Here is a 56,121-nt window from a genome sequence, read left to right on the forward strand (position 1 = left end):
CGAAGAACACGCCGATGTTCACCGGCGAGGTGTGGCTCATCATCTTCAGGTAGGTGGTGGCGCTGATGCCTTCGGTGGTGTGCTCGTGGAGCATGCGGCCGAATTCGGCGGTGGCCTCGTGGCTGCCCGACGACGAGCCGTAGGCCACGCCGGCCAGGCCGCTGCGCAGCACCGGGTGGCCGAGCAGGCCGGCCGCTTCCAGCGCCAGTTCGGTGGCGCGCACCGACATCACCGCCACCTTGCCCATGCTGCGGGTGGTCTTGCGGTTGTAGTTGGACGGCAGCTCGTAGTCTTCGGCCGGTGCGGCCAGGCGCGTGTTGAGGCCGTCGAAGACCTCCCAGCCGGGGATGTAGCGCACCGCGTTTTCCTGCGCATGCAGGCGCGCGCGGATGCTCGGCCAGTCATGCCCCAGCGGGCTGATGGCGGCAGCACCGGTCACCACCACGCGACGATCGGGTCGGCTCATCAGACCATGCCTCCGTTGACCGAGATCACCTGGCGGGTGATGTAGCCGGCCGATTCGGACAGCAGGAACGAGACCGCGTGCGCGACTTCGTCCGGCTGGCCCATGCGCCCGGCGGGAATGAGTTTCAGGGCGTGCTCGAGCACTTCTTCGTTGACCATCTCGGTCTCGATCAGGCCCGGAGCCACGCAGTTGACGGTGATCGCACGGCTGGCCAGTTCCAGCGCCAGCGCCTTGGTGGCGCCGATGATGCCGGCCTTGGCCGCGCTGTAGTTGGTCTGCCCGCGGTTGCCGACCAGCCCCGATACCGACGACAGGGTGACGATGCGGCCCGGCTTGCGCCGCCGCACCATCGGCATCACCAGCGGGTGCAGCACGTTGTAGAAGCTGTCCAGGTTGGTGTGTACCACCGCGTCCCAATCCTCGGCCGGCATGGCCGGGAAGGCGCCATCACGGGCGATGCCGGCGTTGCAGACCACGCCGTAATAGGCGCCATGCGCCTCGACATCCGCCTCCAGCGCGGTGCGCGCGGCCTCGCGGTCGGACACGTCGAACATCAGCACCCGGGCCTGGCGGCCCAGTGCCTGGATGTCGGCGACCACCGCCTGCGCTTCCTCGATCCGGCTGCGGCAATGCACCACCACGTCGAAGCCATCGCGCGCGATCCGCAGCGCCACGGCGCGGCCGATGCCCCGGCTGGCGCCGGTCACCAGCACGGTCAGATTCCCTGTCATGCTTCTCCACTCTCCAGATAAGCCATCGCATCGCGTGGTTCGAACACCGATACGTTGGCGACCGCCAATTCAACATCGCCTGCCAGGATCCGGCAGGCAAACATGCCCAGCCCATTTTCGCCCATCAGCTCGCAGTGTGCCTCCACCCGCAGGCAGCTGCCCGGCGTGAAGGCCGGCTGGTGGGCGGTATAGCGGCGGGTGCCGAGCAGGAACCCGATCGACGGCTCGCGTCCCTCGGCGCGTGCGCGGCAGCCGGCCCAGGCCGCAATCGCCTGTGCCATGTACTCCACGCCGACCCAGGCGGGCACGCCGTCGGGGCCGGTGAACAGGCCGTGGCCGGGGACATCCACTTCGACCACGATGGACTCGGGCTGCCAGTCGACCACCCGGTCGATCAGCCGCAGGCTGTCGCGATGCGGCAGCACGCTTTCAATATCGGTCGGCAGCTGCATGCTCATCCCCGCGCCAGCGCCAGCACAGCATTGCTGCCGCCGAAGGCGAACGAATGGCTGAGCACGTGCTGCAGCGGCTGCGCCGCGTGCGCACCGGGCGCCACCAGCGCCAGCGCCGGCAGCGCGTCGTCGGCCTGCCCGTCCCACCAGTGGGTGGGCAGGCGCTGGTCCGGGTTGTCGGCCAGGGTCATCCAGCACAGCGCCGCTTCGATCGCGCCCGAGGCGCCCAGGGTGTGGCCGGTGAGCGGCTTGGTCGAACTGGCCGGCACCTGCGTGCCCAGCACGCTGGCCACGGCCAGGCTTTCCATGGCGTCGTTATGGCCGGTGGCGGTGCCGTGCAGGTTCACGTAATCAATCTGGTCGGGGGCCAGGCCGGCGCGGTCCAGCGCCTGCTGCATGGCATCGATGGCGCCACGCGCCTGCGGGTCCGGCGCGGACATGTGGTGCGCGTCGGAGGATTCACCCCAGCCGGACAGGCGCACCGGGCCCGGCTCGCGGGTCATCAGGAACAGCGCGGCGCCCTCGCCGATGTTGATGCCGTTGCGGTAGCGCGAGAACGGGTTGCAGCGCGCGGACGACACCGATTCGAGCGCGCAGAACCCGGCCACGGTGAAGCGGCACAGCGAATCGGCGCCACCGGCCACCACTGCGTCGACCACGCCCGAACGCAGCAGGCGCGCGGCGGACATCAGCGCCTTGGCGCTGGACGAGCAGGCGGTGGAAATGGTCCAGGCGGGGCCTTCGCTGCCGATCCGCTCGCGCACGAAGCGCGCCGAGGTGCCCATTTCCTGCTGTGCATAGTGGAAGTCTTCCGGCCAGTGGCCTTCGTCGGCCTGCAGGCGCAGCGCGCCTTCGGATTCGCCGATGCCGGAGGTGCTGGTGCCGATGATCACCGCGACGCGCTCCGCGCCGAAACGCGCGATCGCCGCCTCCACCGCCGGGCGGATCTGCAGCAGTGCCGATTCCAGCAGCGCGTTGTTGCGTCCGCGCAGCGCCACCGGCAACGCCGAGAGGTCCGGCAGCGGCCCGCTCACTTCGCCCAGCGCCAGGGTACGCCCGGCGACCAGGGTGTCGTTGTCGCACAGGCCGCCGGGCTGGTCGGCAAACAGCCCCTCGCGCACCTGCGCGCGCCCGCTGCCCAGTGCGCAGGTCACGCCCAGCTCATTCAGATATACCGCGGTACTGCTCACTGTCGTGCCTGTCCCATGTCCAACGATTCAATCACCAGTTCATAGCCTTCGGCCAGGTTGCGCAGGCGCAGGCGGCCGCCGTCGAGCGGTTCCAGTACCAGCCACGCCTTCCCACCCTGCTCCAGGCGGCGGCCACCGTCGGCCTCGACCAGGGTCCAGCCCGCCGGCAGCTTCGCCCGGATGGCATCGGCCGGCCACAGCGCGAACTGAAGGTCATCCAGCACGCGTTCGCCACGTACCTGCGGCGGCAGCCACGGGGCGCGGGTCTGTTCCAGGGTGTGCCCGTCCCATAGCATGCGCACGCCGGTCTGGCCCATGGCCTGCACCGCCAGCCGCACCTGCTCGCCATCGGCCTCGAGCAGCGCATCCAGCTCGCGCTCGTGGCTGCCGAAGCGGAACTGCAGGCGCTGCTGCAGCTGCAGCGGTTCTGCCAGCGCCGACGGCGCCAGCTGCAGGGTCGGCAGCTGCACCAGGGGAGCGGGCATGCGGGTGCTGGCGCAGGCGGCCAGCAGCACGCTCAACAGCAACGTCAGGATCAGCCGGTGCACAGTTCCTCCAGCACCCGCAGGCGGCGGCCGCTGTCATCGGCCACGTACGGGTTGTTGGTGTCCCACGCATACCCGGCCAGGATCGAGGAGATCATGCGGCGCACGTCCGGCTGCGGGTCGGGGTGGTAGATGATCTTCTGGAAGCCACCGGCGTACCAGGCTTCGACGAAGCGGCGGAAGGTCTTCACCCCGGCGCGCAGCGGAATGGCGAACTCGCGCTCCCAGTCCACCTGCTCACCGGCATGCCGGCGCGCCAGGCAGTCGCTGGCCAGCTGCGCGGACTTGAAGGCGATGGTCACGCCGGAGGAGAACACCGGGTCCAGGAACTCGCCGGCATTGCCCAGCAGCGCGTAGCCTTCGCCCCACAGCGAGCTGACGTTGGCCGAGTAGCCGGTGATGGTGCGCACCGGCAGCACCGCCCATTCGGCGTTCTTCAGCAGGCGGGTCAGGTTCGGGTCTTCGCCGACGATGGCCTGCAGCTTCTCCAGGTCGGTGCCTTCGTATTTCTCGAAGAAACTCGGCTCGGCCACCACGCCGAGCGAACAGCAGCCGTTGGAGAACGGGATGGTCCAGTACCACACGTCCACGTGTTCGGGATGGGTGGTGATCAGGATCTTGTTGCGGTCGAAGCCGGCGTCGGCCGGAATGTGGTCGCGCACGTGGCAGAAGATCGCGCCACGCACCGGGAAGTTCGACGGCGATTCCAGGTTGAGCAGGCGCGGCAGCAGGCGTGCGAAACCGCTGGCATCGAGGATGAAACCGGCTTCGATGGTGTACTCGCTGCCATCCGGGCGGCGCACCTGCACGCGGGCCGGGCTGCCCGGCTCCACCGACAGCACTTCATCGCCGAAACGCAGGGTGGTGCCCATGCGCTCGGCACCGCGCGCCAGCACGTCGTCGAAGTTGGCGCGCTGCACCTGGTAGGTGGTGCCCCAGCCCGGCGAGAACTTGTCGCGGAAGTCGAACTCGGTGGTGCGCTCGCCGCGCACGAAGGCCGCGCCGTTCTTGTACTGGAAACCGGCTTCCACCACGTCCTGCAGCAGGCCAGCCGCTTCGATGTATTCCATGCTCTGCGGCAGCAGGCTCTCACCGATGGAGAAGCGCGGGAACTGCTGGCGCTCCAACATCAGCACCTGGCGGCCCTGCTGGCGCAGCATGGCGGCGGCCACGGAACCGGCGGGGCCTGCGCCGATCACCAGGATTTCGGTTGTTTCCAGTGCTGCGGTCATCGATGCATCCTTGATCAAGAAGTGTGAGGGAATCCGGCGCGGTCGCTCAGTGCGGTGCGTCGTGCGGTGGCGGGCGGAACAGCGGCGAGATCAACCACACCAGGCCGATGCCGAACAGCAGGGTGAGGCCGAACGCGCGCAGCGCCGGCGTGGCCGACAGGCCCAGCAGGCCGAACGACAGCCAGGTACTGGCCGCGCCCACGCACACCGCCAGCCAGGCGCTGGCATCGCCCCGGTGTTCGATCAGGAAGATGCCGTAATCGATGCCCATGCCGAGCAGCAGCATCAGCGCCAATACATTGAACAGCTGCAGCGGCTGCCCGAACAGGCCGAGCAGGCCCAGGGTGAGCGCACCGGCGGCCAACGTGGGAGCGAACACGCGCCACGCCTGCGCGCGGTAGCGCCAGTACAGCACCGCGAACACCAGCACGATGCCCACCAGCAACAGCGCGCTCATGAGCTTGCGGTAGTGCTTGAGCAGCGCGGAGAAATCGGCGGTGCGGTCGACCCAGCGCACGCCGTCGATGCCCTTGGCCTGCGCTTCGAGCAGGGCCAGCGCATCGGCGCGGGAGAGGTCATCGACCATCACCACCGAGGCCATGCCCTTGCCCACTTCGCCCAGCCACAGGTGGCGGAATGGCATGGCGGCGGGCGACGCCAGGAACGCCTCGGCCTGCAGGTCCTGCGCTGCGTAGTCCGGGCGCTGCAGGGTTTCGCCAACCGTTTCGCCGACGGCGGCCAGCACTTGCGGCTCGACCCGCGCGGTCAGCGCGGCATCGGCGTGCTGGCGCTGTACCGACGGCAGCCACTCGCTGATCGCACGATAGCCGCCGATCTGCTTGTTGGCCGACAGCACGCGCAGGCGCTCGATCAGCGCCTCCTCGCGTTCCAGCACCTGTTCGGCGTTGTCGCCCTGCACCAGGTAGAACTGCGCCGGGCTGGGCATGCCCAGCATCTGGCTGATGCGGATCTGCTGGTTGATCAGCGACATCGGCGAGGACTGCAGGCTGCGCAGGTTGTCGTCGGCGGTCAGGCGCAGCATGCCCAGGCCCGACAGCAGCACCACCGCGCCCAGGAACAGGCCGACCGGGCGGCGCCCGTGCAGGCGCGGCCAGCGCTCCAGCGTGGCACCCAGCCAGCGCGCGAAGCGGGTGCTACGGATTTCGCCGCCATCCAGCCACGGGAACCAGAAGATCACGGTCAGGAACGCACCGGCCAGGCCCACCACGGAGAACAGCGCCATCTGGCGCAGGCCGGGAAACGGGGCCAGGCCCAGCGCGAGGTAGGCCAGCGCGCTGGTCACTAAGGCCAGCCAGAGGCCGGGCAGCAGGTGCCGCAGCAGTTTCCAGCGGCGGTCGGCCGGCTCGGCCTGGCGCGAGGCGAACCAGTGGATGCCGTAATCCTCGGCCACGCCGACCAGCGAGGCGCCGAACACCAAGGTCAGCACGTGCACCTTGCCGAACACCAGCACGGTCACCGCCAGCGCCACGCCGCAGCCGATCAGCAGCGAGGCGGCCACCAGCAGGATCGGCCGCAGCGAACGGAACGCCAGCCACACCAGCAGCAGCACCGCTGCGAGCGAGCCCCAGCCGATGGTGTTGATTTCCCAGTTGGCCTGCACCGCAGCGGCTTCGGCGTGCAACGGCACGCCGGCGCGCAGTACTTCCAGGCCGGGCGCGTGCTTGGCGGCGGCCGCAGTGGCAGCGTCGAGCAGCAGGTCGATATGGCGTTCGCCATCAAGCTGGAACGCCGAACCCAGCGTTTCATACTGGATCACCGACCAGTGCTTGCCGTCGGCTTCCAGCAGGCCGTCGTCGCCCATGCGCAGGCCGGAAGCGGCTGCCCGCTCCTGCCACCACTGCGGCCACAGCGACAGCGGGTCCTGCCGCCATTCGGTCAGGCGCGGTGCGCCCATCGGGCCGTACAACGCGGCCAACGCAGATTCGGACAGGCTTTCAGCGGACTCGTCCTGCAGGCGCTGGCGCTGCGGGTCGGTCAGCAGGCGGTCGCGGTACGGCGCGTAGAACGCGCGTGCCTGGTCGAACCAGCCTTCGATGGAGCCGCTTTCCTGCAACAGCGCCTTGCCCTGCGCATCGTCACGCAGGCTCTGGCGGAAGGCCTGTTCGGCCGACTTGGTGGCCGCGCCGTCAGCGCTGCCGAGCAGCACTACGATCTGCCGGGAGTTAGCATCGGCGATGCGCCGGGTCACATCGGACAGCAGCCGGTCGTGCGCATCCTGCGGCAGCAGCGCCAGGATGTCGGTGTCGATCCGCGATTCCTTCGACCACAGCTGCCACTGCTGCACGCCCAGCCCGACCAGCACCAGCAGCCAGGCCACCGCCAGCCAGCGCCATGCGCGCTGCAGCCGGCCGTTCTCGCGCCAGGCCGAATTCAACGACTCATTCAAACCGGCGGCCCTCGTCGGCGCTCAGCTGCGCCGGGGTTTCGCTCAGGGCGGCGAAGTGGATGCGGGTGACATCCTGGTTCGCCTCGGTGATCTGCACCTCGCGCACGTAACGGTCGCCGCTCAGTTCAAGCGCGCTGAACACCTTGGCCAGCATCGGCGAGCGCGGGGTGAGGTGCATGCGCCAGCCGTTGTCGGGCAGCGCATCGACCTTCACCGTGAACTGCGCCGACAGCGCCTGCGCATCGCCGCTCATCAGCGCGAACATGATCGCGTTGACCGAGCGCATCGCCGGCTGCTGGCGTCCATCCAGTTCGACCCGGCTGCTGCCGTCGCGCTGGCGGCTGAGGATGCGGTCGCGGGTGACCACCACTTCGGAGGGGAACGGCTTGAGCGTGGTCCAGATCACGCCCCGGTCCTGGGCCAGCACGAAGCGGCCCTGCGAGCGCAGCGGGTTCTTGAAACCGGCCACCTGCTTGTCCTGGCTGAACTCGCCACGCAGCACGTTGACCTTGGCCACGCGCTGCTTGACCAGGTCCACGTCGGCAGCGGGCGCAGCGAGCACGGGGCTGGCCACGGCCAGCAGCACCAGCACGCCCAGCGTGCGCAGGAAACGGGTCATGGTGCCTGTACTCCCAGCCGTTCCCAGAGCACCGACGGGCACAGGTACAGCATTTCGTTGGTGGCCGCGTCGACCGCGACCTGGATGGTGTGGGCGCGGGTGAGCACCTGGCCGCTGTCGGCGTCGAGGATCTCGTAGGCGATCTTCAGGCGGTTCTCCCACTCGGTGATGCTGGCGCGCACGCGCAGCGCCTGGCCGTACAGCAGCGGGCGGATGTACTTCACCCGCGCGTCGACCACCGGCCAGATATAGCCGGAATCGCGCATCTGCGGGTAGTCGTAGTCGTAGCGCTGCAGCAGCGCGCAGCGGGCGACTTCGAAGTACTTGAAGTAGTTGCCGTGCCACACCACGTGCATGGGGTCGCATTCGTGGAAGGTCGGCGACAGCGCGACTTCGAAGCTCAGGTCAGGGGCGGTCATACAGGCTCCAGCGCTGGCCACGGATATCGTCGAGCAGGCTGCGCAGCTCGCCGTCCAGGGCGCGGTCTTCTTCCACCAGCGCGATGCGGTCGCACAGGTCCTGGTACATCGCGGCCAGGTCGCCGTGCAGGGTGGCGTTCATGCCGACCCGCTCGCGCAGGGCCACGCCCTGGCGCGCGGCGATCAGCATGCCGGCCACCACCTGTTCGGTCAGCTCGATCACGCGCAGGCAGTCGCGCGCGGCGATGGTGCCCATGCTGACCTTGTCCTGGTTGTGGCATTCGGTGGAACGCGAGAACACCGAGGCCGGCATGGTCTGCTTGAGCGCTTCGGCGGTCCACGCCGACACGCTGATCTGCAGCGCCTTCAGGCCGTGGTTGATCGCCGCACGCTCACCGGTGGAGGCCGACAGGTTGGCCGGCAGGCCGTGGTTGAAGCGCGCATCCACCACCAGCGCCAGCTGGCGGTCGAGCAGGTCGGCCAGGTTTGCGATGGTGTTCTTCAGCGCATCCATGGCGAACGCGATGTGGCCGCCATAGAAATGGCCGCCGTGCAGGATGCGCTCGCCATCGGCGTCGATCAGCGGGTTGTCGTTGGCGCTGTTGAGTTCGGTTTCGATGAACTGGCGCAGGAACGGCAGCGCGTCCTGGACCACGCCGATCACGTGCGGGGCGCAGCGCAGCGAGTAGCGGTCCTGCAGGCGCTGTTCATTGCGCGGCGGGCGGTCGCTGTGCAGGTCGTCGCGCAGGCGCGCGGCGATCTGCATCTGGCCCGGGTGCGGCTTGGCAGCGAACAGCATTTCATCGAAGTGGTGCGCGTTGCCGTCGCTGGCCAGCACGTTGAAGGCGGTCAGGCGGGTGGCCAGCTTGGTCAGGTAATCCGCGCGGTCGTAGGCCAGGCAGGCCAGTGCGGTCATCACCGCGGTGCCGTTCATGATCGCCAGGCCTTCCTTGGGCCGCAGCCGCAGCGGCGCCATGCCGATCTCGGCCAGCACGTCGGCGGCCGGGCGGCGTGCGCCCTGGTACATCACTTCGCGTTCGCCACACAGCACGGCGGCCACGTAGGACAGCGGAGTGAGGTCGCCACTGGCGCCGACCGAACCTTCGGCTGGAATCAACGGCAGCACGTCGTGGCGCAGCAGCGTGGCCAGGCCCTGCAGCAGCGGATGGCTCACGCCGGACATGCCACGCACCAGCGAGGCCAGGCGCGCGGCGATCACCGCGCGGGTCTCCTGCGCGTCCAGGAAGCGGCCCAGGCCACAGCCGTGGTAGGTGAACAGGTGGTGCGGCAGTTCGGCCACCAGCGCCGGCGGAATGTTGACCGTGCACGAATCGCCGTAGCCGGTGGTCACGCCGTAGATCACCCCGTCTTCGCGCAGCAGGCGGTCGAGGAAATCGGCGCCGCGCTGGATGCGCGCGGTGAACGCCGGGTCGTCACTGACCATGGCGTCGGCCTGGCGCTGCGACAGCGCGACCACGTCTTCGATGGTCAGCGGCGCATCGCCGAAGCGGAGGGTCCGGGCCGGGGTGGAGCCTGCATTACGTGCCATGAGATGCCTGATCCCAGAAGGGGAAGAAGTTGAACCAGTCCAAGGGGGCTTCGGTGACCTGGAGTTCCAGCCACCGGGCGAAATGTTCGGCCTGCGCGGTCAGCGCGGCGTCGCGCGAGCCGCGCGGCAGGATGATGCGGTCGCTGAAGTGCTCGAAGCGCACGCGGTAGCCGTTGCCTTCGTGCAGGCAGGCCATGGTGTACACCGGGCAGGCCAGCGCCGACGCGAGGACATAGGCACCGATCGGGAACTGCGCGGTGTGGCCCAGGAACGGGGCCGGCACGGTGCGCCCGCCGCGCAGCGGCACGCGGTCGCCGACGATGGCCACGAAACCGCCGGCCTGCACGCGGCGCTGCAGTTCCACGGCGGTGGCCGGGCCCATGTCGGTGACCTGCATCAGTTCCACCGAGGCCAGCGGATCCAGCCGCTGCATCAGCCGGTTGAAGCGCTGCGCGTGCGCGGTGTGCACCAGCACGGTGATGTGGAAGCCGGGCACCTGCTCGGCCAGCACCTGGCACAGTTCCAGGCAGCCGATGTGCGCGGTGAGGATCAGCCCGCCTTCGCGGCGCGCGATCTTTTCCAGCATCAGGTCGCGCTGCAGGTGGATGCGCTCGGGCGGGTAACGCCCGCCCAGGCCGAGCAGCTTGTCCAGCAGCGTGTCGGCGAACAGCGCGAAGTGTTTCAGGCTGGTCCAGCGCCCCGGCGTGCCGCCGAGCACCCCGGTGTGCGCCTGCAGGCGCTGCAGGTACTGCAGCGAGGCACGGCGCGCCACGCCGTTGCCCAGCCAATGGCACAGCACCACCGGGTACACGCACAGGCGGAACGGCCAGCGCCCGAACCAGCGGTGCACCCAGCACAGGAACAGCACCCCGGCGGCCGAGGTGCTTTCGCCCAGGTCGGCCCAGTGCGGGGTGTTGGCTGGTGCCGGTGCGTTCATGCCGCCGCGGTTCCTGCGACGCGGCGCCACAGCAGGCGCGGTGCGCGCCGCAGCATGCCGAAGAACAGGCGGGTATGCATGCGGCTGATGCGCACGTTGTCGCGCCACACATCGAAGTGCGACACGCCATCGCTGGGATAGGTGACCCGGGTGGAAATGCTGATCACCCGCACGCCACGCCAGAACAGCCGCACCAGGATCTCGCTGTCGAAATCCATGCGCCGGCCGATGGTTTCCTCTCCGACCAGGCGGGTGACCGGGGCGAGCGGATACAGCCGGAAGCCGCACATCGAATCGCGGATCTGCAGCGACAGTGTGTTGATCCAAACCCAGATATGAGTCGCATAGCGACCGTACAGGCGTGCCTTGGGCACGCTGTCGTCGTAGGCCGGAATGCCGCAGATCACGGCCTGCGGGTGCTGCGTGGCCAGGGCCACGAAGCGCGGAATGTCGGCCGGGTCGTGCTGGCCGTCGGCATCGATCTGCAGCACGTGGGTATGCCCACGCCGCGCCGCTTCGGCGAAGCCGGCCAGCATCGCGCCGCCCTTGCCCTGGTTCAACTCAAGGCGCAGCAGCGTGACCTGGTCAGGGTGGGCCTGCGCCAACGCCTGCAGCACCTGCGCGCAGGCCGGGTGCGAGCCGTCGTCCACCAGCAGGCACGGCAGCCCACTGGCGCGCACGCCCTGCACCACCGCGCCGATGGCGTGTTCGTGGTCGTAGACCGGAATCACCACCAGCGGCTCACGCATCGCCGAACACCACCCGGCCGCTGGCATGCACGCCGTGGTCGGAGACGTAACGGAAGCTCAGCACCGATTTGAGCGCATCCCAGCCCAGCGTCAGCTGCAGCCGGTCGCCCGGCCGCGCCACGTGCTGGAACTTCAGCGCGTCCATCCGCTCGAAGCGCGGCGGCATGGTGAAGGCTTCGCGCGCGTAATGGATCGCCCAGTCCAGCTGCACCACGCCGGGCAGGATCTTCGCCTGCGGGAAGTGGCCGTCGAAGGCCACCAGGTCCGGCTCCAACGGCAGCACCAGCACGGCGGCATCCGCGTCGCGCTGCTGCCACTGGGCCGCCGGCAGCAGCGGCCGGAACAGCGCTTCCAGCGCGGCAGCGGTGATCTTGCCCTGCGCGTTGTACGGCAGCTCATCGATGAAGCGCCAGCGCCGCGGGCGGGTCACCGCATCATGGCTGTGGGCCAGGTGTGCGCCCAGCACCTGCGACAGCTGGCGCCGCTGCGCATCGGTCCACTGCGCCACGCCGCCACTGTGCGGAACCACCACGGCGGCGAGCTGTTCGCGCGCACCCGGCAGCACCAGCACGCGCACGTCCTGCACCTGCGGGTGGGCGCGCAGCTGCTGTTCCAGCGCGTCGAGCGAGACCCGGCGTTCTTCGATCTTGACGATGCGGTCGGCGCGCCCGAGCAGGCGGAAGCTGCGCCCCGCATCGGCTTCCACGCGGTCCTGGGTCTGCCACCAGGCGTCGTCGGCCAGGTGCGGCGAGGACACCGCCAGGCAGCCGTCCTCGATCCGCCAGGACACGCCCGGCAGCGGGTGCCACTGCGGTTGTTCCGCGCTCCAGCGGCGCCAGGCGATACCGCCGGTTTCGCTGCTGCCGAACACTTCGGTGGGCGCCACGCCCAGCAGCGTGCGCGCCTGCAGCGCAGCCTCGCTGGGCAGCGGGCCACCGGAGGAAAACACCGCGCGCAGCCGGCCGTTCAACGACGACCAGTCCAGCTGTTCGGGCAGGCGCTTGAGGTGGGCCGGAGTGGCCACCAGCACCGACGGCTGCCGTGCCAGCGCGCTGACCAGGTCTTCATGGAAGAAACGGCGCGGCTGGATCGCGCGGCCCGCGGCCAGCGGCCACAGCACGCGGAACAGCAGGCCATAGATGTGCTGGTGCGACACGGTGCCGTGCACCTGCGCGCCATCGAGCTGGTCACCGAAGGCGGCCTGCAGCGCATCCACCTCGCGGGTCAGCTGGCGCATGCGCTTGCTGATCGCGCTGGGTGCGCCGGTGCTGCCGGAGGTGAACACCACCAGTTCCAGCGCGTCTTCGTCCAGCGGGGCCAGTTCGCCCTGCGGTTCGGCCAGATCGAGCGGCTGCAGCGGCGCGAAATGCGCCGGCACGTCACCGGCGAAGCCGGCCACGCGCGGGGCCAGCCCTTCCAGGGTGGCCGGCAGGTTGTCGCCGCCCAGGAATACCCGCTTGCCGGCATGCCAGGCGCCGAACATCGCGGCGGCGAAGTCCAGGGTGTCGTCGAAATAGAGCGCCCAGTCGCGGCCGGGCGCGGCGGCGAACGCCTGCTGCCAGCCGATGACCCGGGTGCGGAACTGCGGGTGCGCCACGGCGCTGCCCATGGCATCGATGCCGACGATGCGTTCGGCGCGGGGCAGCTGCGCCAACCGGTCCAGCGCGATCCACTCACCCATGCGCGTGTGCCGCCTTCACCCGCCGCCGCACCAGCCATTCACCGCCAAACAGGACACCCATCATCACGTACGCCAACAATCCGTTGTAGAGCGCCCAGACCTGGTTGGAGGCCCAGAACGCCGTGAACAGGGCCAGGCCCCCGTTGAGAACAAAAAAGCCGCACCACACCTGGGTGACACGGCGGGTATAGACCACGGCGAACGGCGGCAGTTCCGGCTCGGTCAAGCGCGCCAGCCGCTCCACCGCGCTGGGCGGGAAACGCAGGCTGGTGGCGAAGATCACCAGCATCACCGCATTCACCAGCGCCGGGTACAGCTTCAGCGGCAGGGCCTGGTTGAACGCGGTGGCCAGCAGGGCCAGCAGGCCGGCGCCGATCGCAGCGGCCCACCACACCGGCTGGCGGGTGGTCAGCGCACGCAGCGCGGCCAGGGCGAACAGCAGCAGCGCCATCCAGCGCGGCTCGAACCGACCCAGCGAGAGGTACACCACCAGCGGGTACGCCAGCGACAGCACTGCAAACGCCGCGACGCGTACCCGGACCATGGTCGTTCTTCAGCAGCTGCCGTCAGGCGGCCGCTTGCCCGGGCAGCAGCCCATGCACCACATCGACGATGTCCTGCACGGTGCGGACCGCCTTGAAGGCTTCCGGCTGCAGGTTGCGGCCGAGCAGCGGCTTGAGCTGCACGATCAGGTCCACGGCATCGATGCTGTCGATGTCCAGGTCGTCGTACAGGCGGGCCTGGGGCGTGATGCGCACCGGTTCGATCTCAAAGCTGTCCTTGAGGATCTTGACGATGCGATCGAAAAGTTCGTTCTTGGTCATGGCAAATCCTGAGACGCCGTTAAGACTGCTGGCGTGCGGCGACAAACTCGCCAAGGGCACGCACGCTGGAAAAATGGCGACGGGTCTCTTCCGAGTCGGCGGACAGGCTGACACCGTACTTTTTCTGCAGGGCCAAACCAAGTTCAAGCGCGTCGATCGAATCCAGGCCCAGCCCCTCCACGAACAGGGGTGCGGCGGCGTCGATATCGTCCGGAGTGATGTCTTCCAATGAAAGCGATGAAATGATCAATTCCTTGATCTCGTGCTCAAGTGCCTGCACGGCTTGGTTCTCCAGCGAAGTCAAAGTAGTGGGCAAGGTGATCTGTCACGCGCCGGGCCGCCAAGGCATCCCCCCTGGGCGTGTCGTCGGCCCCGGTCAGGAACGGGGCGATCGGGAGATCTTCCCCGACTTCCAGCTGAACGTGAAAACGCCGTGATGGCACACGATACCATTTCTGGCCCTTGGTCAGGGTAGGCGGGGTGCAGGTGATCCTGACCGGGGTAATGTCCAGCCGGCCCCGGACGGCAATGTTGGCGGCCCCGCGCTGCAGCCGCAGCGGCTGTCCCGGGACAGTGCGGGTGCCCTCGGGGAAGATCACCAGATTGCCCCCGGCGTGGACGGCCGCGATGCAGTCGTCGATCAGGCCCGCGCCGTCGCTATTGGCCACATAGCCGGCCGCGCGGACCGGGCCGCGCATGAACGGGTTGCAGGCGACAGCCTGCTTCACCACGCAGTCGGCGTTGGGCAGCTGGGCGATCAGCAGCACCACGTCGATCAGGGTGGGATGGTTGGCCAGGATCAGCAGACCGTTGCGCTGCAGGCGTTCCGCGCCGCGGATCTCGTACGTCATCACCCCCAGCCAGCGCATCAGGGCGACATGGCTGGCGAAACTGAACTGGACCAGCCGGCGCGCCAGGGTGCGCCGCCGGGCCGTGTGGCGGACCAGCAACAGCAGCGGAAACAGCAGCCCGCCGAGCAGCAGCCCGCCGATCCCGAAGGCGGCGAAGCTGAAGCCGGTACCGACCACGCGCCAGGCGTGGTCGAGGCGGGCGGGCCAGCGCTCAGCCATGGCGCTGCCAGGACCATTGCTGACCATCGGCCTGGAACTGCAGCGCCGGTTCGCCGGACAGCAGGAAGCGCAGCGCGTCCAGGCTGTGCGGCAACGCGCCGAGCGGGCTGTCCTGCCCGCCCCGGCCCCAGCCCAGCGACAGCCGGGTGCCCGGCGCATCGGCGCGGGCCAGCCGCCAGCACCACGCGAAGAACGGGTCGGGCTCGTCGGCAAACCCGGCGTAGACCGCCGGCAGCGGCGATTCATAGGCGATCACGCGCACTTCCGGGGCGCCATCGGCGAGCAGCCCGAAGGCCTCCACGCAGGCGGCCTCCACCGTGCCACGGCCGCCGGCCAGGGCCAGGTAGTTGCCGCGCTGGCCGCGCGCGATCGAATACAGCGCGGCCACCGCGTTGTGCACCGACAGGCCGAAGCCGGTGGGCGACATGGGGGCGTCCTGGCGCAGGGTGTCCAGCAGTTCCATCGAACGGGCCACGTCGCCATGCCGGGACGCGAACACCAGCGGCACCTGGCCGGCATCGTCAGGCTGTTCACACCAGCAGGCGGCCTGGATGGCCATGCGGCCCAGGCGCTCGATGCGGCGGCGCTGCATGGCCGGCACTTCCGGCAACGCGGGCGTGTCGGCGCCTTCGGGCAGGGTCGGTGCTTGGGCCCACGCCTGCCAATCCGATTTCGTGGTCAGTCCCGGTGCCCAGGCCGACCAATCCACAACAGAGAACTCGATCATTCACGCCAACATGGTTATGGGCACCTGGACAGCACGAGCCACGGCGGCAACGCGGATCGGCTCCCCCATTCCAGCCGGTCCACGCCTGTCTTCGACATCGTCCGGCGTGTCTGGGCACGCCGCGAAAGGAGCGCACGCTATCATGACACCCTCGGCACTGGCAGCTTTCACAATCTGAAATGAGTAGCACGATCCACAGCGTAGCGGCCGCGCAGGTCCTTTCCCCCTCGGCAGACCCCGCGCTGTTCCGTGCGTTTTATGCCCTCGCTGCTGAACGCGATGCCGCCCTGGCCGATCCGCGCACGCTGGCCGTGTTCGGGTTTTCGGCCGCTGCCGCACCTTGCGACGACCCGCGCTGGCTGCAGGTACCACTGGCCGAACAGGGCCCGGCGCAGGTCGAGATCTGGCAGGGCGCCGCCCCGGTCCAGCATGGCGTGCGCGACGGCGTGCGCTGGTCGGCCAACGACACCTTGCTGTTCGGCGCGATCGAGATTGACGAAGTCGACGGCGATATCGAATCGGCCGCGGCAGATGCCTACGCTCGAATGAGCAATTTTCTGACCAACTGCGGTTTCCCGCACCTGCTGCGCACCTGGAACTACCTGGATGCGGTGACCGAAGGCGACGGCGACCAGGAACGCTACCGGCGTTTCTGCGTGGGCCGGGTACGCGGCCTGCGCGAGCTGGACGAGGCCGCCCTGCCGGCGGCCACCTGCATTGGCCGGTTCGATGGCGTGCGCCGGCTGCAGGTGTACTGGCTGGCGGCCCGCGAGGCCGGCCTGCCGCTGGAAAACCCGCGCCAGGTCAGCGCCTTCCGCTACCCGCGCCAGTACGGCCCGCAGTCGCCCAGCTTCTCGCGCGCCCTGCTGCCGCCGCTGGCCACCGGCCTGCCGCTGCTGCAGTCGGGCACGGCGGCCATCGTCGGGCATGTCTCGCAGCACACCGGTTCGGTGGGTGAGCAGCTGGAAGAGACCCTGACCAACCTGCAGAGCCTGGTGGATGCCGCGCGCCTGCAGCGGCCCGGGTTGCCGGCCACGCTGGGCGCCGAATCACTGTTGAAGGTGTACGTGCGCCGTGCCGAAGACATGCCGGCCATTGCCGCGCGGATGGCCGGACTGCCGGGTTCGCCAGCGTTCGTGGTGCTGCATGCCGAGGTGTGCCGCGCCGAATTGCTGGTCGAGATTGAAGGCCTGCACGGTTGAAGGGCGTGACGACCGTTGGTCGTCACCCGATCCGTCAATGATATCCAACGTCCGCGCGTACCTTGCCGCGGAACACCCGGTACGACCAGGCGGTATAGCCCAGGATCACCGGCAGCAGCACCACCAGCCCGACCAGGCTGAAGCCCATCGACGAGGCCGGCGCCGCCGCCTGCCACAGGGTCATGCTGGGCGGCAGCAGGTAGGGCCACATGCCCAGTACCAGGCCGATGAAGCCGAGCACGAACAGCGCCAGGGTGAGCAGGAACGGCGGCAGGTCGCGGCGCGGGTGCATGGCACTGCGCCACAGCGCCACCGCCACGCCCAGGGTGAGCAGCGGCACCGGCGACAGCCACCAGAAGTTGCCGTCGCTGAACCAGCGCGCCATCAGCCGTGAATCCAGGAACGGCAGCCACGCGCTGACCAGCCCCATGAACACGATCACGGCCACCACCAGCGGCCGGGTCAGGGTGCGGGCGAAGGCCTGCTCGCGGCCTTCGGTCTTCAGGATCAGCCAGGTGCTGCCCAGCAGCGCATAGCCGAACACCACTGCGGCGCCGGTGAGCATCGAGAACGGGCTGAACCAGCCGAACGGCCCGCCCACGTACTGCCCGTCCACCACCTGCAGGCCCTGCACCAGCGCGCCCAGGATCACGCCTTGGGCGAACGCGGCCAGCAGCGAGCCCAGCCCGAAGGCCACGCTCCACAGCCGCCGCGAACGGTGCGCCTTGAAGCGGAATTCAAACGCCACCCCGCGGAACACCAGCGCCACCACCAGCAGCAGCACGGGCAGGTACAGCGACGACAGCAGTGCGGCATAGGCCTTGGGGAAGGCCGCCATCAGCCCTGCCCCGCCCAGCACCAGCCAGGTTTCGTTGCCGTCCCAGATCGGCGCGGCGGTGTTCATCATCACGTCGAGCTGTTCTTCATCCTCGGCCATCGGCGCCAGGATGCCGATGCCGAGCACGAAACCATCCAGCACCACGTACATCAGCACGCCGAAGCCGATCACCGCGAACCATGCCACCGGCAGCCAGGTCGTCATCTCCATGTCAGCGCTCCTCCAGCGGTTCGTCGGCACCGGACAGCGGCCGCGCCGGAGTGTGGCTGCCGTCTTCGATCGGCGGCGGCTGGTCGTGCGGCTTGGGGCCGGTGCGGATGATCTTGACCAGGTACCAGATGCCCCAGCCGAACACGAACGCATAGCCGACGATGTACACGCCCAGCGACAGCGCGGTCATCCACGCGCTCTGCGGGCCCACCGCGTCGGCCGTGCGCAGCACGCCGTACACCACCCACGGCTGGCGACCCATTTCGGTGACGAACCAGCCCGACACCAGCGCGATGAAGCCGCTGGGCAGCATCCAGTTCCAGCCGCGCACCAGCCAGCGCGATTCCAGCAGGCGGCCACGCCACCACTGGAAGGCCGAGGCCCAAGCCAGCAGCAGCATCAGCGTGCCCAGCCCAACCATGATGCGGAAGGCGAAGAACACCGGCACCACCGGCGGCCGTTCGCTGGCGGGTACGGAAGTGAGCGGGTCGAAGGTCCCGTCCAGCGAATGGGTCAGGATCAGGCTGCCCAGGCGCGGAATGGCGATCTCGAAATCGTTGCGCTCGGCCTTTTCATTGGGCACGGCGAACACCACCAGCGGCACCCCTTCGCCCTCGCCTTCGGCGTGCCAGTGGGCTTCCACCGCGGCGATCTTCATCGGCTGGTGCTTGAGCGTGTTCAGGCCATGCATGTCGCCCACGAAGATCTGCACCGGCACGGTGAGCGCGGCGAAGGCAACGGCCGCCAGCAGCATGGTGCGCCCAGCCTCCACGTGGGTGCCCTTGCGCAGGTACCACGCCCCGACCCCGCCGATCACGAAACAGGTGGTGATGAACGAACCCAGCGCCATGTGCGCCAGCCGGTACGGGAAGGAGGGGTTGAACACCACCTGCCACCAGTCCTGCGGCACCACGATGCCGTCGATGATGGCGTGCCCGGCCGGGGTCTGCAGCCAGCTGTTGGACGACAGGATCCAGAAGGTGGACACCAGCGTGCCCAGCGCCACCATGCAGGTGGAGAAGAAATGCAGGCGCGGCGAGACCTTGCCCCAGCCGAACATCATCACGCCCAGGAAGCTGGCCTCCAGGAAGAACGCGGTGAGCACTTCATAGGTGAGCAGCGGCCCGATCACGCTGCCGGCCACCTGGCTCAGGCGCGGCCAGTTGGTGCCGAACTGGAAGGCCATGACGATGCCGCTGACCACGCCCATGCCGAAGGACACGGCGAAGATCTTCTGCCAGAAGAAGTACAGCTCGCGCCAGATCGGCTTGCGGGTGCGCAGCCACTGGCCTTCCACGAACGCCAGCCAGCTGGCGGTGCCGATCGTGAAGGCCGGGAACAGCACATGGAAACTGATGACGAACCCGAACTGGATCCGCGACAACAACAACGCGTCCAAGCGACGCCTCCGCACATTCTGGAATCCGCACCAGTCTGGGCCTGATTCCGTGAAAGGCACATGCGACTTGGTGACGCGCTGCATCAATCGGTCGCACCCCATGACCTGTGGCCCCCTCCCGGAACCTTTGCGGCTGCTACGCTTGTCGGGTTTTCCTTCACGGTGCTGCCCGCAATGCCCAGAACGCTGCCCTTGTCCCTGCTGCTGCTTGCCGCCCTCGGCGGAACGGCCCACGCGGCACCGACGCCGATCACCATCGAACAGGCCATGGCCGACCCGGACTGGATCGGTCCGCCGGTCGAGAGCGCCTGGTGGTCGTGGAACAGCCAGCAAGTGGAGTACCAGCTCAAGCGCACCGGCAGCCCGGTCCGCGACACCTTCCGCCAGCCGGTCGCCGGCGGCGCCGCCAGCCAGGTCGCCGATGACCAGCGCGGCAGCCTGGACGTGGACGCCCCGGTGTACGACAGCGCCCGCCAGCGCAGCGTGTTCGTGCGCAACGGCGACGTGTTCCTGCGCGACCTGCGCAGCGGCGCGCTGACCCAGCTCACCCGCAGCACCGAGAAGGCCAGCGCGGTCAACTTCGCCCGCGATGGCGGGGTGATCTGGCGCACCGGCCAGAACTGGTTCCACTGGACCGCCGCAGGCGGCGTGCAGCAGGTGGCCAGCCTGAAGGCCGAAAAGAACCCGGACGATGCGCCCAAGGCCGACGTGCTGCGCGACCAGCAGCTGCGCACCCTGGCCACGCTGCGCAACGACCGCGCCCAGCGCGACGCGCTGAAGGAACAGGAAGCCAGCTGGCGCCGCGCCGACAGCACCCGCGCGCCGGGCCCGGTGTACCTGGGCGCCGACGTGGAGATCGTCGACAGCGCGCTGTCGCCCGATACCCGCAGCCTGATCGTGGTGACCAAGCCGAAGGGCTTCGATGAAGGCCGCGGCGGCAAGATGCCCAAGTACGTGACCGAATCGGGCTACGAGGAGTTCGAGGACACCCGTACCCGCGTCGGCCGCAACGACCCGGAACCGAACGCGCTGTGGCTGGTCGACGCCGTCACCGGCACGGTCAAGCCGCTGTCGCTGGACAGCCTGCCGGGCATCGGCACCGACCCGCTGGCCGCGCTGCGCAAGGCCGCCGGCAAGGACGCGCTGAAGGGCAGCCGCCCGGTGCAGGTGCTGGGCGGCCCCGGCGCGCCGGGCATCCGCTGGAGCAATGACGGCCAGCAGGCCGCGATCCTGCTGCGCGCCAACGACAACAAGGACCGCTGGATTGCCAGCGTCAGCCCGGCCGAGGCGAAGCTGCAGACCCGCCACCGCCTCACCGACGCGGCCTGGATCAACTGGAGCTTCAACGATTTCGGCTGGTCCAACGACAACCGCACGCTGTGGCTGCTGTCCGAGGAATCGGGCTACTCGCACCTGTACACCCAGCAGGGCACGGCCAAGCCGCAGGCGCTGACCGGCGGCAAGTGGGAAACCTCGATGCCGGTGCCCAGCGCCGACGGGCGCGGCTTCTACGTGCTGTGCAACCAGCAGGCCCCGGGCGACTACGAGGTCTGCGCGGTGGATACCGCTTCGCGCCAGGTGCGTGAGCTGACCTCGCTCAACGGCGTGGAAGACTTCTCGCTGTCCCCGGATGGCCAGCAGCTGCTGGTGCGCTACTCCGGCGCCTACCTGCCGGCGCAGCTGGCGGTGGTGCCCACCGCCGGCGGCCAGGCCAAGGTGCTGACCGATACCCGCAGCGCCGCCTTCAAGGCCCGTGAGTGGATCCAGCCCAGGCTGGTGCAGGTGCCGTCCAAGCATGGCGCGGGCGTGGTCTGGGCCAAGTACTACGGCCCGGAAAACCTGGAGCCGGGCAGGAAGTACCCGATCGCCATGTTCGTGCACGGCGCCGGTTACCTGCAGAACGTGCACCAGCGCTACCCGGCCTACTTCCGCGAGCAGATGTTCCACAACCTGCTGGTGCAGCAGGGTTACGTGGTGCTGGACATGGATTACCGCGGCAGCGAAGGCTACGGCCGCGACTGGCGCACGGCGATCTACCGCAACATGGGCCACCCGGAACTGGAAGACTACAAGGACGGCCTGGAGTGGCTGGTGGCCACCCAGCAGGGTGACCGCGACCACGCCGGCATCTACGGCGGCTCCTACGGCGGCTTCATGACCTTCATGGCGCTGTTCCGTTCGCCGGGCACCTTCAAGGCCGGCGCCGCGCTGCGCCCGGTGGTGGATTGGCACCAGTACAACCACGGCTACACCGCCAACATCCTCAACACCCCGGACATCGACCCGGAGGCGTACCGCGTCTCCTCGCCGATCGAGTACGCCGAGGGCCTGCAGGACCACCTGCTGATCGCGCACGGGATGATGGACGACAACGTGTTTTTCCAGGACTCGGTCAACCTCACCCAGAAGCTGATCGAGCTGCACAAGGACAACTGGAGCATTGCGCCCTACCCGCTGGAACGCCACGGCTACGTGCGTGCCGATTCCTGGCTGGACCAGTACAAGCGCATCCTCAAGCTGTTCGAAGAGAACCTGAAGTGAGCCACGACGCGGCGACGATACGGATCGTCGCCGCGGTCATCACCGATGCCGCCCGGCGCGTGCTGGTGGTGCGCAAGCACGGCTCGGCGGTATTCATCCAGCCGGGCGGCAAGCCCGAGCCGGGCGAGGCACCGCTGGCCGCGCTGGCGCGCGAGCTGGACGAAGAGCTGGGCGTGCAGCTGGACCCCGCCACGGCGGTGCCGCTGGGCGCCTACAGCGACTGGGCGGTGCACGAAACCGGCTGCCGGGTGCACGCCGAGGCGTGGTGGGTGCAGGTAACCGGCACGCCGCAGGCGCGTGCCGAGATCGCCGAACTGGCCTGGGTGCCGTTGCAGCCACCGCATGGGCGACGCTTGGCACCGTTGAGTGAAGACCATATCCTGCCGGCGGCCGCGCGCGTGATCGCGCCGGGCTGACCCCACTGCTCACTGCCAGGACACCGGATGTCTTCGACCACGCCCCCACTGCTGCCTGTTGCCAACCCGCGCCCGAAGGGCGACGGCACGCCGACCTTCCTTGCCCCGCTGGCCAAGTCGGTGCTGGTGGTGTGCATCGTGTCGGCCGTGTGCTGGGCCGGTGGCGCGATCGTCGCTGCCCTGCTCACCCAATCGGCGTGGTTGAAGGATCTGCTGGACGGCGCCGACCTGTCCTGGATGCCGTCGTCGCTGCGCTGGTTCGGCCGGCACGCGGTGGCGGTGAACGTGGGCATGCTGGTGCTGTCGGTGGTCGGTGCGGCCGCGTGCTGGGGCATCCTGCGGCGCAACCGCTGGGCACTGTGGACCTTCATCGTGCTGCTGGTGGTCACCGCACTGCTGAACTTCGTCGGGGCGTGGGTGATCGACGAGGTGTTCCGCCAACTCATCCTGCACCTTCCGCCGCACGCGGATGCGGCCGATGCCGGGCAACTGCGCCGCGACCTGCAGATGCAGCGCGCGATCTACACCGGCCTTACCGTGCTCACCGCGCTGGCGTTCGCCGCCCTGCACGCATGGCTGGTGGTACGCGTGCTGCGCCCGGACGTAAGGGCCCTGTTCGCCAGAAAGGCCGCGTAGAGCGAGGCCCTGCCTCGCTGTGCAGGCCCCGCCCCGCTGCCCTGCGGTAAAGTACCGCCATGAACGAATTCGAGCGCGTACGCAGCTACCTGACCGACCTGCAGGACCGTATCTGCGGTGCGGTCGAATCCGCCGACGGCCAGGCCCGCTTCAGCGAAGACCTCTGGCAGCGCGCCGAGGGCGGCGGTGGCCGTACCCGCATCCTGCGCGATGGCGCGGTGTTCGAGCAGGCCGGCATCGGCTTCTCCGACGTTTCCGGCACCCGCCTGCCGCCGTCGGCCTCGGCCAACCGGCCGGAACTGGCCGGGGCCTCGTGGCGCGCCACCGGGGTTTCGCTGGTGTTCCACCCGCTCAACCCGTACCTGCCCACCACCCACGCCAACGTGCGCTACTTCAGCGCCGAGCGTGACGGCGAGCAGGTGGCGGCGTGGTTCGGCGGTGGCTTCGACCTGACCCCGTTCTACCCCTTCGACGAGGACGTGCAGCAGTGGCACCAGGTCGCCCACGACCTGTGCGCGCCGTTCGGCGAAGAACGCTATGCGGCGCACAAGCGCTGGTGCGACGAGTACTTCTTCCTGCGCCACCGCAATGAAACGCGCGGCGTGGGTGGGCTGTTCTTCGACGACCTGCACGGCGACTTCGAACGCGATTTCGATTACCTGCGTGCGGTGGGCGATGGGTTCCTGCAGGCCTACCTGCCGATGGTGGAACGCCGCAAGCACACCCCGTATGGCGAACGCGAACGCGAGTTCCAGTTGTACCGGCGGGGCCGCTACGTGGAATTCAACCTGGTGTACGACCGCGGCACGCTGTTTGGCCTGCAGAGCGGCGGGCGCAGCGAAAGCATTTTGATGAGCCTGCCGCCGCGCGTGCGCTGGGAGTATGGGTTCCAGCCGGAGCCCGGCAGCGCCGAAGCGCGGCTGGGCGATTACCTGGTGCCGCGCGACTGGCTCACTCCGGGCTGAGTCGCGCCGCGTTGCGACGCATCAGCGCGGCATGTGCCTCCTGAAGGTCGCGCTTTTTCTCTTCGTAGTGCGCGATCTCACTACGCGCGTTGCTGATCATGCTGCATTCGTCATCATCGAAAAGACCGCCGCCGCAATAAGCCCGGCCAGACGCCCAAAGGTTGGCGTGCCTCAACAGCACCCGGTCCAACCGCCTGTAGGCGTTGTCCAGCTTGCGCTCGGTTCGTTCGCGACGCTCCAGTTGCGCCTGCAGCTCGCGCTGCTGCGCATCGGGATGCGGCCGTCGGGAGAAGCGCAGTCGCCACGCGGGCGGTTCGTTGCCCACCACCCGGGGGATTGCACGGGAAGACGGCAGCCGCCGTGGCTCGGGAGAGGACGCGCGCGTGGCCTCATCGTATGAAGGCGGCGGATCATCATTGCGAATGCGATTGGACGCAGCGCGTTCCGCGTAGACGGCAACCCACGGGCGGGCGGTGGACGCGGCAGGATCGAGGGGCATGACAGGCATCTCCGTTGCGTGGGCCACTCGAGCAGCGGCCCCTGATGCGGCCGATTGCAGCAGTGCATGCGGCGATGTGCTTTCACATTCCGCTCAACCGTTACCGTCTTCCTTGGGCTGCCTGGGCACGATGGTGATGTGGCCGTTGATTTCCAGCAGCGCCATCGACACTTCACTGATGTGGGTGCAGCCCTGCTGGCGCATGGCCGCTTCCAGGTCCGCGCGGGTGACCAGCTCGCGCTTGAGCACCGACGCCAGCACTTCACCGTCGCGTGCGATCAGCACCGGCTCGCCTTCCACCAGCTTCTCGACCCTGGCGCTGCGGGTGCTGAGCCAACCCACGCCGTAGTTGATGCCGATCAGCGTGGCCGCCAGCAGCAGCCCGCCGCCCAGCGAGGTGTCCTTGCCCAGCAGCGCGTTCTGTACCGCATTGCCCAGCAGCACGATCAGCAGCACGTCGAACGGGGTGATCTGCCCCAGCGCGCGCTTGCCCGAAAGCCGCACCATGCCCAGCACCACCGCGTACACGACCACCGCGCGCAGGATGAACTCCCACCACGGCATGGCCAGATCGAACAGATCGCTCATGGGACGCCCCCGGGGAACATGGGTGCAGCATGGGTGGGGAGGCCCAAAATAAAAAGCCCCGCCGACCAGGGGGAGGTCAGCGGGGCCGGGGAACGGGCGCTTGGGGAGGAGCCCCCGTTCCGAGATCTGCTCCAGGGGATGGGAGAGATCCACAACAGGCATTGCGCCTGTCGAGGTCTATAAAAGCACCTCGAACATTGATAGTTCGTGAAGGGAGCCAATTAATACTGGGGTGAAACCTAAAACATTCATCGAAGAGTCAGTTTATCGGCCCGCAATGAACCAATTCAGCTTATTCAACGTGATTCAGGTCTCAATGCGCCTCATCCCAGTTATCACCGACCCCCGCATCCACCACCAGCGGCACGCGCAATTGAGCTGAAGACGACATCAGCTCGACCACCTGCGCGCGCAAGGTTTCCAGAAACTCGCTTTCGGTTTCGAATACCAGTTCATCGTGCACCTGCAGAATCATCCGGGCGCGGCCGCCCTGGCCCTGCAGCCAGTCGTCCACCTTCACCATGGCCCGTTTGATGATGTCCGCGGCGGTGCCCTGCATGGGCGCATTGATCGCCGCGCGCTCGGCGCCGGCGCGCAGGCCCTGGTTGCGGGCGTGAATATCGTTCAGATACAGCCGGCGCCCTTCGATGGTTTCCACATATCCCTGGTCGCGGGCCTGCTGGCGCATGCGTTCCATGAAGTCGCGCACGCCCGGGTACCGGCTGAAGTACAGCGCCACGTAATCCTGCGCCTGGCCGCGGTCGATGCCCAGGTTGCGGGCCAGCCCGAACGCGCTCATGCCGTACATCAGGCCGAAGTTGATGGCCTTGGCGGCGTGGCGCTCGTTCGGGGTGACCTCGTCCAGCGCGCGGCTGAACACCTCCGCCGCCGTGGCACGGTGCACGTCCACGCCCTGTTCGAAGGCGCGCACCAGGCCCGGGTCCTCGGACAGGTGGGCCATGATCCGCAGTTCGATCTGCGAGTAATCGCAGGCCAGCAGCTTGTGCCCGGGCGGCGCCACGAAGGCACGGCGGATGCGGCGGCCGTCCTCGGTGCGGATCGGGATGTTCTGCAGGTTCGGGTCCGACGAGGACAGCCGGCCGGTGGCCGCGCCGGACTGGTGGTAGCTGGTGTGGACCCGGCCGGTGTCGGGGTTGACCATCTCCGGAAGCTTGTCGGTGTAGGTGCTGCGCAGCTTGGCCAGCCCGCGGTACTCCAGGATGACCCGCGGCAGCTCGTGCTGCTCGGCGATCGCCTCCAGCGCCTCTTCGTTGGTGCTGGGCTGGCCCTTGGGGGTCTTCACCAGCGCCGGCAGCTTCAGTTCGTCGAACAGCACCGCCTGCAGCTGCTTGGGCGAGTCCAGGCTGAACGTGCGCCCGGCCAGTTCGGTGGCCTTCTGCTGGGCCGCCAGCATGCGCGACCCCAGGTCCTGGCTCTGCCGCCGCAGCTCGGCGCTGTCGATGTACACGCCGTTGGCCTCGATCCGGGCCAGCACCGGCACCAGCGGCATTTCGATGCTGCGGTACACGTTGTCCAGCGCCGCCGATTCCAGCAGCTGCGGGTGCAGCACGCGGTGCAGGCGCAGGGTGATGTCGGCATCTTCGGCGGCATAGCGGCTGGCTTCGTCCAGCCCCACCTGCGAGAACGGGATCTGCTTAGCGCCCTTGCCGGCCACGTCCTCGAACTTGATGGTGCTGTAGCCCAGGTAGCGCATCGCCAGCGAATCCATGTCGTGGCGGGTGGCGGTGGAATTGAGCACGAAGCTTTCGAGCATGGTGTCGTCGTGGTAGCCCTGCACGTTCACGCCATGGCGGCGCAGCACGTGCAGGTCGTACTTGCCGTGCTGGCCGAGCTTCTTCTTGTCCGGGTTCTCCAGCACCGGGCGCAGCGCGTCCAGCACCTGCTGGCGCGGCAGCTGGGCCGGGGCGCCGGGGTAGTCATGGCCGACCGGGATGTAGGCGGCGCGGCCGGGCTCGACCGCCAGGCTGATGCCCACCAGGTTGGCGCGCATGGCATCCAGCGCGTCGGTCTCGGTATCGAAGGCGACCAGCTCGGCCGCCTCGGCGCGGGCCACCCAGGCCTGCAGCTGCTCGGTGGTGAGCACCGTTTCGTAGTCGCCCGGGGCGGACAGGGCCGCATCCGGCACGGGCGCCGGCTCGCTGGCCGCGCCACGGGCGTAGCCGGCGGCGGTACCGCGCAGGCTCACCGGCGCGTCGCTGGCAGCCGTCGGGGCCGGCACCGGGCCGCCCAGTTCCTTCAGCGCCTGGGTGAAGCCGTAACGCAGGTACAGCTCGCCCAGCGCGGGCACGTCCGGGTCGCGCAGGGCCAGCGTCTGCGGGGTGGCATCCAGCGGCACGTCGGTGCGGATGGTGACCAGTTCGCGGTTGAGCGGCAGGCGCTCCAGCGCCGCGCGCAGGTTTTCGCCGATCTTGCCCTTCATGCCGGGCGCGGCGGCCATGACCCCGTCCAGGGTCTGGTACTCGGCCAGCCACTTGGCGGCGGTCTTGGGGCCGCACTTCTCCACGCCGGGCACGTTGTCCACGGTGTCGCCCATCAGCGCCAGCAGGTCGACGATCTGGTCGGCGCGCACGCCGAACTTGTCCATTACCGTGGCATCCGAATCCATGCGGCTGCCGGTCATGGTGTTGACCAGCTCGATGCCCGGGCGCACCAGCTGGGCGAAGTCCTTGTCACCGGTGGAGATGGTGACCGTCATCCCGTCGCGGTGGCCCTGCAGCGCCAGCGTGCCGATCACATCGTCGGCTTCCACGCCGGGAATGCGCAGGATGGTCAGGCCCAGCGCCTCGACGATCTGGCACATCGGCTCGATCTGCGGGCGCAGGTCGTCGGGCATCGGCGGCCGGTTGGCCTTGTAGTCGGCGTACAGGTCATCACGGAAGGTCTTGCCCGGCGCGTCGACCACGAAGGCCACGTACTCGGGTCGCTCCTTCAGGGTGGCGCGCAGCATGTTGACCACGCCGAACAGCGCGCCGGTGGGTTCACCGGCAGCGTTGGTCAGCGGCGGAAGCGCGTGGAACGCGCGATACAGGTAACTGGACCCGTCAATCAGGACTAATCGGCTCATGCGACGATTCTACGCGCCCCGCCGGGGCCATTCCCGGCACCGGCATCACCGGTCATCGGGCATAATCGAGACTCCCCCGACCCAGGAACCATGGCCCATGAAAACTCTGCTGCTGGCTGGCATGCTCGTGTTGGCTGGTTGTGCGACCACCGGTGGTGCGGGCGTGCCCCCGGTCGATGTGAAGGGGGCCGATATCGCCAAGCGGGTCATGGACAACGGCGATGTGATCGAGGAATACCGGGTCAGTGGCCAGCTGCGCATGGTAAAGGTCACCCCGTCGCGTGGCGCGCCGTACTACATGTACGAAGGCAGCCAGCACAGCGGCGTGGACCGGAGCAAGGATGGCACCTCGCCGGTGTACTGGAAGCTCTACAGCTGGTGAGCAGGCCCTGCCGTACCCGATGACGACTCCTGAACGACGCAAGCCCATCGACCCCGCCGCCCTGCGTGCGGGGCTGAATGACGAGCAGCGCCAGGCCGTGGACACCCTGGAGCATTTCGGCTGGTCGCTGCGCTTCGTGCGCCGCCCGCTGTTCCGCGACCCGATCCCGGTGCTGTTCGACCGGGCCGGGGAACGCTACGTGGTGGTGCAGCCCGACGGCAGCCTGGACGAGTCGATGGCGTTGAAGCTGCGCCCGTAGATCACCGGATGACCAGCACCGGCACGGTGCTGCGTGCGAGCACTTCGGCGGTCTGGCTGCCGAGCAGCACCCGGGTCACGCCGCGGCGGCCGTGCGAGGTCATCACGATCAGGTCGCTGTTGCGCTCCATGGCCGTGTCGATGATGCCGTCAGCGGCATAACGGTCCAGCACGTGCACGGTGGTGGCGCGCAGGCCCTGCGCCTCGCAGGCGGCCTTGGCAGGCGCCAGCACCTTCTCTGCGGTCTCTTCGCGGTCGGCTTTGTACTCGGGGCTGTTCATGTAGCCCACGCTCCAGCCCATGGCGTCATACATGCCGACGGCCCAAGGCTCGGAGACAGTGACGATATCGATTTCGGCGTTGAGGTCGCGGGCCAGTTCCAGCCCCTTGAGCAGGCCCTTTTCGGACAGCTCGGAGCCATCGGTGGCAATCAGGATCCGCTTGTACATGGCACGCTCCTTGGAAAAGGCAGTGGGGACACCATTGCACACCCGGCGTGGAGAGCGTGCCTTGAGGCGGATCAATCCGTACGGTCGGCCGGGGCGCCGAGCATGGCCTGCGCGGCGTCGGTGAGTTCCTGCCGGACCCTCGCCGCGCGGTCGGGATCGGCCTGCACCCAGTCGGCGATCTGCACCGGTTCGAACCGCGCCAGCAGGGCGTCGCGGCGGCGGAGCAGGTGTTCGGCCAGCTCGGCGGCCGTGGGCCACGCTGCCCCCGCCTCGCCAGGCAACCCCGGCCAGTGCCGCTGGATGACGGCGATGAGCGCAGGCACCGACAGCTGTTCCAAGCGGTATCCCATTTCGGCAAGCGTGTCCGCCACCGCAGGATCAAGAGCGAGCGGTGGCCGGAACAGGGTGGCGATGCTCTCGGACTGGAACCCGTAGGGCCAGGCGCTGACCTCCTGAAGGGGCCCGGGATCGCTGCACATCGCATCGAAATGACCGACGTTGGTCATATATGCCAACGGAATCGGGAACAACGACGGCGGCCGTTGCGCGATGGCCACCGCCTGGCTGGCAGATTTGGGCAGCATCGCGCCCGTCTGCAGGTCGCGGAAGCCGAGCGGCCCGCAGGAGCCGAAATCCAGCGACATGCCCACCCGCACCCCGTCCCGGAGGGTGTAGCCGAAGTTCTCAAGCCGGTAGTTGAGCTGGTCCCAGTTGCACAGCCAGCGCGAGGCGATGAAATGACGCAGCTGTTCGCAGCGCAGGGGCGCCGGCAACAGGCGGTTCATCGCGTCCAGCGCGTTGAAGCGGCGCTGGTCGTTGGCGGCGTGCTGCCGGGCGTCCTCGCCGCGCAGTGCCCACCACTCGACCCCGGCGTTGTTCATCAGCTTGGCGTTGTCGGATACCGTCTGCACGTGGCCGGCCCGTAGCGCCTCGTAGGCGCTGCGCGCTGAAGGATCGGCCGCCGCGACCAGCGCCGCAGCCGCGTCACTGACCAGGAAGTCGCCCAGATCCTGGAAGTCCGCCTCGAAGCGTGAGCCGACATGCTGGGTGCCGGTCGGCAAGCCCTCGACAGCCGCCACCAGCCCGGTGTCCGGAGCGACCAGCCCGGTGAGCTGGAACAGTTTGCCCAGCGCGACTTCCATGGCGCTGCAATGCGCGTCGGCGGTTGCCTTGACCCGCCAGCGCTCGGCCCCGCGTGTGACGATCACGGCGGGTTGGCTGCCGGGCCCGCGCCAAGGCCGGGTTGTGCAGTCGGCCAGGTCGAGCATCTGCGGCACCTGGGTCGGCGCATTCTGTAGATGTGACAACGCCAACACGGGTAGCGACCCGCGCCGCGCGCGGGCGTCTTCGGGTATGCCGGCGAGGGACGGGAGCGAAGACGTCCGCTGGATCGCGTTGCTGATCAAGGCCCATGCCGGTGCTGGAGTGGGCTCGGACACTAACAGTGTTCCGCTCTCCCACCGCTCGGACTGGTTGCAAAGCTCAGTGCAGCAGCGGCGAACGCCGGCGCGGTGGGTGCGTCCGGGTCACCAGCACGGCCACCGCCGCGACGGCTGCAGCGGTCAGCCAGAAGCCCCAGCCCTGCAGCAGCAGGTCACGCGCGCCACTGGGCGGCGCGCAGCGCATCCGCAGCAGGTCCAGGCTGCCACCGCCGTCCAGGCAGGCGGCCACATGCTCGAACAGGGCCAGTACCGGTGCCGCCCAGCCCGCCGACAGCGTCAGCGCGACCAGTGCAGCCATCAGGTACGGGATTCCCTTGTTCATGTGTGTGCTCCCAGCAGACAGCGCCAGACTCTGGGCGCCTGCCCGGGAGGCCACAAGGAGCACGCGACGAACCGTGTGAAATCCGGGATGAGTCGCGTTTCACCGGGAACGAAGCGGACGCGCCGGGGCGGGGATGACCGCTTCCGGCGCGTGCCAAGGTCCGGGTCAGCGGCTGACCTGGACCCGCCAGCCCTGCCCGGCCGGCGTCCAGTCGAACTCGACCGGCAGGAATTTTTCGATCAGGCGTGCGTTGCTGGCCAGGTGCTCGCTGATCACATGGGTGGTGAAACTGCCGGCACCGGCCAGCGCCATCGGCAGCAGCAGCTGGTCGGACAGGTGTTCGCCCACGCAGCCTTCGCCCTGCAGGTAGTGCTGCACCGCATCGGCCAGGCGCGCACCGACCTGCTCGGCCGACAGCCCGCGTTCGCCGTGCCCGCTGAAGACTTCCACATGCGTGTCGTGGCGCACCCGGACCAGTGCCACGTTTCCGGGCCCCACTGCCGGACGCACGACATGGACGTGACGCGGATGCGCTTCCACGCCGAGGCGGTCGGCCAGTACCTGCAGTTCGCGCTGGCCGATATTGGTCGGCAGGCCCGACATCAACACCTTGGCCTCCACCGACGCCAGCGCGCCGCGCGCGTCGAAGGCGATGTGCTTCAGCGTCGGGCACGGGGTCACGTGTACTTCCAGCATGCCGCCACCGGCAGGGTGGAACCCGTGCTGGCCCAGGGTGAAATCCACCGCCACGCCCATCTTCGCCAGCGCCGGCAGGTAGGCATCGGCAATGAAGTCCGCGCTGGGTGCCAGTGGGTTGTGCGTGCCGCCTTCCAGGCGCAGCCGCGATGGCGACGCCGCCTGCCAGAGCGCAGGCAGCACCGTCTGCAGCACCAGCGAGGCCGAGCCTGCGCTGCCGGTGGCGAAATGATAGTCGCCACCCTGCACCGTGCCCGGCTCGAAGCGCAGCGCGGTCGCGCCAAGCTCCGCGCCGTGCACGGCGGCACTGCCCACTGCGGCCGCCGCGTTCACGGCGGTGAGGTGCTGGCGCATCAGTCCCGGGCGGCGACGGCGCCCGCGGATGTTCTGCATGCTGAAGCCGGTGCCGGTGCACAGGGCCAGCGTGAGTGCCGACCGCAGCAGCTGGCCTCCGCCTTCGGTTCCGTCCAGTTCGATCATGTCCATGTCCGTTTCCTTTTCCTTGCGGTAACTCAACCCTTCACGCAGACCACCTGGCGCAGGGTGTGCACGATCTCCACCAGGTCACGCTGCGCCTCCATCACCGCCTCGATCGACTTGTAAGCCGCCGGCGACTCATCGACCACCTCCGCATCCTTGCGGCACTCCACGTGCGCGGTTGCCTTGGCGTGGTCGTCCACGCTGATCAGCTTGCGCGCCTGGGTGCGGCTCATCACGCGCCCGGCGCCGTGGCTGCAGCTGTGGAAGCTTTCCTCGTTGCCCAGGCCGCGCACGATGAAGCTCTTGGCGCCCATGCTGCCCGGAATGATGCCCAGCTCCCCCTTGCGCGCGCTCACCGCGCCCTTGCGGGTCACGAACACGTCCTTGCCGTAGTGGTGCTCGCGGCTGACGTAGTTGTGGTGGCAGTTGACCGCCTCGGCCGCCGCCTCGAACGGCTTGGTGATCACCGTACGCGCCGCCGCCACCACGTTGCGCATCATGATCTCGCGGTTCATGCGTGCGAAGCGCTGCGCCCAGTCCACCGCGAACACATAGTCGCCGTAGTGCTGGCTGCCTTCGGGCAGGTAGGCAAGGTCCTGGTCAGGCAGGTTGATCATCCAGCGACGCATCTCCTGCTTGGCCAGTTCGATGAAGTAGGTACCAATGGCATTGCCCACCCCACGCGAACCAGAGTGCAGCATGAACCACACGCGCTGGTCCTGGTCCAGGCAGACTTCGACGAAGTGGTTGCCGGTACCGAGCGTACCCAGGTGCTTGAGGTTGTTGGTGTTCTTCAGCTTCGGGTGGCGCTCGCAGATCAGGGCGAAGTCCTGCACCAGCTGCGACCAGCCCTCGACCGCCAGTTCCGGCGGCGTATCCCAGCTGCCTTTGTCGCGCCCACGACCCACGCTGCGGCCATGCGGCACCGCGCGCTCGATGGCAGTACGCAGCCCCGCGAGGTTGTCGGGCAGGTCGCTGGCAGTAAGGGTGGTACGGGTAGCGATCATGCCGCAGCCGATGTCCACGCCAACGGCGGCCGGCACGATCGCGCCGATGGTCGGCACCACCGAACCCACCGTCGCGCCCTTGCCCAGGTGCACGTCGGGCATCACCGCGATCCAGCGGTGGATGAAGGGCAGGCGCGCGATGTTCTGCAGCTGCTCGCGTGCGGCATCTTCCAGCGGTACGCCGCGCGTCCACAGGCGGATCGGCACCGCGCCCGGCTCCTGGATGACATCGTGATTGTGAGTGGTGTGGTTCATGCGGTCGTCCTTTGCATCAAGAATAAGGTGCAGTGACAAGAAGGGCGGGAACTTCCGGGGGTCGAACCCGGGCCCGAAGGCAATCCATGTAGTTCCAGCAGCATTCACTGCGTGAAGCGGGTGCCGGCGCTGCGACAAAAGTGGGGGAACGTCCTGCTCTACCCCTGAGCTACCGCCGTGTTGCCACGACGAGCGGGATTCGAACCCGCGACCTGGAGCGTGAAAGGCTGTAGTTCCCCCGGCATTCGCACTGCCGGCATTGAAGCGATGATTGCTGGGCCCTGCCCGGCTGGCCCCATTGCCAGCCGGGCAATCCCTGGCGACGTCCTGTCGCCTTACAAGGCCGTTTCCTGGATGCGCTGCACCCAGCCCGAGCCTGCGTCCTTCGCGATGGCGACCTGCCCGAGCAGGTCGAACACCGCATCACTGAATCCACCAATGTGCAGCACGTCCTCGCGCTGCACGGTCTGGCTGCTGGCCACCGGCTGCAGGTCGATGCAGACCAGCTGCGCCTGCGGGCAACGCTGCTTCAGCGTGGCCCACTCGCGCATGGTTTCCGTCGCTCCGTCGCGGCGGGTGTCGCGCCAGCTTTCGTTGTCTGACACCAGCACCAGCAGATCCACCTGGGCGCGTTTGGCATTGAGGTAACGCAGCGGTGCACTGACCGCCGTGCCACCGCCATTGATGGCCAGCTGGCGGGCCAGGGTCATCACGCTGTCGCGCGGGTTCAGCCGGATCGGCCGCACCTCGGTGTCGAACGGCAGTACCTGTGCCTGGGGCTGTCCGCGCAACACGCACGCGGCAATCAACGCCGCCACGTCCACGCAGGTGACCGCGGTGGAGGCGCCCTTGCGGTAGCCGGTCACCGGCACCTGCATCGAGCCGGACACGTCCACCGCCACCACCACCCGGCCCGGCAGCACCGGTACCGATGCCGTGGCGATCTCCATGGCGTCCTGCAACGCGTCCAGGATCGGCCGCGGCAGCCCGCCTGCGGCGCGGTAGGCCATCATCAGCTGGTACGGCAACACCCGGGCGCGGCGGACCTGTGCGGGATCGCGCAGCCGTGCGGCCACCACCTGCACCATTGCCTCGTCCTGGAACACCCCGTGCCGGGCGAACGTGTTGAGGTTCATGCGCAACGACTGCCACGAGGCATTGCGGGCCAGCATCGACCATTGGGCAACATCCAGCTCCAGCGTGCTGTAGTACTGGAACGGCAGGTCCGGCGGCATGCCAAGCGGCGCGCGCTTGAAGGCCTCATAGGCCTGCAGCAGCGGCGGCAGCCGCGACGGCTCGTACGGACGCCCCACCACCCAGGCATACAGCGCCTCACGCTCGGCATCGGCCGGCTTCGGGTGGACCATGCGGATGATGTCAGCCAGCGACGGCTGGTTGCCGATCGCGGCGCGCACCACGGTCTCCGCCGATGCCTGCTGCAACCACTGGCGCACCAGGCGCTTGGGCAGCGAGCCCAGCGACCGACGCCCCACCTGACCGCTGCGCATGATCTGCACGAACGTGCGCAGCTGGCGGCCGTTGTCCACCACCTTCGGGAACGCCGCCGCGAACGCCTCCGGGTCACGCAGGCTCAGCATGGCCAGCAGCAGCACCGGCATGTCCTTCATGTGCGCCATCTGGCGGGCGTACACCGCGGTGCGGGCCACGAAACGCGGTTCGACCTGTGCACTCAGCGCCAGCACCTGCTGCAGCTGCGCCTGGGCATCGCTGTAGAAGGTGCTGTTGAGGCAGCCGGTGCCCGCGTACAACGCCAGCGCCGCACGCGGGTCGCGGCGGTAGGCAATGCCGCCGGCATCGTTGCGCGTGTCTGCCGGCGGCAGCACGGCGCTGCGTATCCGGGAGAACAGGGAGAAGTTGGCCATGAGGTGAGGTCCTGGGCGGGAACAGCCCGCGTCGTGTCTTGCCAGGGATAGAGCAATGGCCGTGCCAACTTTCGCCTGATGCGCCCAAGCGTTTGATTTATCGCGTTTTTATTGATTTCATGGCTTCTTGAGCGCGACCCGGAACCGCCACATTGATATAGTTGCCGCGCGCAATATATACGGACGTATAAATGAAAAAGCGGCAGGTAGTCTTTGGCATGCTCGGCACCCAGCTCGACGCCGGCACCGGCCCGGCGCGCTGGCAGAAATGGCGGCCCACGGTGGCCCTGGGGATGCACGAGGATTTCGTGCCGGACCGGATCGAGCTGCTGCTGGATGAGCGCCGCTTCGCCAAGCTGGCCGAACAGGTCTGCGAGGACCTGCAGCGCGTGGCCCCGTCCACCGAGGTGCGCCGGCATGACATCTACATGGCCGACCCGTGGGAGTTCGAGGGCGTGTATGCCTGCCTGCATGACCTGCTGGCCGGGTATCCGTTCGCGCCGGATGAGGAGGACTACTTCATCCACATCACCACCGGCACCCACGTCAGCCAGATCTGCTGGTTCCTGCTGACCGAAAGCCGGCACTTTCCCGGTCGGCTGCTGCAGACCTCGCCACCGCGCAAACAGGCGGTGGGCGACCCCGGGACGTACGCGCTGATCGACCTGGACCTGTCGCGCTATGACCGCATCGCGCAGCGTTTCGCCCAGCAGCAGCTGCACGACCGCGACCTGCTGAAGGGTGGTATCGCCACCCGCAACAGCGCGTTCAACCGGATGATCGAACAGATCGAAACGGTGGCCTCGCGCTCACGCGCACCGATGCTGCTGATGGGGCCCACCGGCGCCGGCAAGAGCCAGCTGGCCAAGCGCGTGTTCGAGCTGAAGAAGCACAAGCACCAGCTGCCGGGCCGGTTCGTCGAGGTGAACTGCGCCACCCTGCGCGGCGACGGCGCGATGAGCACGCTGTTCGGGCACACCAAGGGCGCCTATACCGGTGCCTCCAGTGATCGCGCCGGCCTGCTGCGCTCGGCCCACCAGGGGCTGCTGTTCCTGGATGAGATCGGCGAACTGGGCCAGGACGAACAGGCGATGCTGCTGCGTGCGCTGGAAGAGAAGCGGTTCCTGCCGGTCGGCAGCGACCGCGAAGTGGAGAGCGACTTCCAGCTCATTGCCGGTACCAACCGCGACCTGCAGCAGGCCGTGCTCGCCGGCCGCTTCCGCGAGGACCTGCTGGCGCGCCTGAACCTGTGGACGTACCGGCTGCCGGGCCTTGCCCAGCGGCGCGAGGACATCGAACCCAACCTGGAGTTCGAGCTGGAGCGCTGGTCACGTGAACAGCACGAGCGGGTGCGCTTCAATGTCGAAGCGCGCACGCGCTACCTGGCGTTCGCCACCAGCCCGGAGGCCGAATGGCGTGGCAACTTCCGTGACCTCGGCGCATCGCTGATGCGGCTGGCCACGCTGGCCAACGCCGGCCGCATCCAGACCGAAGGCGTGGACGAGGAAATCGCGCGGCTGCGTGCGCAGTGGACCGACGACACCGGACGCTCGCCGCTGCATGCGCTGCTCGGCGAAGCGGTCAACGAACTGGATCGTTTCGACCGGGTCCAGCTCGAAGACGTGGTACGGGTCTGCGCCCGGGCCAGATCATTGTCGGCCGCCGGGCGCGAGCTGTTCGCGGTGTCACGCACCCAGCGGGCCAGCACCAACGATGCCGACCGCCTGCGCAAGTACCTGGCGAAGTTCGGGTTGGATTGGGAAACCGTGAGCGGACGTTCGCCTCAGGCGATCTGAACCACCCGCGCGCCCTGGCACAGCGGGTAGGTTGCCACCAGCTCGGCAATGCGCTCGCGCAGGGTCTCGAACGAGGCGCCGTACAGGTACAGCGCCGTCTCGCTCGGGCCCTGCCACCAGCTGCAGACTTCGCCGTGGCCGTCGATGCGCTCGACGATCTGGTCGAACACGTAGTTCGAGTCGCACTGCTCGTAGACCTCGTCGGGCAGGTCGGTGCCATTGAGGTACAGGCCCAGGCCTTCGGTGATGCCGAACGATACATCGGCTTCGCCTTCGCGCTGGATCAGCGAGCCCTTCGGGGCGCCGAGCTGTTCGAGCAGTTCGATGACGGTCGGCAGCGCAGCCGGGTCGTGCAGCTGGACTTCCAGGTCACCGTATTCCACTTCGCCTTCGTCGGTCAGCGCGGTGCCACCGCCCATGATTTCGCCGATGCCGGCTGCTTCAAGCATCGCCTCGAGCGGGTCTTCGAACAGCTGCAGGCGGTGCTCGGGCTGGAGCCGGGCGTTGAGTTTGACGTTGATGGCGACGGGGGTGGTGGACATGGGGATACCTGGAAATGGATGCGGGAATGGGTTTACGGCAGGTGTGGCGTGACCTTCTTCTTCAACAGTGCCACCAGCTCCGACTGCATGAAGTCGTAGTCGTCCGGGATATCCAGGCAGACCACCCGCTTCCCGTTCAACCACTGCCGGTACCGGGTGGCCAGCCGCGTGCGGTGCGCCCGCTCCATCACGAAGATGACATCCGCCCACTGCAGCAGCTCAGGGCTGACTGGCACATCTGCATCGGCCAGCACGCCGGCCGACGCGGTTTCCACGCCGGGCCAGTCGGCGAACACCTGCTCGGCGGTGGGGCTGCGCAGGCGGTTCTGGCTGCAGAGGAAGAGCACATGGCGGGTCATCCGTGACACGCCCGGTCAGATCACGGTGAGGTTGGCGTAGGCCATCACCAGCCACTTGCTGCCGGCCTCGGCGAACTCCACCTGCACACGCGCGTGTGCGCCGCTGCCTTCGTAGTCGGTGACCATGCCTTCGCCGAAGCGGGCGTGGGTGACCATGGCGCCCAGCTTGAGCGGGGGCGCTTCCAGCGCAGCATGGCCGGCCGGGCGGCTGGCGCCGAGCGAGGCGCCACGCGAGACCTGCACCTTGGGGCGCACTTCGTTGAGCAGCTCACGCGGGATCTCGCGCAGGAAACGCGAGGGCACGTTGTAGTTTTCCTGGCCGTGGATGCGGCGCGATTCGGCGTAGCTGAGCACCAGCTTCTGGCGCGCGCGGGTGATGCCCACGTAGGCCAGGCGGCGCTCTTCTTCCAACCGCCCGCTTTCTTCCAGCGAACGCGCGCTCGGGAACAGGCCGTCTTCCATGCCGGCCAGGAACACCAGCGGGAATTCCAGGCCCTTGGCCGAATGCAGCGTCATCAGCTGCACGCCCTCCTCACCCGCCTGGGCCTGGCCTTCGCCGGCTTCCAGCGAGGCGTAGGACAGGAAGGCGACCAGCTCGCTCATGGTCTCGCCGGTTTCCTCGATGTCGTCCTCGCGCCGGGTGAAGCGCGAGGCCACCGAGACCAGTTCGTCCAGGTTGTCCGCGCGCGATTCCGAATCCAGCGCGTTGCGGCTTTCCTTGGACCAGTGCTCGCGCAGGCCCGAGCGGATCAGCACGTGGTCGATGCGCTCGGCCAGGGTCATCTCGCCGGCTTCGGCATGCAGCTGGTTGACCAGGGTGAGGAAGCCGGCCAGCGCGTTGCGCGCGCGGGCGGCCAGCTCGTTGCCCTGGGTGGTGAGCATGGTGGCTTCCCACAGCGAGATCGCCTGGGTGCGCGCCAGCCGGCGCACTTCGTCCAGGGTGCGGTCGCCGATACCGCGCGTCGGTGTGTTGACCGCGCGCTCGAAGGCGGCGTCATCGTTGCGGTTGGTCATCAACCGCAGGTAGGCCAGCGCGTCCTTGATCTCGGCGCGCTCGAAGAAGCGCATGCCGCCGTACACGCGGTACGGCACCTGTTCGGAGAGCAGCGCTTCTTCGAATGCACGCGACTGCGCGTTGCTGCGGTAGAGCACGGCGGCATCGCCATAGCTGCCGCCATCACGCACCCACTGGCGCGCGCGCTCGACCACGTAACGCGCCTCGTCCATTTCGTTGTAGGCCGCGTACAGGTCGATGGGGTCGCCATCGCCACTGTCGGTCCACAGCTCCTTGCCGATCCGGTCCGGGTTGTGCGCGATCACCGCATTGGCCGCGCCCAGGATGTTGGCGCTGGAGCGGTAGTTCTGCTCCAGGCGCACGGTCTGCGCGCCGGGGAAATCCTTCAGGAAGCGCTGTACGTTCTCGACCTTGGCGCCGCGCCAGCCGTAGATGGCCTGGTCATCGTCGCCGACCACGAACACGTGGCCGCTGTCGCCGGCCAGCACGCGCACGAAGGCGTACTGGATGGCGTTGGTGTCCTGGAACTCGTCCACCAGGATCTCGCGGAAGCGCGAGCGGTAGTGGGCCAGCAGCGCCGGGTTGTCGCGCAGCAGTTCGTGCGCGCGCAGCAGCAGCTCGGCGAAGTCGACCAGGCCGGCGCGGTCGCAGCGCTCCTGGTAGGCGGCGTAGGCCTGGCGCATGGTTTCCAGCCAGGCATCGTTCGGCTCGGGCTGGATGTGCTGCGGCCGGCGGCCCTCGTCCTTCTGCTCGTTGATCCACCACGCGATCTGCTTGGGCGGGTGCTTGCTGTCGTCGATCTCCAGCTGCTGCACCACGCGCTTGACCAGCCGCAGCTGGTCGTCCGAATCGAGCACCTGGAAGCTGTCGGGCAGCTTGGCTTCCTGGTAGTGCAGGCGCAGCAGGCGATGGGCCAGGCCGTGGAAGGTGCCGATCCACGCGCCACGGCTGCCCTGCGGCAGCTGCACGTCGATGCGGTGGCGCATCTCGCCGGCGGCCTTGTTGGTGAAGGTCACCGCGAAAATGCCATGGGTGGGCACGCCGCAGACTTCATTGAGCCAGGCGATGCGGTGGATCAGTACGCGGGTCTTGCCGGAACCGGCACCGGCAAGCACCAGATGGTGGCCAGGCGGGGCGGACACAGCTTCGCGCTGAGCGGGGTTGAGCCCGTCGAGCAGGTGGGAGACATCCATGCGCTCATTTTACCCCGCCCGCCGCCCCACGGGGGCCGGCCAGCCAACCGGTAGGTCACGACCGTGGGTCGTGACCCGACGCCGCCATGGCGGCCTGTTGCGCCTGAATCCGAAGCTCAGGAATGGCCAGGCTCTCCCACAAGGTGCCGATGCGCAGGCTGCCCACCACCTGCAGCCCCGGCTGCGGTCTGCCCTGCCCATCGCGCACGACGCCGGCCGCATCGCTGTCCAGCCCCAGCCCATGCGGGCCGGGGCGCGCATGGCCATCGGCCAGCAGCTGCTGCAGCAGCGGGTTGCGCATGGCCAGCGCGCGGGTTTCCACGCCGGTGGCGTTGATGACCGCGCCTACGTTCAGCGGCTGCATGCCGCCCTGCGGCCCGTGCGCGTGCAGCTGCAGCGTACCGTCCAGCACCAGCAGCGCATCCAGCCGCGCACGGTGGCGCTGCAGCTGGCCCGATTGCTCCAGTTCCGCCAGCTGCGCATGCACCGTTTCGGCAATGCGGTGGCGGTGCACGTCCCAGTAGCGCACCACGTGGCGCAGGAAACGGCGCTGGTCAGCGGCATCGAGTCCCTGCCACAGCGCCTGGCCCAGAGGACGGATGCGGTCCATCACGCCCTGCCACGGAATGCCCTTCGCCGCCGCGTCGCGCCCATGGCCGCGCAGCGCGCGCATGCGGGCGCGCAGTGGCATCGCCAGCAGCGGCTGCGGATCGAACTTGGCGATGCCGCCGTGCGCGTGTGGCAGCGGCAGCAGTGCGTGCCGCGACAGCACGTGGATGCGGCCGCGGTGACCCGCCGTGGCCAATGCCACCACGCTGTCGGCCATGCTCAGGCCCGAGCCGATGATGGCCACGTCACCATCGCCGGCCAGCAGGCGTACGCCGTCATAATCCCACGCATCGACCACACGGCCGTGCGGCAGGGCCTCGGCGCCGGGCGCGGGCAACGGGCGCATGCTGTTGCCGCAGGCCAGTACCACCTGCGGCGCTTGCCACTGCCCACCGTCGGCCAGCAGCAGTGTGTGCAACGGCGTACCCGGCACCAGGGAAACGATCGGAGCGTGCACCACCTGCAGGTTCGCCGGGCTCTGCGCCTCGGCGTCGGCAAGGCGATGCTGCAGGTACGCCGCGTAATGGCGGCGCGGAACGAAGGTCTCGGTCAGTGCATCGCGCGACAGGCCGGGCAATGCGGCGGCCTGCAGCAGGTAATCGACGAAATCGGCCGGCTGCTCGGGCAGGCCGCTCATCTTGCCGGCCGGCACGTTGAGCAGGTGCTCCGGCCACGGCGTGGCGTAGGCGATGCCTTGGGCCAGCGTGGACGCGGGCTCGAACAGGACCACCTGCAGCGGCGCCGTGGCGCTGCGCAGCGCGTTGAGCGCGACCAGCACACCGGCCGCACCGCCGCCGATGATGGCCAGGTCGGCCTGGAGCATGGGTTCGGAGTCGGTCATGGCCGCATTGTAGGACATGCGCCCGCAACGCCCCGTGCGCTACATCAGCGCATCGGCCAGCCGTGCGATGCCTTCGCGGCTGCGTCGCCACGCGGGCCGCAGCCGCCACGCCTTCAGGTCGAGCTGGCGCGACTGCCGCAGGTAGTCGTCTTCGATCTCGATCAGCTGTCGCACCAGCCCCCGGTCGTAGCAGAGCATGCCGATTTCGGCGTTGAGCGCGAACGAGCGGATGTCCAGGTTGATCGAGCCGACCAGCGCGATGTCCTCGTCCACGGTGAGGTGCTTGGCATGCAGGAAATGCGGCTCGTACAGCGCCACGCGCACGCCGGCGCGCAGCAGTTCGTCGTAGTACGCCTCCTGCGCCCAGGCGGTGAGGTGCTGGTTGTTGCTGGCCGACAGGATCAGCTGCACCTGCACCCCCGACAGCGCGGCGATGCGCAGCGCGCTCAGGGTGGCCTCATCCGGCACGAAGTACGGGGTGACCAGCACGATGCGGCGGCGTGCGAGGTGGATCAGCGCGTTCACCGCATCGCGCGCGTTGCTGAAGGGGTAGGCCGGGCCGCTCGGCAGCAGCTGGGTGGGCACGTCGTCGGCGCAGACCGGTTCGACCATCATCACTTCCAGGCGCTGGCCTGTTTCCATGTACCAGTCGCTGGCGAACACCGCCTCCAGGTGCGCCACCGCCGGGCCACGCACCCGCGCCACCAGTTCGCGGTTGGGGTAGCCGGGCACGAAGCCGGGCTGGGCCAGGTTCTGCGAGCCGATGTAGCCGACCCGGTTGTCGATCACCGCGATCTTGCGGTGGTTGCGCAGGTCCATGCGCCCGCTGCGGCGCCAGCGCAGCCCGCCGGGCAGCATGGCGCGCACGTCCACGCCCAGCGCCTGCAGGCGGTGCCGGTAGCGGCGCAGGCCGCGCTTGGCGCCCACCGCATCCAGCAGCAGGCGGCAGTGCACGCCACGCGCGGCGGCGCGCTGCAGGGCCTGCACCACTGCTTCGCCCACCGCGTCGTCGAACATCAGGTAATACAGCAGGTGCACGCGGTCGCGCGCCTGGTCGATATCGTCGATCAGCGCCTGCAGCGAGGCGTCGTAATCGGTCAGCAGCTCCACCGCGTTGCCGTGCACCGGCATGAAGTCGCCCTGGCGCTCGATCAGCGGCACCATTTCGGCGGTGGCGGTATCGGGCACCGGATTCCAGCGCAGCGGCGGCTGCAGCGCCTGCTCCTCGCGGATCACCTGCGAGGCCTCGGCCTGGCGCTGCACGCGCTGGCGCGACAGCCAGGGGTGGCCGAACAGCAGGTATAGCGGCAGGCCCAGCAGGGGCACGAAGCCGACCAGCAGCAGCCAGCTGCGCGCGGCGCCGGGCGTGGTGCGGCTGGGAATCCAGAACAGCGCGGCCAGCCGGATCAGCCAGTCCAGCATCAGCAGCCATGAACCCAGCAGCCATTCGAACAGCATCGGTTCGCCCGTTTGGGGGTGTGCCGGCATTCTGCCATGGCCGGCGTGCACGCCCCCGGAAACGAAAAAACCCGCCGTGAGGCGGGTTCTTCCTTGGCCATCGAGCAACCCCGTGAGGGATTACTTGATCTTGCCTTCCTTGTACGGGACATGCTTGCGCACGACCGGATCGTACTTCGAGAATTCCATCTTCCCGGGGGTGTTCTTCTTGTTCTTGTCGGTCGTGTAGAAGTGACCGGTACCGGCGGTCGAAATCATACGGACCTTATCGCGCTTGCCTGCCATGATCGTCTACTCCTCAGACCTTTTCGCCGCGCGCACGCAGCTCAGCCAGAACGGAATCGATGCCGTTCTTGTCGATGGTGCGCAGTGCATGCGCGGAAACACGAAGCTTGACCCAGCGGTTTTCGCTGGCGACCCAGAAGCGGCGCTCGTGCAGGTTGGGCAGGAAACGACGACGGGTCTTGTTGTTGGCGTGCGAGACGTTGTTACCCGTCTGCACTCGCTTGCCGGAAACTTGGCATACGCGGGACATTGCGCACCTCGATGAAAGTATGTGTCAGCCCATAGCCCGGGCGACGGCGGCCTCGACGGTTTCCCGCCACACGTCATGAGAATCAAAGGGTTACGCTGACAAGGGCAGACCGGATGACGTGTTCCCGGCCGCCAATCCGGACAAATCCGGACACAGCGAGCCGCGCATTATGCCGGAGCCGCCCCGTGGGTGCAAGTTGTCCACAACCGACCTGGCCAGCAGTGGCTGAACGGCCTGCCCCTCCCTGCACGCCACGGTCGCAGCGGCTGGCGATACTGGCCCTCTACCCGGGAGGATGTCATGCGGCTGCTGGCGGTGACCTATGGAACAGAAGGCGACACCCGGCCGCTGGTGATGCTGTGCCATGGGCTGCAGGCGGCTGGACATGAGGTGATGGTGCTGGCCGAGGGTGGCACGCTGGGCAGCGCGCAGGCGCTGGGCGTTCCGCATGCGGCGCTCGAAGGCGACATCCACGACGAGGTGGTGGCGCTGGTGTCGCGGGGCAACGACATGGCTGCGGCATCGCGCGGGCTTGCGCGGATGGCGCAGCGGCATGTGCCGGCGTGGACGCGGCAGGCCGATGCTGTCGCGGCTGGGTGCGATGCGGTGTTGACGGGCGGGCTTGCCGCCTTCGTGGGCATGACGGTGGCCGAGCACCACGGGGTGCCGGCCATTGGCACCGGGATGATTCCGCTTACCCCGACGCGTGCATTCCCCTCCCCGTTCCTGCCACGGCTGCCGCTGCCTGGCCTGCTCAACCGGCTCAGCTACGGGCTGGTCAACCAGGCGGTGTGGCGGACCTTCCGCGCACCCATCAACGACGCACGGCGGGCGCTGGGCATGCCGGCGCGACGATCGCTGTGGCGCGATCTTCCGATGCTGTATGGCATCTCGCCGAGCCTGATGCCGCCGCCTGCGGACTGGCCGGCCAATCACCATGTGTGCGGGCAGTGGCGTGCGCCGGATGCGGACTGGCAGCCAACACCGGAACTGCAGGCCTTTCTCGATGCGGGCCCGCCGCCGGTGTATGTGGGATTTGGCAGCATGACCGGATTTGATCGCAACACGGTATTGCCTGCGCTGCTGGCGGCACTGGCACCACGCCGGGTGCTGCTGTTCCCGGGGTGGGCAGGCCTTCCAGACGGTCCGTTGCCAACAAACGTATTCGTCATTGGTCCTGTTCCGCACGAAGCGCTGTTCCCACGCTGTTCGGCGGTGATCCATCACGGCGGCAGCGGCACAACGCATTCGGCATGCCGCGCAGGCGTGCCGTCGTTGGTGATGCCGTTTGCGGCAGATCAGTTTTTCTGGGCAGCGCGATTGCAGGAGATGGGCGTCGCTGCCGAACCTCTTTCGCCAAAACGCCTGGACACCGAGACGTTGGGGCGTGCGATTGCCGTTGCCGATCATGCGGACACGCGGGCACATGCAGCTGCGTTGGGACGGGCCATGGCGACGGAGGATGGCGTGGCGAAGGCCGTTCGGCTTATCGAGCACGCGCAACGCCCGACCAACGGTCGGGCGCTACCCGGGTGACGTTACTTCCCTCGGTGCAGCCAGCGATACAGCACCGGCAGCACCAGCAGGGTGAGCAGCGTGGAAGACACGATGCCGCCGATCACCACCGTGGCCAGCGGGCGCTGGACTTCGGCGCCGGCGCCAACGTTGAACGCCATCGGCACGAAGCCGAGTGATGCCACCAGCGCGGTCATCAGCACCGGGCGCAGCCGGCCCAGCGCGCCTTCGCGCACCGCATCGGCCAGCGGCATGCCGCCTTCACGCAGGCTGCGCACGAAGCTGATCATCACCAGGCCGTTGAGCACCGCCACGCCCGAAAGCGCGATGAAGCCGACGCCTGCGGAGATCGACAACGGAATGCCACGCGCGGCCAATGCCAGCACGCCACCGGTGAGCGCCAGCGGTACGCCGCTGAACACGATGGCCGCGTCCTTGACCGAGCCGAACGCCCAGAACAACAGCGCGAAGATCAGGATCAGGGTCACCGGCACCACGACCGCCAGGCGCTGACTGGCGGAGATCAGCTGCTCGAAGCTGCCGCCGTACTCGATCCAGTAGCCATTGGGCACCTGCACATCGCGGTTGATCGCCTGCTGCAGGTCACTGACGAAACTGCCCAGGTCGCGATCGCGCACGTTGGCGGTGACCACGATGCGGCGCTTGCCGTTTTCGCGGTTGATCTGGTTCGGACCCTCGCTGTTGGCCAGCGTGGCCAGCTCGCGCAGCGGCACGGTCCGCGCGGTGCCGCTGGTCCAGCCGCCGGCCCGGCTGGATTCGTCGGCATCGCCTTCCAGCGCCGGCGCCAGCGACACCGGCAGGTCGGCCAGCGCGGCCGGGTCCTGGCGCAGCGCCTCGGGCAGGCGCACCACGATGTCGAAGCGGCGGTCGCCTTCGAACAGCTGGCCGGCCACCTGCCCACCAACCGCCGTGGCCACGGTGGACTGCACCTGCCCCGGGTTGAGCCCGTAGCCGGCCAGCGCACTGCGGTTGGGGGTGACGGTGAGCAGCGGCAGGCCGCTGGTTTCCTCCACCCGCACATCGGCCGCGCCCGGTACGCTGCCGGCCACGCTGGCGATGCGCTTGCCCACCTTCAGCAACGTCTCCAGGTCATCGCCGAACAGCATCACCGCCACGTCGGCACGCACGCCGGAGATGAGTTCGTTGGTGCGCATCTGGATCGGCTGGGTGAACTCGTAGTTGTTGCCGGGCAGCTGCTCCACCGCCGCTTCCAGTTCGGCCAGCAGCGCCGCGCGCGGCTTGCGCGGGTCCGGCCAGTCCTTGCGCGGCTTCATCATGATGAAGGTATCGGCCACCGACGGCGGCATCGGGTCGGAGGCAACCTCGGGCGTGCCGATCTTGGAGAACACCTTGCTTACTTCCGGGAACTGCACCAGGCGGTTCTCGATCAGCTTCTGCATCTCGATCGATTGGCTCAGGCTGGTGCCGGGAATGCGCATGGCGTGCATGGCCACGTCGCCTTCGTCCAGGTTGGGCACGAACTCGCTGCCCAGCCGGGTGGCAAGCAGGCCGCAGCCCACCACCAGCACCAGCGCGCCTCCCACCATCCAGCGCCCGCGCCGCAGCGAGAACGCCAGCAGGGGTTCGTAACGCCGGCGCACCCAGGCCATCACCCGGTTTTCCTTCTCCTGCACGCGGCCGCCCAGGAACAAGGCAATGGCGGCCGGTACGAAGGTCAAGGCCAGCACCATCGCACCGCTCAGCGCGAGCACCACGGTGATCGCCATGGGGTGGAACATTTTTCCTTCCACGCCCGACAGCGCGAAGATCGGCAGGTACACGGCGGTGATGATGCCCAGGCCGAACAGGCTGGGGCGGATCACTTCGGCGGTGGCGCTGGCGGTTTCGGCAAAGCGCTCCTCACGGGTCATGTCGCGGCCCAGCACGTGCTGGCGTTCGCCGAAGCGGCGCAGGCAGTTTTCGATGATGATCACCGCGCCATCGACGATCAGGCCGAAGTCCAGCGCGCCCAGGCTCATCAGGTTGGCCGAGACGCCGCCACGCGCCATGCCAGTGAGGGTGAACAGCATCGCCAGCGGAATCACGGCGGCGGTGATCAATGCCGCGCGGAAATTGCCCAGCAGCAGGAACAGCACCACGATCACCAGCAGTGCGCCTTCCACCAGGTTCCTGGCCACGGTCTGGATGGTGCGGTCCACCAGGGTGGTGCGGTCGTAGCTGGCGGTGACGGTGACGCCGGCCGGCAGGCTGCGTTGCGCCTGTTCCAGCCGCGCGGCCGCAGCCTGGGCCACATCACGGCTGTTGGCACCGATCAGCATCACCACCGTGCCCATCACCACTTCATGGCCATTCTGGGTGGCGGCGCCGCTGCGCAGTTCGGGTCCATCGGCGACGTCGGCCACGTCGTGCACGTGGATCGGCACGCCTTCGCGGCGCTCCAGCACGATGTTGCCGATCTCCTCCAGGTTGGCCACCTGGCCGGGAATGCGCACCAGGAACTGCTGCCCGTTGCGTTCGATGTAACCGGCGCCAACGTTCTGGTTGTTGCGTTCCACCGCCTGGGCCACATCTTCCAGGGTGAAGCCCAGCGCGCGCAGGCGGGCCGGATCAGGCGTAATGTGCACCTGGCGCTGGAAGCCACCGATGGTGTTGACCTCGGTCACGCCCGGCACGTTGCGCAGCTGCGGACGGATCACCCAGTCCTGCAGGGTGCGCAGGTCGGTGGAGGTGTAAGCGCTGCCATCGGGTTTGCGCGCCGTGGGATCGGCGTCGATGGTGTACATGAAGATCTCGCCCAGGCCGGTGGAGATCGGCCCCAGCTGCGGGTCCAGCCCGGCCGGGATCTGCGACTTCACCTGCTGCAGGCGTTCGGCCACCTGTTGCCGCGCGAAGTAGATGTCGGTGCCGTCTTCGAACACGACGGTGACCTGCGACAGCCCATAGCGCGACAGCGAGCGTGCCTGTTCCATCCGTGGCAGGCCGGCCATCACGGTTTCCACCGGGTAGGTGATGCGCTGTTCGGCTTCCAGTGGCGAATAGCCCGGGGCGGCGGTGTTGATCTGCACCTGGACGTTGGTGATGTCCGGGGTGGCATCGATGGGCAGCTTGGTGAAGCTCCACGCGCCCACGGCGATCAATGCCAGGGTGAGGCTCATCATCAGCCAGCGATGGGCGATGGAGGCGGCAATGATGCGCTCAAGCATGGCGATGCCCTCCATGCCCGGGGGTGGTTGCGTGCTCAATGCTCATGCGACGCTCCCGCCTTGCCGATGTCGGCCTTCACCACGTAGCTCTGCGCGGTGACGACGTCATCGCCGAGGGTGAGGCCTTCCAGCACTTCCACCTGGTTGGCATCGCGCGCGCCGAGGCGCACCGGACGGGCGGTGTAGGTCTCGCCGGTGCGTACGAACACCACGTCCTTGCCGTCCATCGTCTGCAGCGCGCTGAGCGGCACCACCTGCGCGGCGGGCCGGGTGGCGACCACGATGCGCGCCTTCACCGCAGCGCCCGGCCGCCACAGGCCGTCGTCGTTGCGCAGCGTGGCGCGGGCCACGGTGCTCTGGCTGGCGGTGGCGGTGCCGGGCAGCACGCGTTCCAGCGTGGTGGCCTGGGTGACCCCGTCGGTCATGCGCGACACCGTGACCGGTACGCCGGCGGTGATGTGCTGGGTGTCGTTGCCGAAGATGTGCAGGTCCACCCACAGCGTAGACAGGTCGCCGATTTCGAACAGCGGCGTGCCCTCCCCCGCCACCCCGCCGACCTGCGCCTGGCGGGCCAGTACCACGCCGCTGATCGGGGCGCTGACGGTATAGGTGGTGAGGCTGAGGTTGCTTTCGATGCTGGCCAGCACCTGGCCGGCCTTGATGGTGTCGCCCACGTTGGCCCGCAGCGAGCGGATCGGGCCGGGGAAGCGGGCCATCACCTGCGCGACACGGCCGTCCACCGGGGTCAGCAGGCCCTGCACGTCGTGTTCGTCGGCGATGGTGCCGGCGGCGACCGGGGCGACCCGGATACCGGATTGTTCGGCCATCGCCGCGGGAATGGTGGTGCTCTCGGGGGCGTCGTCGTGGTCTTCGCTCGTGTCGGTGTGGCCCGGTTCGCCGTGGCCGGCGTCGGTGTTGGCGGTTGCCGTCGGTGCGTCCTTGGCACAACCGGCCAGTGCGAGCAGGCACAGCAGGAGGGCGGCGATGCGCGCCGCGCGGGTAATCGAAAAGTTCATCGGCGGTCCTCCGTGGACACCGTCGCGGTAGCGGGGGCGGTGTTGGCGTGGGCAAGCAGGCCCTGGCCGGTCAGCCGCTGCAGTTCGATCAGCGCGCGCTGCGCGGCGATGGCGGCATCGAGCTGGCGTTGCCGCGCCTCGATGCGCATGGCCTGCAGCTGCGCCCATTCCATGTAGCTGATGGCACCCGCGCGCCACGCTTTTTCGGCGGCGTTCTCGGCGCGCCGCAGTTGCGGCAGTACATCGCTCGCCATGCGGGTGACTTCCAGCCGCGAGGTTTCATAGCGGCCATGGGCCTCGGCCAGCGTGGTGTACAGCTGCAGCGCGCGCGCATCGCGTTCCACCCCGTTCAGGGCGAGCTCGGCTTCGGCTGCGCGGATCTCCGGACCGGCGCGTCGCACGCTGCCCAGTGGCAGGCTGAAGCCGCCGACCAGCGCGGTATCACCGCTGTCGCGGCTGTTGCGCACGCCGACCTGCCAGCTGATATCCGGCCGTGCCTGGGTGCGTGCCAGCTGCAGCTGCGCTTCGCGCACGCGACGTTCGCCAGCCAGCACGGCCAGTTCCGGGGTGCGCTGCAGTTCGTCGGCGAGGACGTCGAAGGGTTGCAGCGCCGGCAGCTGCAGCGGGTCACCGCTGACCACGTCGAAGCCGGGCTCGCGTTCGCACCACAGCGCCGACAGCGCCAGACGGGCGGCGCGGTCGGCCTGCCGGGCGCGATCGCGGTCCACTTCGGCCTGCGCCAACATCGCCTGCGCGGTCATCAGCACCGATTCCGGCGACGCGCCCGCCTGCAGCCGCAGGCGAGCGGCCGCCACGGCGCGCTTGCGCTGGTCGATGTCGGTGTCGGCAATGGCCCGCTGCGCACGCGCTTCGGCGATGGCGAGGTAGCGCTGGGCCACGGCCGCCATCAGGTCCAGCCGCGCGGTTTCGCGCTGCGGTGCCAGCGCATCCAGGTTGGCCTGGGCCAATACCCGGCGCGCGTCCAGCTTGCCGCCGCGTTCCAGCACGCCAGCCAGGCTGACGGTCAGTTCGGCGGCATCGAAGCCACGGCTGCCGCCGGTACCCAGCGCGTTCTCCAGCTCCACGCCGACCGTCAGTGGCGGGCCGAACGCGGCCGCCTCACGGCGCGCTTCCCAGACCGGGCGCTGGGCATCGGCCAGGCGCAGGTCGGGGTGGTAACGGGCGACCCGGGCGATGGCCTCGTCCAGGGTCAACGGGGGGTTCGAGGCGGCTGCAGCGGGCGGCGCTGCTTGGGCGGAAGGGGTAACAGGCGCCGTGCCCTGCGCATACGCGCACGGCACGAACGCAATGGCAGCAACGGCTGCCAGACGCGTCCACATGGGAATCTCCAGAAAGCGGTTCAGAGGTGAAGCCGCGGCCGTTGGCCGCGTGGCATCACGCCGCTATCGGGGGGCGCAGCAGGCTCTCGGGCGGCTGCGCCAGCAGCTGCGCGGTCAGGCCGCCCGGCACCAGGTGTGCCGGCGCAGCGGGCAGCGACCATGCCGATGCGGCCAGTGGCAGCACGCCGCCGTGGCCATGGCAATGCCCGCAGTGGACCAGCGCGTGCAGCAGGCGCGCGCTGTCGTCTTCGTCGTGATCGGCATCGGCGTCCAACGCCGCGGTGTCATCCACCGGCTGCGCATGCGACAGCGCATGGGCCAGGCCGGTGTCGCTGTGCGACAGCGCGTGCAGGTCACCCAGCGCCGACGCCAGTGCGCCACCGGCCGTGCCGAACAGCACCACCACCAGCATCAGCAGGCGGAGGGGCAGCGACAGGCGGCGGCGCAGGCGGGACATCATCGGCGCAGGGTAGCGGCGGCGCTGCCCGTTACACAATCGCAGCCCGGGGCGGCGTTCATGCAGAAAGGGTGTCCGGCAGCGCACAGATTGCCCGCCGGATCCCGCGCAGGCGAGCTGCCTCGGCGGCGCTGCACGGCTCCGGCGTCTTCGGCAGGATGCGACCCTCAATGGGCACCTTCAGCAGGTAGTCGCACTGCAGCTGGCCGCTATTGCATTGTATGGAGCGCGAGACGGTGCGGCCCGGGTCGCAACCGACCTGCACGCGCCTGCTCCAGGTGGGGCTCGTGTCTTCCATGCGCAGGCTGGGCACGCCCAGCTGCTCGGCGATGCCGGCAATGTCGTTGCAGCTACCGGCATGCCCGTTACCAACCAAGGCGACCCAGCGCTGTGGGCCGGACTTGCCGGCCTGCAGGTGCTGGTCGTGGATGATCCGCTGGGTCGCCACATGATTCATGAGCTTGATCCGGATATCCGGGGAGGCCGCGCTGCTCAGGCCGTTGCCGTCGAGCAGGCCACGCACGTGGTAGCTGGTCATCAGGTCCAACGCCACGATGCGCATGCCAACGTGGAAGGCAGCATCGATCAGGTTGCGGAACGTCGCGCCACGCTCCGCGTTGGTCATGTGGCCGAAGTCCTGTTCGTCAATGAACCGGACCAGGGCGGGCGACAGCTGGCCAGTACGGTGGAAGCGGTCGAGATCGGGCTGATGGATCTCTTTCTGGAAATGCTCCAGGTACAGCGTGTCCACGCCCGATCGGCGCAGCAGTGGCATGTGTCTGATCAGCAGGTCTTTGCTTCCCTGGGCCGAGTGCACCTCGCCGACGACCAGCCCGTGGGAACGCGTCAGCAGCTGTTGGAGAAGATCGGCGTGTGTCTCGACCGGCAGGAGATCTGGCCAGGCGTGGCGTTCATCGCGGGGAGGCGCTGCGGCGTGCAGGGCCGTGTCGAGCAGTTGCGCGCGTTTGGCGAAGAAGCTGTGGAGCGCGGCACGTTGCTCCGGTTCCACCTGCATGTAGTAGTCCGGGTCGAGCACCTTGCGGTGACGTTGCAGCAGGGCGACCAGCAACGTTCCCTGTTCGGGCGACATCGCAAACGGGTGCAGCGGATCCGGCTCAGAGGCGCGTTTTGGCAGGGATCGGGCACAGCGCGCCGCAAGCCGGAGCGTGTCGGCATCGGGCAGGTTGCGCAGGGTGAGCAGGGTGGGTTCGGCGCGGACGCGGCGCGGCGGCGGCGACGTGCAGGAAGGCAACAGGCGGTGTTTCAGCGCGGACAGGGCATCCAGCATGGTCAGGCTCCTTGTGGGGGAAAGCGCGCCGCAGTGGGCGCGCCCTGACCAGCCTAGTGATCTGCTGCAACAGCGCTGCGATGCGCTAAGCAGTTTCGGGTGTCGTACTTCAGGCCGTGTGCCGATGCGTGCGCGAGCGCACATCGGCACCGACCAGTTGCGACATCAGGGCGCGCGGCGCGCGTCGATGTACGCGCGGATCTGCGCATCCAGCACCGGCAGCGGCACCGAGCCCTGGCTGAGTACCGCGTCATGGAACGACTTGACGTCGAAGCGGTCGCCCAGCGCCTTCTCGGCCTCGCCACGCAGGCGCACGATCGCGATTTCACCCAGCTTGTAGCTGAGTGCCTGGCCCGGCCACGAGATGTAACGGTCCACTTCGGTGGTGACCTCGTGCTCGCTCAGCGCGGTGTGGTCGCGCAGGTAGGCCAGGGCCTGGTCGCGGGTCCAGCCCTTGTGGTGCACGCCGGTATCGATCACCAGGCGCGCGGCGCGCCACATTTCATAGGTCAGGCGGCCGAAATCCTCGTACGGGGTTTCGTAGATGCCCATTTCCACGCCGAGCTTCTCGCTGTACAGGCCCCAGCCTTCGCCATAGGCGGAGATGTAGGCGTTGCGGCGGAACTCGGGTTGCTCGCCCTGCTCGGCCGCCAGCGCGCCCTGCAGGGCGTGGCCCGGGTCGGACTCATGCAGGGTCAGCGCCGGCAGGTTGTACAGCGGGCGGGCCGGCAGGTTGTAGGTGTTCACCCAATAGGTGCCCATGCCACCCCGGCCGGCGGTCCAGAACGGAGCGATATCCGGCGGCACCGGCACGATGGTGAAGCGTGCGCGCGGCAGGGTCATGTACTTGCCGATGACGCCGTCCACGCGCTTGGAGATCCAGGCGGCGCGGTGCAGCAGTTCGTCGGGGGTCTTGGCGTAGAACTGCGGGTCGGTACGCAGGAAGGCGAGGAACTCGGCAAAGCTGCCCTTGAACTTGACCTCCTTGATGACCTCGTTCATTTCCTTCTGGATGCGCGCCACTTCCTTCAGGCCGATCTCGTGGATCTGCTGCGGGGTAAGGTCCAGCGTGGTGTATTCGTGGATCTGCTGCTGGTAGTACGCCTTGCCATCGGGCAGCGCTTCGGCGGCCAGGGTGGTGCGCGCCTGCGGCACGTACTCGCCGACGAAGAAGGTGCGCAGCTTGACGAAGGCCGGCACCACGCTGGCGCTGATGGCCTGGCGGGCCTGCGCCTGCAGTTCGGCCTGTTCGGCGGCGGGAATGCTGGCCGGCAGTTTCTTGAACGGTGCGTACAGCGGCGATTGAGTCGGGTCCTTCAGCTCGGCCACGGTGGCGATGGAGACTTCGCGGCCGTCGAGCACGGCGCGCGGCACGCTGAAGCCGCGCTTCAGGCCGGCCCGCATGTTGTCGGTCTGCTGGTCGAAGTAGCGCGGCACGTCGTTGAGCCGGGCGATGTAGTTGCGGTAGTCGGTGGCGGTCTTCATCTCGCGACGCGCCATGAACGAGAGGTTGGACCAGAACGAGGAATCCGAGTTGAACGGCATCTCGTAGCCACGCAGGCGCACTTCTTCGGCCAGGTTGAACACCTGGTCGCGGTAGATCGCGTAGTTGACCTGGTTGGTGGGCGAGAGCGCCTTGGTATCGACCTTGCCGAGCTGGGCCAGCACGTCATCCCACACCGCAAGGCGCGCCTGCTGCGCCGCCGCGCCCACGTCGGGCATGCGGGTGGCGGTGGCCGGGCCATCGCCGTCTTCGCTGGCTTCGCCGCCACCGGCCTGGCGCCAGGCCCATTCCTTCTCGTAGATGGCGCGGAACGCGGCGTCGGCCGGCGATTCGTTGGCCAGGCTGGCCGGCCCGGCCGCCGGTGCGGAGGGCGGTGCGGCCAGCGCCGCAGGGGCAGGAAGGGCCAGGGCGAGCAGCAACGCAGCAACGAGCGGTGATTTCACGAGCAGGGGTTCCCGGGGGACGGCAAACCCCGATCATGGCACCGGCCAACAACGCACGCCATGTATCGAAAGTATGGGCCGCTAGTTGGTAAGAAGCTTGCGGGTCGCCCACCTAATGCAAGGTAAAGCTACCCTAATCGGTTCCACCTAAGCGGTCGACTGCTCCAGTGCTCAGAAATAGACTGGGTAAATCCGCTTCGCACTAGCTTGGCGCGGCCGCTGCACCATTCGCCCAAGTCGCGACGAACCACAATTCCCTCCGGCGGGCCGTCATCGAATCGGCTGAGGCTCGCGTTCAGAAGGTGAATAAGCTTCGGCAGCTCAGTTCTGCCATGGAATAACCTAGGCACTCCGAACAGCCCCAACCTGCCCACTAGCGCGTCGCGCCTCGTAGTACTCCAGAACTTCTGCGTCTCACGATCATACACATCGAAGACCAGAAAGAAGTCCGGCAACTTTGAGTATTCTATTGAATGACGTGCTGCGCACCACTCGCCAAATACCATGATGTTACTTGTTAGGACATCAAGCAGACTAGATTCGTGTGCGAGCCGCCACGCAGTCAGCCTCGAGAACTGACCCGAATACGGAGCGCGCAGGTACTCTCCACGGTTCTGAATGAGTAGGTCACCAGAATCTGACAGAGAGAATCCCAAATTCGCGCCATCAATCTTCTCCTCTACTACTACCGGGCCGCTTAGAAGCGCCGCTGCCTCAGCACTAGAAAGAACCTTGTCGTCTCTTGGAAGGCCATCGCCTAGCCAAGTCAGATGTGGAGTGTGCGGAAAGCGGAAGAACTCACTCATCGTGCCAACTCGGGCAATGGAGGCTGTACCTTCAATGGAAATTTTTTCTTATAGAACCTACATGCGTCGTCCGGGCAAATAAAATCTACGGTCACGCCGGCGTCGTGCAACTCTTGCCACCAATCTAGCCACTTGCAGTCTGCCGCCTGCAAGATGCATGGTTTGTCCACATGGGCATTCGCGGTTGCGGCGAACTTCCTGTCCGGCGGATCAAACCATGGCTCTAGGCCTGGGCACGGAAACTCGCGAAAGAAGTGCTGAGGATGCTCGCTAAGAGCTACCTGCTCGACGAATCTCTCGTTTCCGGCGTTCCTAAGAAGCCATTTCAGGAAGACGTCTCCGACGCCCTTCGGAGGACTGAGGCTGGTCTTATTCTGGTACTCACCAAGTATCCGGTAGCCATCATCAATGACGACCACCGTATCGTTCATCGCCTTCGTCAACCGATCAATGCACCGAAGTACGCAAGGACCAGATACGTCTTTGTGCTGGTTGTTAGCCACAAGAATGACGTTAGTGTCGATTACCGCTTTCATTTTTTCGCACCAGCATCCATTGCATCCATCTTCCGCTGGATTGCCGCTCGAGTTCGACCCGCAATATCCGCCATTTCATCACCGAAGAAATTCTCTGGCCAGTTTTCGATCTCGCCATACTCGGTGAGCTTCAGGGGTTCGAGCTCGGTCGCGGAACCCGCACGACGGCAGAAGTAGACAGCCACGTCGTCCGTTGAGATTCCGCCCTCCGCCACTCTTCGTTGGAGCCTGTTCAAGAAATGCTCAGAGTGGCTTTCGACAATCAGCTGAACGTTTCGCTCTTTTCCATTTTCTCTGGCTTGAGTAGCAGAAATGAATACATCGGCAAGCTCGGCTTGAACTTGCGGATGGAGATGGATCTCCGGCTGCTCCATCCAAACGGTTGAATTGGGAGGGCAGTAGAAAGCTTGGACCAGCGCGGGAAGCACCTGTGAGACGCCAAATCCGACATCAGTGATCTTTACCTCGGAAGCCTTGGCGTGGGTACTAACCAGAACTTCATACTCTTTACGCCCCTGAGCCACTGGCCGGA

Annotated in this window: 54 protein-coding genes (2 of these 54 cut by a window edge); 9 read left to right on the forward strand and 45 right to left on the reverse strand. The window is 68.0% G+C overall.

The features are described 5' to 3' along the window. The 18 genes in view from QMX79_RS00925 to QMX79_RS01010 are tightly spaced (at most 46 nt apart) and all read right to left on the reverse strand, a layout consistent with a single transcriptional unit that may run on beyond the window. Positions 1-466: the 5' portion of a beta-ketoacyl-ACP synthase gene (locus QMX79_RS00925; protein ID WP_282243465.1), read on the reverse strand. 776 nt of this gene lie to the left of the window's left edge; only the first 466 of its 1,242 coding nucleotides appear in the window; its start codon is at positions 464-466; its stop codon lies off the left edge, out of view. After that, positions 466-1,197, reverse strand: a complete 732-nt coding sequence (fabG, locus tag QMX79_RS00930) for a 3-oxoacyl-ACP reductase FabG (protein ID WP_093532654.1) — start codon at positions 1,195-1,197, stop codon at positions 466-468. Before fabG ends, QMX79_RS00925 begins: the two co-directional genes overlap by 1 nt. Beyond that, positions 1,194-1,655: a hypothetical protein gene (locus QMX79_RS00935; protein WP_282243469.1), complete on the reverse strand. Its 462-nt coding sequence runs from the start codon at positions 1,653-1,655 to the stop codon at positions 1,194-1,196. The genes fabG and QMX79_RS00935 overlap by 4 nt, the downstream gene beginning before the upstream one ends. Beyond that, positions 1,652-2,839, reverse strand: coding sequence for a beta-ketoacyl-[acyl-carrier-protein] synthase family protein (locus QMX79_RS00940; protein WP_282243470.1), 1,188 nt, complete (start codon positions 2,837-2,839; stop codon positions 1,652-1,654). Before QMX79_RS00940 ends, QMX79_RS00935 begins: the two co-directional genes overlap by 4 nt. Further along, positions 2,836-3,387 (reverse strand): DUF3261 domain-containing protein, encoded by a 552-nt coding sequence (locus QMX79_RS00945; protein WP_282243471.1) that lies wholly within the window; start codon positions 3,385-3,387, stop codon positions 2,836-2,838. Before QMX79_RS00945 ends, QMX79_RS00940 begins: the two co-directional genes overlap by 4 nt. Beyond that, the gene (locus QMX79_RS00950; protein ID WP_282243472.1) at positions 3,375-4,616 is read right to left on the reverse strand and encodes an NAD(P)/FAD-dependent oxidoreductase; all 1,242 of its coding nucleotides are present in this window, start codon (positions 4,614-4,616) and stop codon (positions 3,375-3,377) included. The genes QMX79_RS00945 and QMX79_RS00950 overlap by 13 nt, the downstream gene beginning before the upstream one ends. A gap of 46 nt (positions 4,617-4,662) precedes the next feature. After that, entirely contained in the window at positions 4,663-7,011 is a 2,349-nt protein-coding gene (locus tag QMX79_RS00955) for an MMPL family transporter (protein ID WP_282243473.1), read from the reverse strand. A 4-nt stretch (positions 7,012-7,015) separates the two neighbouring features. Next, positions 7,016-7,642 carry an outer membrane lipoprotein carrier protein LolA gene (locus tag QMX79_RS00960; protein ID WP_282243474.1) on the reverse strand — a complete coding sequence of 209 codons (627 nt, stop codon included), beginning with the start codon at positions 7,640-7,642 and terminating at the stop codon, positions 7,016-7,018. Then, positions 7,639-8,061: an acyl-CoA thioesterase gene (locus tag QMX79_RS00965; protein ID WP_282243475.1), complete on the reverse strand. Its 423-nt coding sequence runs from the start codon at positions 8,059-8,061 to the stop codon at positions 7,639-7,641. Before QMX79_RS00965 ends, QMX79_RS00960 begins: the two co-directional genes overlap by 4 nt. Continuing rightward, the gene (locus tag QMX79_RS00970; RefSeq protein WP_282243476.1) at positions 8,048-9,610 is read right to left on the reverse strand and encodes an aromatic amino acid ammonia-lyase; all 1,563 of its coding nucleotides are present in this window, start codon (positions 9,608-9,610) and stop codon (positions 8,048-8,050) included. Before QMX79_RS00970 ends, QMX79_RS00965 begins: the two co-directional genes overlap by 14 nt. Next, positions 9,600-10,547 carry an acyltransferase gene (locus tag QMX79_RS00975; protein ID WP_282243478.1) on the reverse strand — a complete coding sequence of 316 codons (948 nt, stop codon included), beginning with the start codon at positions 10,545-10,547 and terminating at the stop codon, positions 9,600-9,602. Before QMX79_RS00975 ends, QMX79_RS00970 begins: the two co-directional genes overlap by 11 nt. Then, positions 10,544-11,296, reverse strand: a complete 753-nt coding sequence (locus QMX79_RS00980; protein ID WP_282243479.1) for a glycosyltransferase family 2 protein — start codon at positions 11,294-11,296, stop codon at positions 10,544-10,546. The genes QMX79_RS00975 and QMX79_RS00980 overlap by 4 nt, the downstream gene beginning before the upstream one ends. Beyond that, a complete protein-coding gene (locus QMX79_RS00985) occupies positions 11,289-12,977 on the reverse strand; it encodes an AMP-binding protein (RefSeq protein ID WP_282243481.1) in 1,689 nt (562 codons plus the stop codon). The genes QMX79_RS00980 and QMX79_RS00985 overlap by 8 nt, the downstream gene beginning before the upstream one ends. Further along, positions 12,970-13,521, reverse strand: coding sequence for a hypothetical protein (locus tag QMX79_RS00990; protein ID WP_282243483.1), 552 nt, complete (start codon positions 13,519-13,521; stop codon positions 12,970-12,972). The genes QMX79_RS00985 and QMX79_RS00990 overlap by 8 nt, the downstream gene beginning before the upstream one ends. A 22-nt stretch (positions 13,522-13,543) precedes the next feature. Continuing rightward, positions 13,544-13,801: an acyl carrier protein gene (locus tag QMX79_RS00995; RefSeq protein WP_068854458.1), complete on the reverse strand. Its 258-nt coding sequence runs from the start codon at positions 13,799-13,801 to the stop codon at positions 13,544-13,546. Positions 13,802-13,820: 19 nt separating this feature from the next. After that, entirely contained in the window at positions 13,821-14,081 is a 261-nt protein-coding gene (locus QMX79_RS01000) for a phosphopantetheine-binding protein (RefSeq protein WP_068854459.1), read from the reverse strand. Beyond that, positions 14,068-14,871, reverse strand: coding sequence for a lysophospholipid acyltransferase family protein (locus QMX79_RS01005; protein ID WP_282243487.1), 804 nt, complete (start codon positions 14,869-14,871; stop codon positions 14,068-14,070). Before QMX79_RS01005 ends, QMX79_RS01000 begins: the two co-directional genes overlap by 14 nt. Continuing rightward, a complete protein-coding gene (locus QMX79_RS01010) occupies positions 14,864-15,598 on the reverse strand; it encodes a beta-ketoacyl synthase chain length factor (RefSeq protein ID WP_282243488.1) in 735 nt (244 codons plus the stop codon). The genes QMX79_RS01005 and QMX79_RS01010 overlap by 8 nt, the downstream gene beginning before the upstream one ends. A 179-nt stretch (positions 15,599-15,777) precedes the next feature. Here QMX79_RS01010 and QMX79_RS01015 point away from each other — a divergent pair, with 179 nt between their 5' ends. Next, entirely contained in the window at positions 15,778-16,800 is a 1,023-nt protein-coding gene (locus tag QMX79_RS01015) for a pteridine-dependent deoxygenase (RefSeq protein ID WP_282243490.1), read from the forward strand. A gap of 34 nt (positions 16,801-16,834) precedes the next feature. Here the strand turns inward: QMX79_RS01015 and cydB are convergent, their stop codons facing one another. Both cydB and QMX79_RS01025 read right to left on the reverse strand, forming a co-directional pair. Beyond that, on the reverse strand, positions 16,835-17,848 hold the full coding sequence (gene cydB, locus QMX79_RS01020; protein ID WP_282243494.1) for a cytochrome d ubiquinol oxidase subunit II: 1,014 nt from the start codon (positions 17,846-17,848) through the stop codon (positions 16,835-16,837). Between the two features lies 1 nt (position 17,849). Further along, on the reverse strand, positions 17,850-19,247 hold the full coding sequence (locus tag QMX79_RS01025) for a cytochrome ubiquinol oxidase subunit I (RefSeq protein WP_282243496.1): 1,398 nt from the start codon (positions 19,245-19,247) through the stop codon (positions 17,850-17,852). A 174-nt stretch (positions 19,248-19,421) separates the two neighbouring features. Here QMX79_RS01025 and QMX79_RS01030 point away from each other — a divergent pair, with 174 nt between their 5' ends. The 4 genes from QMX79_RS01030 to hemF are packed head-to-tail and all read left to right on the forward strand — an operon-like array spanning position 19,422 to position 23,805. Next, positions 19,422-21,788 carry a S9 family peptidase gene (locus QMX79_RS01030; protein ID WP_282243498.1) on the forward strand — a complete coding sequence of 789 codons (2,367 nt, stop codon included), beginning with the start codon at positions 19,422-19,424 and terminating at the stop codon, positions 21,786-21,788. Beyond that, entirely contained in the window at positions 21,785-22,204 is a 420-nt protein-coding gene (locus tag QMX79_RS01035; RefSeq protein ID WP_282243500.1) for an NUDIX domain-containing protein, read from the forward strand. The genes QMX79_RS01030 and QMX79_RS01035 overlap by 4 nt, the downstream gene beginning before the upstream one ends. Before the next feature lie 27 nt (positions 22,205-22,231). After that, the gene (locus tag QMX79_RS01040; RefSeq protein ID WP_282243502.1) at positions 22,232-22,840 is read left to right on the forward strand and encodes a hypothetical protein; all 609 of its coding nucleotides are present in this window, start codon (positions 22,232-22,234) and stop codon (positions 22,838-22,840) included. A 59-nt stretch (positions 22,841-22,899) separates the two neighbouring features. After that, a complete protein-coding gene (gene hemF / locus QMX79_RS01045) occupies positions 22,900-23,805 on the forward strand; it encodes an oxygen-dependent coproporphyrinogen oxidase (protein ID WP_282243503.1) in 906 nt (301 codons plus the stop codon). On the opposite strand, the gene QMX79_RS01050 is transcribed toward hemF, so the two are convergent. The 3 genes from QMX79_RS01050 to polA form a co-directional block, all read right to left on the reverse strand. Beyond that, complete coding sequence (locus tag QMX79_RS01050; protein WP_282243506.1) at positions 23,792-24,304, reverse strand: hypothetical protein; 513 nt, start codon at positions 24,302-24,304, stop codon at positions 23,792-23,794. The genes hemF and QMX79_RS01050 overlap by 14 nt on opposite strands. Before the next feature lie 93 nt (positions 24,305-24,397). Then, on the reverse strand, positions 24,398-24,892 hold the full coding sequence (locus QMX79_RS01055) for a YetF domain-containing protein (protein WP_282243508.1): 495 nt from the start codon (positions 24,890-24,892) through the stop codon (positions 24,398-24,400). Between the two features lie 313 nt (positions 24,893-25,205). Then, positions 25,206-27,977, reverse strand: a complete 2,772-nt coding sequence (gene polA / locus QMX79_RS01060) for a DNA polymerase I (RefSeq protein ID WP_282243510.1) — start codon at positions 27,975-27,977, stop codon at positions 25,206-25,208. Positions 27,978-28,074: 97 nt separating this feature from the next. Between polA and QMX79_RS01065 the strand changes: the two genes are divergently transcribed. After that, the gene (locus tag QMX79_RS01065) at positions 28,075-28,359 is read left to right on the forward strand and encodes a DUF2782 domain-containing protein (RefSeq protein WP_282243515.1); all 285 of its coding nucleotides are present in this window, start codon (positions 28,075-28,077) and stop codon (positions 28,357-28,359) included. Positions 28,360-28,378: 19 nt separating this feature from the next. Continuing rightward, positions 28,379-28,618: a hypothetical protein gene (locus QMX79_RS01070; RefSeq protein WP_068854463.1), complete on the forward strand. Its 240-nt coding sequence runs from the start codon at positions 28,379-28,381 to the stop codon at positions 28,616-28,618. A gap of 1 nt (position 28,619) precedes the next feature. Here the strand turns inward: QMX79_RS01070 and QMX79_RS01075 are convergent, their stop codons facing one another. From QMX79_RS01075 to QMX79_RS01100, 6 genes are all read right to left on the reverse strand, one after another. Next, complete coding sequence (locus QMX79_RS01075) at positions 28,620-29,066, reverse strand: universal stress protein (protein WP_068847830.1); 447 nt, start codon at positions 29,064-29,066, stop codon at positions 28,620-28,622. A gap of 71 nt (positions 29,067-29,137) precedes the next feature. Continuing rightward, positions 29,138-30,334, reverse strand: a complete 1,197-nt coding sequence (locus QMX79_RS01080) for a hypothetical protein (RefSeq protein ID WP_282243522.1) — start codon at positions 30,332-30,334, stop codon at positions 29,138-29,140. A 214-nt stretch (positions 30,335-30,548) separates the two neighbouring features. After that, positions 30,549-30,830, reverse strand: a complete 282-nt coding sequence (locus QMX79_RS01085) for a hypothetical protein (RefSeq protein WP_282243524.1) — start codon at positions 30,828-30,830, stop codon at positions 30,549-30,551. Between the two features lie 165 nt (positions 30,831-30,995). After that, complete coding sequence (gene rtcA, locus QMX79_RS01090) at positions 30,996-32,012, reverse strand: RNA 3'-terminal phosphate cyclase (protein WP_282243526.1); 1,017 nt, start codon at positions 32,010-32,012, stop codon at positions 30,996-30,998. A gap of 26 nt (positions 32,013-32,038) precedes the next feature. Next, positions 32,039-33,268: an RtcB family protein gene (locus tag QMX79_RS01095; RefSeq protein ID WP_093532634.1), complete on the reverse strand. Its 1,230-nt coding sequence runs from the start codon at positions 33,266-33,268 to the stop codon at positions 32,039-32,041. Positions 33,269-33,603: 335 nt separating this feature from the next. Beyond that, on the reverse strand, positions 33,604-35,151 hold the full coding sequence (locus tag QMX79_RS01100) for a VWA domain-containing protein (RefSeq protein ID WP_282243531.1): 1,548 nt from the start codon (positions 35,149-35,151) through the stop codon (positions 33,604-33,606). 191 nt (positions 35,152-35,342) lie between these two features. On the opposite strand from QMX79_RS01100, the gene rtcR reads away from it, so the two are divergent. Continuing rightward, on the forward strand, positions 35,343-36,947 hold the full coding sequence (rtcR, locus tag QMX79_RS01105) for an RNA repair transcriptional activator RtcR (protein WP_282243533.1): 1,605 nt from the start codon (positions 35,343-35,345) through the stop codon (positions 36,945-36,947). On the opposite strand, the gene QMX79_RS01110 is transcribed toward rtcR, so the two are convergent. From QMX79_RS01110 to rpmB, 7 genes are all read right to left on the reverse strand, one after another. Next, positions 36,935-37,489, reverse strand: coding sequence for a hypothetical protein (locus QMX79_RS01110; RefSeq protein WP_282243535.1), 555 nt, complete (start codon positions 37,487-37,489; stop codon positions 36,935-36,937). The two genes, rtcR and QMX79_RS01110, sit on opposite strands and share 13 nt — an antisense overlap. 32 nt (positions 37,490-37,521) lie before the next feature. Then, positions 37,522-37,848: a low molecular weight protein tyrosine phosphatase family protein gene (locus QMX79_RS01115; RefSeq protein ID WP_282243537.1), complete on the reverse strand. Its 327-nt coding sequence runs from the start codon at positions 37,846-37,848 to the stop codon at positions 37,522-37,524. Between the two features lie 15 nt (positions 37,849-37,863). After that, positions 37,864-40,056: a DNA helicase II gene (gene uvrD, locus QMX79_RS01120; protein ID WP_282243539.1), complete on the reverse strand. Its 2,193-nt coding sequence runs from the start codon at positions 40,054-40,056 to the stop codon at positions 37,864-37,866. Positions 40,057-40,111: 55 nt separating this feature from the next. Further along, positions 40,112-41,524 (reverse strand): FAD/NAD(P)-binding protein, encoded by a 1,413-nt coding sequence (locus QMX79_RS01125; RefSeq protein ID WP_282243541.1) that lies wholly within the window; start codon positions 41,522-41,524, stop codon positions 40,112-40,114. A gap of 21 nt (positions 41,525-41,545) precedes the next feature. After that, on the reverse strand, positions 41,546-42,964 hold the full coding sequence (gene cls / locus QMX79_RS01130) for a cardiolipin synthase (RefSeq protein ID WP_068847847.1): 1,419 nt from the start codon (positions 42,962-42,964) through the stop codon (positions 41,546-41,548). Positions 42,965-43,084: 120 nt separating this feature from the next. Next, on the reverse strand, positions 43,085-43,252 hold the full coding sequence (gene rpmG / locus QMX79_RS01135; protein ID WP_170272460.1) for a 50S ribosomal protein L33: 168 nt from the start codon (positions 43,250-43,252) through the stop codon (positions 43,085-43,087). 10 nt (positions 43,253-43,262) lie between these two features. Beyond that, positions 43,263-43,499, reverse strand: coding sequence for a 50S ribosomal protein L28 (rpmB, locus tag QMX79_RS01140; protein WP_005411638.1), 237 nt, complete (start codon positions 43,497-43,499; stop codon positions 43,263-43,265). A 300-nt stretch (positions 43,500-43,799) separates the two neighbouring features. Here rpmB and QMX79_RS01145 point away from each other — a divergent pair, with 300 nt between their 5' ends. Next, positions 43,800-45,035, forward strand: a complete 1,236-nt coding sequence (locus tag QMX79_RS01145) for a glycosyltransferase (RefSeq protein WP_282243547.1) — start codon at positions 43,800-43,802, stop codon at positions 45,033-45,035. Positions 45,036-45,037: 2 nt separating this feature from the next. Here the strand turns inward: QMX79_RS01145 and QMX79_RS01150 are convergent, their stop codons facing one another. From QMX79_RS01150 to QMX79_RS01190, 9 genes are all read right to left on the reverse strand, one after another. Beyond that, entirely contained in the window at positions 45,038-48,199 is a 3,162-nt protein-coding gene (locus QMX79_RS01150) for a CusA/CzcA family heavy metal efflux RND transporter (RefSeq protein WP_282243549.1), read from the reverse strand. A gap of 35 nt (positions 48,200-48,234) precedes the next feature. Beyond that, the gene (locus QMX79_RS01155) at positions 48,235-49,215 is read right to left on the reverse strand and encodes an efflux RND transporter periplasmic adaptor subunit (RefSeq protein WP_282243551.1); all 981 of its coding nucleotides are present in this window, start codon (positions 49,213-49,215) and stop codon (positions 48,235-48,237) included. After that, complete coding sequence (locus QMX79_RS01160; protein WP_282243553.1) at positions 49,212-50,555, reverse strand: TolC family protein; 1,344 nt, start codon at positions 50,553-50,555, stop codon at positions 49,212-49,214. The genes QMX79_RS01155 and QMX79_RS01160 overlap by 4 nt, the downstream gene beginning before the upstream one ends. Before the next feature lie 55 nt (positions 50,556-50,610). Further along, a complete protein-coding gene (locus tag QMX79_RS01165; RefSeq protein WP_282243556.1) occupies positions 50,611-51,012 on the reverse strand; it encodes a hypothetical protein in 402 nt (133 codons plus the stop codon). A gap of 58 nt (positions 51,013-51,070) precedes the next feature. Next, positions 51,071-52,300 carry a membrane-targeted effector domain-containing toxin gene (locus QMX79_RS01170; protein ID WP_282243557.1) on the reverse strand — a complete coding sequence of 410 codons (1,230 nt, stop codon included), beginning with the start codon at positions 52,298-52,300 and terminating at the stop codon, positions 51,071-51,073. A 165-nt stretch (positions 52,301-52,465) separates the two neighbouring features. Then, positions 52,466-54,247 (reverse strand): DUF885 family protein, encoded by a 1,782-nt coding sequence (locus QMX79_RS01175; RefSeq protein WP_282243558.1) that lies wholly within the window; start codon positions 54,245-54,247, stop codon positions 52,466-52,468. Positions 54,248-54,375: 128 nt separating this feature from the next. Next, positions 54,376-55,053, reverse strand: coding sequence for an RNA ligase family protein (locus QMX79_RS01180; protein ID WP_282243559.1), 678 nt, complete (start codon positions 55,051-55,053; stop codon positions 54,376-54,378). Continuing rightward, a complete protein-coding gene (locus tag QMX79_RS01185) occupies positions 55,050-55,589 on the reverse strand; it encodes a hypothetical protein (RefSeq protein ID WP_282243560.1) in 540 nt (179 codons plus the stop codon). The genes QMX79_RS01180 and QMX79_RS01185 overlap by 4 nt, the downstream gene beginning before the upstream one ends. Beyond that, positions 55,586-56,121, reverse strand: partial view of a DUF3696 domain-containing protein gene (locus QMX79_RS01190; RefSeq protein ID WP_282243561.1) — the final stretch only. The gene runs 862 nt beyond the window's last position; only the last 536 of its 1,398 coding nucleotides appear in the window; its start codon lies off the right edge, out of view; it ends in the stop codon at positions 55,586-55,588. Before QMX79_RS01190 ends, QMX79_RS01185 begins: the two co-directional genes overlap by 4 nt.

This window comes from Stenotrophomonas sp. PS02300 (assembly GCF_029959395.1).
Taxonomy (GTDB): Bacteria; Pseudomonadota; Gammaproteobacteria; order Xanthomonadales; family Xanthomonadaceae; genus Stenotrophomonas; species Stenotrophomonas maltophilia_AD.

Excerpts from the sequence above, each read along its gene's own strand:
- QMX79_RS00960 (WP_282243474.1), bottom strand. The coding sequence starts at position 7,642 with ATGACCCGTTTCCTGCGCACGCTGGGCGTGCTGGTGCTGCTGGCCGTG.
- QMX79_RS01150 (WP_282243549.1), bottom strand. The coding sequence starts at position 48,199 with ATGCTTGAGCGCATCATTGCCGCCTCCATCGCCCATCGCTGGCTGATG.
- hemF (WP_282243503.1), top strand. The coding sequence starts at position 22,900 with ATGAACGAATTCGAGCGCGTACGCAGCTACCTGACCGACCTGCAGGAC.
- QMX79_RS01075 (WP_068847830.1), bottom strand. The coding sequence starts at position 29,066 with ATGTACAAGCGGATCCTGATTGCCACCGATGGCTCCGAGCTGTCCGAA.
- QMX79_RS00980 (WP_282243479.1), bottom strand. The coding sequence starts at position 11,296 with ATGCGTGAGCCGCTGGTGGTGATTCCGGTCTACGACCACGAACACGCC.
- QMX79_RS01110 (WP_282243535.1), bottom strand. The coding sequence starts at position 37,489 with ATGTCCACCACCCCCGTCGCCATCAACGTCAAACTCAACGCCCGGCTC.
- QMX79_RS01185 (WP_282243560.1), bottom strand. The coding sequence starts at position 55,589 with ATGAAAGCGGTAATCGACACTAACGTCATTCTTGTGGCTAACAACCAG.
- QMX79_RS01145 (WP_282243547.1), top strand. The coding sequence starts at position 43,800 with ATGCGGCTGCTGGCGGTGACCTATGGAACAGAAGGCGACACCCGGCCG.
- uvrD (WP_282243539.1), bottom strand. The coding sequence starts at position 40,056 with ATGGATGTCTCCCACCTGCTCGACGGGCTCAACCCCGCTCAGCGCGAA.
- QMX79_RS01155 (WP_282243551.1), bottom strand. The coding sequence starts at position 49,215 with ATGAACTTTTCGATTACCCGCGCGGCGCGCATCGCCGCCCTCCTGCTG.
- fabG (WP_093532654.1), bottom strand. The coding sequence starts at position 1,197 with ATGACAGGGAATCTGACCGTGCTGGTGACCGGCGCCAGCCGGGGCATC.
- QMX79_RS01170 (WP_282243557.1), bottom strand. The coding sequence starts at position 52,300 with ATGCTGGATGCCCTGTCCGCGCTGAAACACCGCCTGTTGCCTTCCTGC.
- cls (WP_068847847.1), bottom strand. The coding sequence starts at position 42,964 with ATGCTGTTCGAATGGCTGCTGGGTTCATGGCTGCTGATGCTGGACTGG.
- QMX79_RS01070 (WP_068854463.1), top strand. The coding sequence starts at position 28,379 with ATGACGACTCCTGAACGACGCAAGCCCATCGACCCCGCCGCCCTGCGT.
- QMX79_RS00965 (WP_282243475.1), bottom strand. The coding sequence starts at position 8,061 with ATGACCGCCCCTGACCTGAGCTTCGAAGTCGCGCTGTCGCCGACCTTC.
- QMX79_RS01165 (WP_282243556.1), bottom strand. The coding sequence starts at position 51,012 with ATGTCCCGCCTGCGCCGCCGCCTGTCGCTGCCCCTCCGCCTGCTGATG.
- QMX79_RS01100 (WP_282243531.1), bottom strand. The coding sequence starts at position 35,151 with ATGGCCAACTTCTCCCTGTTCTCCCGGATACGCAGCGCCGTGCTGCCG.
- QMX79_RS00985 (WP_282243481.1), bottom strand. The coding sequence starts at position 12,977 with ATGGGTGAGTGGATCGCGCTGGACCGGTTGGCGCAGCTGCCCCGCGCC.
- QMX79_RS01180 (WP_282243559.1), bottom strand. The coding sequence starts at position 55,053 with ATGAGTGAGTTCTTCCGCTTTCCGCACACTCCACATCTGACTTGGCTA.
- QMX79_RS01050 (WP_282243506.1), bottom strand. The coding sequence starts at position 24,304 with ATGCCCCTCGATCCTGCCGCGTCCACCGCCCGCCCGTGGGTTGCCGTC.
- QMX79_RS01160 (WP_282243553.1), bottom strand. The coding sequence starts at position 50,555 with ATGTGGACGCGTCTGGCAGCCGTTGCTGCCATTGCGTTCGTGCCGTGC.
- QMX79_RS00995 (WP_068854458.1), bottom strand. The coding sequence starts at position 13,801 with ATGACCAAGAACGAACTTTTCGATCGCATCGTCAAGATCCTCAAGGAC.
- QMX79_RS01040 (WP_282243502.1), top strand. The coding sequence starts at position 22,232 with ATGTCTTCGACCACGCCCCCACTGCTGCCTGTTGCCAACCCGCGCCCG.
- QMX79_RS00935 (WP_282243469.1), bottom strand. The coding sequence starts at position 1,655 with ATGAGCATGCAGCTGCCGACCGATATTGAAAGCGTGCTGCCGCATCGC.
- QMX79_RS01015 (WP_282243490.1), top strand. The coding sequence starts at position 15,778 with ATGAGTAGCACGATCCACAGCGTAGCGGCCGCGCAGGTCCTTTCCCCC.
- QMX79_RS01005 (WP_282243487.1), bottom strand. The coding sequence starts at position 14,871 with ATGGCTGAGCGCTGGCCCGCCCGCCTCGACCACGCCTGGCGCGTGGTC.
- cydB (WP_282243494.1), bottom strand. The coding sequence starts at position 17,848 with ATGGAGATGACGACCTGGCTGCCGGTGGCATGGTTCGCGGTGATCGGC.
- QMX79_RS01125 (WP_282243541.1), bottom strand. The coding sequence starts at position 41,524 with ATGTCCTACAATGCGGCCATGACCGACTCCGAACCCATGCTCCAGGCC.
- QMX79_RS01080 (WP_282243522.1), bottom strand. The coding sequence starts at position 30,334 with ATGCTCGACCTGGCCGACTGCACAACCCGGCCTTGGCGCGGGCCCGGC.
- QMX79_RS01030 (WP_282243498.1), top strand. The coding sequence starts at position 19,422 with ATGCCCAGAACGCTGCCCTTGTCCCTGCTGCTGCTTGCCGCCCTCGGC.
- rtcR (WP_282243533.1), top strand. The coding sequence starts at position 35,343 with ATGAAAAAGCGGCAGGTAGTCTTTGGCATGCTCGGCACCCAGCTCGAC.
- QMX79_RS01055 (WP_282243508.1), bottom strand. The coding sequence starts at position 24,892 with ATGAGCGATCTGTTCGATCTGGCCATGCCGTGGTGGGAGTTCATCCTG.
- QMX79_RS00950 (WP_282243472.1), bottom strand. The coding sequence starts at position 4,616 with ATGACCGCAGCACTGGAAACAACCGAAATCCTGGTGATCGGCGCAGGC.
- QMX79_RS01010 (WP_282243488.1), bottom strand. The coding sequence starts at position 15,598 with ATGATCGAGTTCTCTGTTGTGGATTGGTCGGCCTGGGCACCGGGACTG.
- QMX79_RS01115 (WP_282243537.1), bottom strand. The coding sequence starts at position 37,848 with ATGACCCGCCATGTGCTCTTCCTCTGCAGCCAGAACCGCCTGCGCAGC.
- QMX79_RS00975 (WP_282243478.1), bottom strand. The coding sequence starts at position 10,547 with ATGAACGCACCGGCACCAGCCAACACCCCGCACTGGGCCGACCTGGGC.
- QMX79_RS01095 (WP_093532634.1), bottom strand. The coding sequence starts at position 33,268 with ATGAACCACACCACTCACAATCACGATGTCATCCAGGAGCCGGGCGCG.
- QMX79_RS01085 (WP_282243524.1), bottom strand. The coding sequence starts at position 30,830 with ATGAACAAGGGAATCCCGTACCTGATGGCTGCACTGGTCGCGCTGACG.
- QMX79_RS00970 (WP_282243476.1), bottom strand. The coding sequence starts at position 9,610 with ATGGCACGTAATGCAGGCTCCACCCCGGCCCGGACCCTCCGCTTCGGC.
- polA (WP_282243510.1), bottom strand. The coding sequence starts at position 27,977 with ATGAGCCGATTAGTCCTGATTGACGGGTCCAGTTACCTGTATCGCGCG.
- QMX79_RS00990 (WP_282243483.1), bottom strand. The coding sequence starts at position 13,521 with ATGGTCCGGGTACGCGTCGCGGCGTTTGCAGTGCTGTCGCTGGCGTAC.
- QMX79_RS01065 (WP_282243515.1), top strand. The coding sequence starts at position 28,075 with ATGAAAACTCTGCTGCTGGCTGGCATGCTCGTGTTGGCTGGTTGTGCG.
- rpmB (WP_005411638.1), bottom strand. The coding sequence starts at position 43,499 with ATGTCCCGCGTATGCCAAGTTTCCGGCAAGCGAGTGCAGACGGGTAAC.
- rtcA (WP_282243526.1), bottom strand. The coding sequence starts at position 32,012 with ATGGACATGATCGAACTGGACGGAACCGAAGGCGGAGGCCAGCTGCTG.